Annotated in this window: 53 protein-coding genes and 1 pseudogene (2 of these 54 only partly in view); 27 read left to right on the top strand and 27 right to left on the bottom strand. The window is 61.1% G+C overall.

Features of this window, described 5'->3' with window-relative positions; genetic code table 11:
- From CVS30_RS00230 to CVS30_RS00285, 12 genes are all read right to left on the bottom strand, one after another.
- Positions 1 to 184, bottom strand: partial view of a toxic anion resistance protein gene (locus CVS30_RS00230; RefSeq protein ID WP_110483330.1) — the start only. 1,010 nt of this gene lie to the left of the window's left edge; only the first 184 of its 1,194 coding nucleotides appear in the window; the start codon lies at positions 182 to 184; its stop codon lies off the left edge, out of view.
- Between the two features lie 146 nt (positions 185 to 330).
- Positions 331 to 912 carry a TerD family protein gene (locus tag CVS30_RS00235; RefSeq protein WP_110483331.1) on the bottom strand — a complete coding sequence of 194 codons (582 nt, stop codon included), beginning with the start codon at positions 910 to 912 and terminating at the stop codon, positions 331 to 333.
- Between the two features lie 44 nt (positions 913 to 956).
- Positions 957 to 1,538, bottom strand: a complete 582-nt coding sequence (locus CVS30_RS00240; protein WP_110483332.1) for a TerD family protein — start codon at positions 1,536 to 1,538, stop codon at positions 957 to 959.
- A gap of 60 nt (positions 1,539 to 1,598) precedes the next feature.
- Complete coding sequence (locus tag CVS30_RS00245; RefSeq protein WP_110483333.1) at positions 1,599 to 2,192, bottom strand: TerD family protein; 594 nt, start codon at positions 2,190 to 2,192, stop codon at positions 1,599 to 1,601.
- A 45-nt stretch (positions 2,193 to 2,237) separates the two neighbouring features.
- Positions 2,238 to 3,356 carry a DUF475 domain-containing protein gene (locus tag CVS30_RS00250; RefSeq protein ID WP_110483334.1) on the bottom strand — a complete coding sequence of 373 codons (1,119 nt, stop codon included), beginning with the start codon at positions 3,354 to 3,356 and terminating at the stop codon, positions 2,238 to 2,240.
- Positions 3,357 to 3,595: 239 nt separating this feature from the next.
- The gene (locus CVS30_RS00255; protein WP_110483335.1) at positions 3,596 to 4,585 is read right to left on the bottom strand and encodes a WxL protein peptidoglycan domain-containing protein; all 990 of its coding nucleotides are present in this window, start codon (positions 4,583 to 4,585) and stop codon (positions 3,596 to 3,598) included.
- Positions 4,586 to 4,687: 102 nt separating this feature from the next.
- Positions 4,688 to 6,079 carry a hypothetical protein gene (locus CVS30_RS00260; protein WP_110483336.1) on the bottom strand — a complete coding sequence of 464 codons (1,392 nt, stop codon included), beginning with the start codon at positions 6,077 to 6,079 and terminating at the stop codon, positions 4,688 to 4,690.
- Positions 6,080 to 6,189: 110 nt separating this feature from the next.
- The gene (locus tag CVS30_RS00265) at positions 6,190 to 7,467 is read right to left on the bottom strand and encodes a hypothetical protein (RefSeq protein ID WP_110483337.1); all 1,278 of its coding nucleotides are present in this window, start codon (positions 7,465 to 7,467) and stop codon (positions 6,190 to 6,192) included.
- A complete protein-coding gene (locus tag CVS30_RS00270) occupies positions 7,464 to 8,660 on the bottom strand; it encodes a hypothetical protein (protein WP_110483338.1) in 1,197 nt (398 codons plus the stop codon). The genes CVS30_RS00265 and CVS30_RS00270 overlap by 4 nt, the downstream gene beginning before the upstream one ends.
- Complete coding sequence (locus CVS30_RS00275; RefSeq protein WP_110483339.1) at positions 8,657 to 9,475, bottom strand: heme ABC transporter ATP-binding protein; 819 nt, start codon at positions 9,473 to 9,475, stop codon at positions 8,657 to 8,659. The genes CVS30_RS00270 and CVS30_RS00275 overlap by 4 nt, the downstream gene beginning before the upstream one ends.
- The gene (locus CVS30_RS00280) at positions 9,472 to 10,452 is read right to left on the bottom strand and encodes a FecCD family ABC transporter permease (protein ID WP_245934356.1); all 981 of its coding nucleotides are present in this window, start codon (positions 10,450 to 10,452) and stop codon (positions 9,472 to 9,474) included. The genes CVS30_RS00275 and CVS30_RS00280 overlap by 4 nt, the downstream gene beginning before the upstream one ends.
- 152 nt (positions 10,453 to 10,604) lie before the next feature.
- Positions 10,605 to 11,705 (bottom strand): heme/hemin ABC transporter substrate-binding protein, encoded by a 1,101-nt coding sequence (locus tag CVS30_RS00285; protein ID WP_245934357.1) that lies wholly within the window; start codon positions 11,703 to 11,705, stop codon positions 10,605 to 10,607.
- A gap of 254 nt (positions 11,706 to 11,959) precedes the next feature.
- Between CVS30_RS00285 and CVS30_RS00290 the strand changes: the two genes are divergently transcribed.
- A complete protein-coding gene (locus CVS30_RS00290; protein WP_110483341.1) occupies positions 11,960 to 12,967 on the top strand; it encodes an adenosine deaminase in 1,008 nt (335 codons plus the stop codon).
- A gap of 33 nt (positions 12,968 to 13,000) precedes the next feature.
- Here CVS30_RS00290 and CVS30_RS00295 read toward each other — a convergent pair whose 3' ends face one another.
- Positions 13,001 to 13,711 carry a LysE family translocator gene (locus tag CVS30_RS00295; protein WP_110483342.1) on the bottom strand — a complete coding sequence of 237 codons (711 nt, stop codon included), beginning with the start codon at positions 13,709 to 13,711 and terminating at the stop codon, positions 13,001 to 13,003.
- A gap of 106 nt (positions 13,712 to 13,817) precedes the next feature.
- Between CVS30_RS00295 and CVS30_RS00300 the strand changes: the two genes are divergently transcribed.
- From CVS30_RS00300 to fdhA, 5 genes are all read left to right on the top strand, one after another.
- Positions 13,818 to 14,273, top strand: a complete 456-nt coding sequence (locus tag CVS30_RS00300; RefSeq protein ID WP_110483343.1) for an Lrp/AsnC family transcriptional regulator — start codon at positions 13,818 to 13,820, stop codon at positions 14,271 to 14,273.
- A gap of 92 nt (positions 14,274 to 14,365) precedes the next feature.
- Complete coding sequence (locus CVS30_RS00305; RefSeq protein ID WP_110483344.1) at positions 14,366 to 15,163, top strand: (Fe-S)-binding protein; 798 nt, start codon at positions 14,366 to 14,368, stop codon at positions 15,161 to 15,163.
- Positions 15,160 to 16,686 (top strand): LutB/LldF family L-lactate oxidation iron-sulfur protein, encoded by a 1,527-nt coding sequence (locus CVS30_RS00310; RefSeq protein WP_110483345.1) that lies wholly within the window; start codon positions 15,160 to 15,162, stop codon positions 16,684 to 16,686. The genes CVS30_RS00305 and CVS30_RS00310 overlap by 4 nt, the downstream gene beginning before the upstream one ends.
- Positions 16,683 to 17,318 carry a LutC/YkgG family protein gene (locus CVS30_RS00315; protein ID WP_110483346.1) on the top strand — a complete coding sequence of 212 codons (636 nt, stop codon included), beginning with the start codon at positions 16,683 to 16,685 and terminating at the stop codon, positions 17,316 to 17,318. Before CVS30_RS00310 ends, CVS30_RS00315 begins: the two co-directional genes overlap by 4 nt.
- Positions 17,319 to 17,533: 215 nt before the next feature.
- Complete coding sequence (gene fdhA, locus CVS30_RS00320) at positions 17,534 to 18,745, top strand: formaldehyde dehydrogenase, glutathione-independent (RefSeq protein WP_110483347.1); 1,212 nt, start codon at positions 17,534 to 17,536, stop codon at positions 18,743 to 18,745.
- Positions 18,746 to 18,806: 61 nt separating this feature from the next.
- Here fdhA and CVS30_RS00325 read toward each other — a convergent pair whose 3' ends face one another.
- From CVS30_RS00325 to CVS30_RS00340, 4 genes are all read right to left on the bottom strand, one after another.
- Positions 18,807 to 20,381 carry a stealth family protein gene (locus CVS30_RS00325; protein WP_110483348.1) on the bottom strand — a complete coding sequence of 525 codons (1,575 nt, stop codon included), beginning with the start codon at positions 20,379 to 20,381 and terminating at the stop codon, positions 18,807 to 18,809.
- A 46-nt stretch (positions 20,382 to 20,427) separates the two neighbouring features.
- Positions 20,428 to 21,810 carry an FAD-binding oxidoreductase gene (locus CVS30_RS00330; protein WP_110483349.1) on the bottom strand — a complete coding sequence of 461 codons (1,383 nt, stop codon included), beginning with the start codon at positions 21,808 to 21,810 and terminating at the stop codon, positions 20,428 to 20,430.
- Positions 21,811 to 21,937: 127 nt separating this feature from the next.
- Complete coding sequence (locus tag CVS30_RS00335; protein WP_110483350.1) at positions 21,938 to 22,360, bottom strand: hypothetical protein; 423 nt, start codon at positions 22,358 to 22,360, stop codon at positions 21,938 to 21,940.
- A 232-nt stretch (positions 22,361 to 22,592) separates the two neighbouring features.
- Entirely contained in the window at positions 22,593 to 23,285 is a 693-nt protein-coding gene (locus CVS30_RS00340) for a TetR/AcrR family transcriptional regulator (protein ID WP_245934358.1), read from the bottom strand.
- Between the two features lie 145 nt (positions 23,286 to 23,430).
- Between CVS30_RS00340 and CVS30_RS00345 the strand changes: the two genes are divergently transcribed.
- From CVS30_RS00345 to CVS30_RS00355, 3 genes are read left to right on the top strand one after another with little or no spacing between them, the layout of a single operon-like run.
- Positions 23,431 to 24,816, top strand: a complete 1,386-nt coding sequence (locus CVS30_RS00345) for a flavin monoamine oxidase family protein (protein WP_110483351.1) — start codon at positions 23,431 to 23,433, stop codon at positions 24,814 to 24,816.
- A gap of 47 nt (positions 24,817 to 24,863) precedes the next feature.
- A complete protein-coding gene (locus CVS30_RS00350; protein ID WP_110483352.1) occupies positions 24,864 to 25,745 on the top strand; it encodes a universal stress protein in 882 nt (293 codons plus the stop codon).
- Positions 25,742 to 27,271 carry an APC family permease gene (locus CVS30_RS00355; protein ID WP_110483353.1) on the top strand — a complete coding sequence of 510 codons (1,530 nt, stop codon included), beginning with the start codon at positions 25,742 to 25,744 and terminating at the stop codon, positions 27,269 to 27,271. The genes CVS30_RS00350 and CVS30_RS00355 overlap by 4 nt, the downstream gene beginning before the upstream one ends.
- Positions 27,272 to 27,378: 107 nt before the next feature.
- Here CVS30_RS00355 and CVS30_RS00360 read toward each other — a convergent pair whose 3' ends face one another.
- Positions 27,379 to 27,768: a DUF5997 family protein gene (locus tag CVS30_RS00360; RefSeq protein ID WP_110483354.1), complete on the bottom strand. Its 390-nt coding sequence runs from the start codon at positions 27,766 to 27,768 to the stop codon at positions 27,379 to 27,381.
- A gap of 63 nt (positions 27,769 to 27,831) precedes the next feature.
- On the opposite strand from CVS30_RS00360, the gene CVS30_RS00365 reads away from it, so the two are divergent.
- The 5 genes from CVS30_RS00365 to CVS30_RS17730 all read left to right on the top strand — a co-directional run bounded on the left by CVS30_RS00365 (position 27,832) and on the right by CVS30_RS17730 (position 32,397).
- Entirely contained in the window at positions 27,832 to 28,635 is an 804-nt protein-coding gene (locus CVS30_RS00365) for a substrate-binding domain-containing protein (RefSeq protein WP_110483355.1), read from the top strand.
- A gap of 142 nt (positions 28,636 to 28,777) precedes the next feature.
- Positions 28,778 to 29,797 (top strand): proline racemase family protein, encoded by a 1,020-nt coding sequence (locus CVS30_RS00370; RefSeq protein ID WP_110483356.1) that lies wholly within the window; start codon positions 28,778 to 28,780, stop codon positions 29,795 to 29,797.
- A gap of 30 nt (positions 29,798 to 29,827) precedes the next feature.
- Positions 29,828 to 31,078 (top strand): sensor histidine kinase, encoded by a 1,251-nt coding sequence (locus CVS30_RS00375; protein WP_110483357.1) that lies wholly within the window; start codon positions 29,828 to 29,830, stop codon positions 31,076 to 31,078.
- Between the two features lie 287 nt (positions 31,079 to 31,365).
- Positions 31,366 to 32,052, top strand: coding sequence for a response regulator (locus tag CVS30_RS00385; protein ID WP_110483359.1), 687 nt, complete (start codon positions 31,366 to 31,368; stop codon positions 32,050 to 32,052).
- A 132-nt stretch (positions 32,053 to 32,184) separates the two neighbouring features.
- Complete coding sequence (locus CVS30_RS17730; protein WP_146233278.1) at positions 32,185 to 32,397, top strand: hypothetical protein; 213 nt, start codon at positions 32,185 to 32,187, stop codon at positions 32,395 to 32,397.
- A gap of 146 nt (positions 32,398 to 32,543) precedes the next feature.
- Here the strand turns inward: CVS30_RS17730 and CVS30_RS00390 are convergent, their stop codons facing one another.
- Both CVS30_RS00390 and CVS30_RS00395 read right to left on the bottom strand, forming a co-directional pair.
- A complete protein-coding gene (locus CVS30_RS00390) occupies positions 32,544 to 33,647 on the bottom strand; it encodes a GTP pyrophosphokinase (RefSeq protein WP_110483360.1) in 1,104 nt (367 codons plus the stop codon).
- A 123-nt stretch (positions 33,648 to 33,770) separates the two neighbouring features.
- A complete protein-coding gene (locus CVS30_RS00395; RefSeq protein ID WP_110483361.1) occupies positions 33,771 to 36,701 on the bottom strand; it encodes a glycoside hydrolase family 20 protein in 2,931 nt (976 codons plus the stop codon).
- A 270-nt stretch (positions 36,702 to 36,971) separates the two neighbouring features.
- On the opposite strand from CVS30_RS00395, the pseudogene CVS30_RS00400 reads away from it, so the two are divergent.
- From CVS30_RS00400 to CVS30_RS00420, 5 genes and pseudogenes are all read left to right on the top strand, one after another.
- A pseudogene (locus CVS30_RS00400) lies at positions 36,972 to 37,907 on the top strand (carbohydrate kinase family protein).
- A 45-nt stretch (positions 37,908 to 37,952) separates the two neighbouring features.
- Positions 37,953 to 38,762 (top strand): HAD family hydrolase, encoded by an 810-nt coding sequence (locus CVS30_RS00405; protein WP_110483362.1) that lies wholly within the window; start codon positions 37,953 to 37,955, stop codon positions 38,760 to 38,762.
- A gap of 11 nt (positions 38,763 to 38,773) precedes the next feature.
- Positions 38,774 to 39,559, top strand: coding sequence for a glycerophosphodiester phosphodiesterase family protein (locus CVS30_RS00410; protein ID WP_245934359.1), 786 nt, complete (start codon positions 38,774 to 38,776; stop codon positions 39,557 to 39,559).
- A gap of 40 nt (positions 39,560 to 39,599) precedes the next feature.
- Entirely contained in the window at positions 39,600 to 40,715 is a 1,116-nt protein-coding gene (locus CVS30_RS00415; RefSeq protein WP_110483363.1) for a glycerate kinase, read from the top strand.
- A 155-nt stretch (positions 40,716 to 40,870) separates the two neighbouring features.
- Entirely contained in the window at positions 40,871 to 42,334 is a 1,464-nt protein-coding gene (locus CVS30_RS00420; protein WP_245934360.1) for an aminopeptidase P family protein, read from the top strand.
- Between the two features lie 143 nt (positions 42,335 to 42,477).
- Here CVS30_RS00420 and CVS30_RS00425 read toward each other — a convergent pair whose 3' ends face one another.
- On the bottom strand, positions 42,478 to 43,794 hold the full coding sequence (locus CVS30_RS00425; protein ID WP_110483364.1) for a uracil-xanthine permease family protein: 1,317 nt from the start codon (positions 43,792 to 43,794) through the stop codon (positions 42,478 to 42,480).
- Positions 43,795 to 43,860: 66 nt separating this feature from the next.
- The gene (locus tag CVS30_RS00430; RefSeq protein WP_110483365.1) at positions 43,861 to 44,172 is read right to left on the bottom strand and encodes an ArsR/SmtB family transcription factor; all 312 of its coding nucleotides are present in this window, start codon (positions 44,170 to 44,172) and stop codon (positions 43,861 to 43,863) included.
- Positions 44,173 to 44,225: 53 nt separating this feature from the next.
- On the opposite strand from CVS30_RS00430, the gene CVS30_RS00435 reads away from it, so the two are divergent.
- The gene (locus CVS30_RS00435; protein WP_110483366.1) at positions 44,226 to 45,155 is read left to right on the top strand and encodes a cation diffusion facilitator family transporter; all 930 of its coding nucleotides are present in this window, start codon (positions 44,226 to 44,228) and stop codon (positions 45,153 to 45,155) included.
- 178 nt (positions 45,156 to 45,333) lie between these two features.
- Here CVS30_RS00435 and pgm read toward each other — a convergent pair whose 3' ends face one another.
- Positions 45,334 to 46,977 (bottom strand): phosphoglucomutase (alpha-D-glucose-1,6-bisphosphate-dependent), encoded by a 1,644-nt coding sequence (gene pgm, locus CVS30_RS00440; protein WP_110483367.1) that lies wholly within the window; start codon positions 46,975 to 46,977, stop codon positions 45,334 to 45,336.
- Between the two features lie 230 nt (positions 46,978 to 47,207).
- On the opposite strand from pgm, the gene CVS30_RS00445 reads away from it, so the two are divergent.
- Positions 47,208 to 47,651: a DUF4190 domain-containing protein gene (locus CVS30_RS00445; RefSeq protein WP_146233280.1), complete on the top strand. Its 444-nt coding sequence runs from the start codon at positions 47,208 to 47,210 to the stop codon at positions 47,649 to 47,651.
- 93 nt (positions 47,652 to 47,744) lie between these two features.
- On the opposite strand, the gene CVS30_RS00450 is transcribed toward CVS30_RS00445, so the two are convergent.
- Entirely contained in the window at positions 47,745 to 49,142 is a 1,398-nt protein-coding gene (locus tag CVS30_RS00450) for a peptide MFS transporter (RefSeq protein ID WP_110483704.1), read from the bottom strand.
- 280 nt (positions 49,143 to 49,422) lie between these two features.
- Here CVS30_RS00450 and CVS30_RS00455 point away from each other — a divergent pair, with 280 nt between their 5' ends.
- A complete protein-coding gene (locus tag CVS30_RS00455) occupies positions 49,423 to 49,749 on the top strand; it encodes a rhodanese-like domain-containing protein (protein WP_110483369.1) in 327 nt (108 codons plus the stop codon).
- 41 nt (positions 49,750 to 49,790) lie between these two features.
- Positions 49,791 to 50,720, top strand: a complete 930-nt coding sequence (gene pheA, locus CVS30_RS00460; RefSeq protein ID WP_245934361.1) for a prephenate dehydratase — start codon at positions 49,791 to 49,793, stop codon at positions 50,718 to 50,720.
- 4 nt (positions 50,721 to 50,724) lie between these two features.
- Here pheA and CVS30_RS00465 read toward each other — a convergent pair whose 3' ends face one another.
- Entirely contained in the window at positions 50,725 to 51,201 is a 477-nt protein-coding gene (locus tag CVS30_RS00465) for a hypothetical protein (protein WP_110483371.1), read from the bottom strand.
- A 166-nt stretch (positions 51,202 to 51,367) separates the two neighbouring features.
- On the opposite strand from CVS30_RS00465, the gene CVS30_RS00470 reads away from it, so the two are divergent.
- Positions 51,368 to 51,556 (top strand): hypothetical protein, encoded by a 189-nt coding sequence (locus tag CVS30_RS00470; protein WP_110483372.1) that lies wholly within the window; start codon positions 51,368 to 51,370, stop codon positions 51,554 to 51,556.
- A 12-nt stretch (positions 51,557 to 51,568) separates the two neighbouring features.
- Here CVS30_RS00470 and CVS30_RS00475 read toward each other — a convergent pair whose 3' ends face one another.
- Positions 51,569 to 52,636, bottom strand: a complete 1,068-nt coding sequence (locus tag CVS30_RS00475) for a diacylglycerol/lipid kinase family protein (RefSeq protein ID WP_110483373.1) — start codon at positions 52,634 to 52,636, stop codon at positions 51,569 to 51,571.
- Between the two features lie 51 nt (positions 52,637 to 52,687).
- Between CVS30_RS00475 and serS the strand changes: the two genes are divergently transcribed.
- Entirely contained in the window at positions 52,688 to 53,965 is a 1,278-nt protein-coding gene (gene serS / locus CVS30_RS00480) for a serine--tRNA ligase (RefSeq protein WP_110483374.1), read from the top strand.
- Between the two features lie 304 nt (positions 53,966 to 54,269).
- Positions 54,270 to 55,115, top strand: coding sequence for an HAD family hydrolase (locus CVS30_RS00485; RefSeq protein WP_110483375.1), 846 nt, complete (start codon positions 54,270 to 54,272; stop codon positions 55,113 to 55,115).
- A 159-nt stretch (positions 55,116 to 55,274) separates the two neighbouring features.
- Here the strand turns inward: CVS30_RS00485 and CVS30_RS00490 are convergent, their stop codons facing one another.
- Complete coding sequence (locus tag CVS30_RS00490) at positions 55,275 to 55,763, bottom strand: inorganic diphosphatase (RefSeq protein ID WP_110483376.1); 489 nt, start codon at positions 55,761 to 55,763, stop codon at positions 55,275 to 55,277.
- A gap of 183 nt (positions 55,764 to 55,946) precedes the next feature.
- Here CVS30_RS00490 and dacB point away from each other — a divergent pair, with 183 nt between their 5' ends.
- A protein-coding gene (dacB, locus tag CVS30_RS00495) for a D-alanyl-D-alanine carboxypeptidase/D-alanyl-D-alanine endopeptidase (RefSeq protein WP_110483377.1) crosses the window boundary here: on the top strand, positions 55,947 to 57,271 show its 5' portion. It continues 112 nt past the right edge of the window; only the first 1,325 of its 1,437 coding nucleotides appear in the window; its start codon is at positions 55,947 to 55,949; its stop codon lies off the right edge, out of view.

Consider the following 57,271-nt stretch of genomic DNA (forward strand, 5'->3'; position numbering starts at 1 on the left):
GAGCATCGAAGGTGGCGATCTCGGCAATGAAGTCCTTGGCCTGGCGGCTGATCTCCGCCTGACGCTCAGCAGGAACGGGCACCATGCCCGGGGCTTCCTCGGCCGCAACGATTTCCGGTGCGTCCGGTGCCTTCAAGACAAGTGCGGTTTCGGCTTCGGTGGGAGGGGTCAGCGGTGAAGTCATTGTTGGATCCAATTTCCATGTGCGAGCGGTCGAGGAGAGTGGCAGGGAGCCATGGCTGTGGGCACACTAAATGGTGTTGGGCCCACGCGCCCGAGGGGCCTCAAATTCAGCCGCACCAGCGGCTGAATTTGAGGCGGGCGTGGGGACTAGCCCAGCGGGACACCGAAATCGGTGGCGATGCCGGCCAAGCCGGTGGCGTAGCCCTGGCCGACGGCCTTGAACTTCCACTCGGCGCCGTTGCGGTAAATTTCCGCGAACAGCATGGAGGTTTCCGGTGCGGCGTCTTCGCTCAGGTCAAAGCGCACGATTTCAGCGTCGTTGCTCTGGTTGACAACACGGCAGTAGGCGCCGCGTACCTGACCAAAGTTCTGACCGCGGGTGTCGGCCTGGTCAATCGAGACCACGATGACAACGCGCTCAACATCCGCGGCAACCTTCGTCAGGTCGATCAGGATCTGCTCGTCATCCCCAGCACCATCGCCGGAGCGGTTGTCACCGAGGTGGGTGACGGAACCGTCCTTGGCAGCAGGCTGGTTGTAGAAGATGAAGTCGTCACCGGAGCGGACCTTGCCATTGGCGGCCACGAGAAGTGCCGAGGCATCCAGGTCGAAGGCCTCACCTGTGGTGGTGCGAGGATCCCAGCCCAAACCAACAACTGCCTGCTGCAGTCCCGGATCGGTCTTAGTCAGTGAGAGGTTATTGCCTTTAGCGAGCGAAAGTCCAGCCATGAAATCAAGTCCTTACGTTGTGGATTACTAAGGGTGAAATGCTATTAGTCCAGAATAATTCCGTAGTCGGTGGCAATGCCGTGCAAGCCGCTGGCGTAGCCCTGGCCAACAGCGCGGAACTTCCACTCCGCACCGTGACGGTAGACCTCGGCAAAGATCATGGTAGTTTCCGATGCCGCGTCCTCGGAAAGGTCGTAGCGCACGATCTCGGTGTCGTTGTCCTGGTTGATCACGCGGCAGTAGGCGTCGCGAACCTGACCAAAGTTCTGGCCACGGGCATCGGCCTGGTCAATCGAGACCACAATAACAACCTTGTCGATGTCCGCAGACACGGTGCCGAGATTGATCAGGATCTGCTCATCGTCTCCGTCGCCCTCACCTGTGCGGTTGTCGCCCTGATGCACGACCGATCCGTCCTTGGATTCGAGCTGGTTGTAGAAGATGAAGTCATCGTTGTTGCGGACCTTGCCGCTCTTGCTCACAAGGATGGCCGAGGCGTCAAGATCGAATGCGGCACCGCTCGTGGTGCGCGGATCCCAACCCAGGCCGACCATGGCCAACGTCAGACCCGGGTCTGCCTTGGTCAAGGAAAGATTGCTGCCCTTAGACAGGGTCAAAGATGCCATGAATATAACTCCTAATAATTGCGAATCGACGCTGACAGGCAACGTCAAATAAGGGACCCTTTACAGGGTGGTTGCGGCGTCCGGAATCAGATCCATGGCGGTGCGGCCATTGGCACGATTACCGATAGCGGTGAACTGCCAGCCAGCGCCTTCGCGGGACACCTTGGCCATGACCATGGCGGTGTGGGTGCCGGAATCGGTCAACTGGAAGCGAGCCACCTCAGGTGAACCGGACGTGGAGTCATCAACGACGCGGCAGAAGGCGTTCTCGACCGTGTCAAAGGTCTGCTTGCTGTAGCTTGTGATGACGAAAACAATCTGCGCAACGGCCGGGGAGACGGCTGTCAGGTCAACGAGGATGACCTCGTCGTCGCCATCGCCCTCGCCTGTCAGGTTGTCGCCCGTGTGGCGGGTGGAGCCGTCCTTGCTCTGCAGCTGGTTGAAGAACACGGTGTCGAGTGCCTTGCCGCTGGCATCAAAGAAGATGGCCGAGGCATCCAGATCAACCTCGGCAGCCTTCTTCAAGCCACCAAACAGGCCACGCTTGACGGGGGCCGCAGAATCCCAGCCGAGGCCCAAACGCACCCGGGTGAGGGCGGCGCCGTCGTTCTTCTTCAGTGAAAGGCTCTGGCCTTTTTGCAAACTAAGTCCCATAACGTTCTTACTCCTTGTACGTAGTTGAGGAAAAGTGTGGCGTGATTAGCTGGTGAGCTGATCAACCTTGGGCGACTCTGCCGTGGCGAGACGCTTGTTGCGGACAATCGAGGACCAGAACGCGGCACCAATGAAGAGCACGCCGATGATGCCGGTGATGACCTCATTGACCTCGATGCTGATGGTCAAAAGCAGAATGATGGACAGGGCACCAATGGCCCAGTGTGCGCCATGATCAAGATATTCGTAGTCATCCAGGGTGCCTTCGCGCACCAGGAATACCGTCAAGGAACGAACGAAGATCGCGCCGATCAGGCCAAGACCCAGGGCGATGATGATGGGGTCGGAGGTGATGGCAAAGGCGCCGATAACGCCGTCGAAGGAGAAGGAGGCGTCAATGACTTCCAGATAGAGGAAGAGCATGAAGGCGGCCTTACCAACAGCCTTGCCGACGCCCTTATTGGACTTCTTGGCGATCACGGCGGCCTCAGCCTCGATGTCGTCGGCGTCGGAATCACCATCGCCATCGACGTCGAACAAGTCACCTAGACCGTTGACGAGCAAGTAGGTGACCATACCGAGAATTCCGGCGATGAGGACATCGACTTCCTTGCCCGGGCGGACCATGGTGGCCGAGATGACGAGGATGATCATGGCGATGGCCATTGCGGCGCCGTGGAGGCGACCCACAAAGGCGAGCGGCTTTTCCAGCCACTTGAGCCAGTGCAGTTCCCGTTCCTCAAACATGAAGTCAAGGAAGAGCATCAGCAAGAAGACGCCACCAAAAGCGGCAATTTGTGGATGTGCGTCATGGAGGAGGTAGGCGTAGGTGCCCTCGGTGTGAATGTCACCCTTTTCCAGCGCCAGCTGAATGGCTTGCACCGGGTTTAGATTGGCGGTCACGCCCACAATCAACAGCGGGAAGGCAATGCGCATACCCACAACGGCAATCAAAATACCGACTGTGAGGAAAATCTTCTGCCAGAATTCGCTCATCTTTTCCAAGATGCGCGCGTTGACCACCGCGTTATCAAAACTCAGGCTGACCTCAAGGACACCGAGAATTGCGCAGAGAATCAGCGCCTCGATGCCGCCATAAAAGAAGGCGACAACAAGCGCCACGGCGGTGATCCCGAAGGACCATCCAAAAGTTTTCATGAACACGCGCTGACAAGCTCCTCAAGATGCCCCTGGATAAAAACCAGCAGGGTTCTATGGTCGGTGTGGGAATTCCCGCACGCGGCCCGACGGCTCACGCGCGGATCGTTCAATGCAATTATCTCCATTCACTCTATATATTCCTAATGGTTAGCGTTACCAAAAGGTTCCCGTGTTTACTTTCAAATACGGCGAGCGTAGTGGTCTTGGTACCGGAAATGTGAGTTTTGGGCCCGGACGTTGCGTTATGAAGCCTTGGTGAGTTCCGGGCTGGGAACGCGTCCGCGTCGCAGGCCAACCACGACCGCGATAAGCACCACGAGGACTAGAAGGGCCAGCTGTCCCCAGGGCATGGCCCAGGCGTCCAGGGCCGTGGTGGTGGTTGCCCCTGATGTTGCATCGATGCCTTCAGGAGAGATTTCAACCGTGGTGGTCAGCCACCCCAAGGCCCAAATCCCTTCAATCGAGACGGAGGTTGTTGCACTGCCACCGGGGATGAGCTCGGCCATTGGAGTCTTGATGCTGCGCTTACCCCAGCCAAATGGTCCAGCTGTGGTCACTTCATAGCTGCCGCGCGTGCGGACATTACCGTCATTGTTAATGATGAAGGTGGCCTCGGCTGATATCGGTGCGAAAGGATTCCACGCGATGCCGTGTGTCACGGAGAGTTTGCCCGGCATGAGGCTCATTTTTCCCTCACCAGCGACTTTGAGGTTCATCCTGGTAGCCAGCCGCCGATCCACCTGGACGGTGCCTCCCTGAGCACTGTCGACATATGAGGAAACGAGGCCGCCCACATAGTCTCCTGGTTCGGCGTCAGCAGGCACGGTAAGTGTGAAGGGTATTTCTGTCTTGTCGCCTGGGAACAATTCCAACTCTGGCGTCTCGACTGTCACCCAAAGTCCAAGATGGTTGGAGGCCTCCGCCGCCGGTAAGAGGTCCAACGCTCCGGTGCTTGAGGTGGTTCCATCGGCCGCATAGACGGCGAGTTTGATGGCTTTGGCTCCAAGGTTGGTGATCACAAAGCTCCCTTGCTGTGTGGCGCCAGCAGTCAATTCGTAGCTGAAATTGCTACGGGCCGAGTCGCCTCCGGGCTTGACGCTCCACGACAGCTCGTCACCTTCAGTGGCGTGAGCGGTGCCAGACAGAAGCAAGAGGCTTGAGGTTGCCATGAGAATCGCGGTGAGTAGGGCGAGCCACGTGGTGGGGTGTGCCGTGCGAGGGAGGATTTGCATGATTTCCTTGGGTGGGACGGAGGTGCAGGGAAACGTGAAAATGGGGTGCTGGGTTTTGCGGCGAAAAGCCCGCAAAAACCCAGCACCCCAGATGGCGCCTAGTTACTCACTGATAGCGGTGATGGTCAGTGTTGAGGTGTAGCTGCCGGCCGAGGTTCCGGCAGGGGCCAAGAACGTCAATCCCGCATCCAAAGTTGCACTGCCGGCTGCTTCGGTTGAGGCAAGGGTGCGAGATTCGGCAAGGCCGGGGTTTCCTGCGGTGACCGCGCCACCTTTGGTGACGGTGCCGACCGGGTTAGATGCTGCAGGAGTCCAGCCGAGGGCCGAACCGCTGAAGGACTTGCCGCTGTTCGTGAAGTTGCTGGCCTTACCGTTGATGGTCCATCCGGCTGAACCCTCGCGATTGTCTTTTACGGTGATGCTCGGCAGTGCACCCGTTGCACCAAAGGTGCCGCCGGCATTCTGCGTGGCTGTGCCCAGAGTGGCTGAGGTAGCGGCAATGCTCCAGGAGAATTCACCCGGCTCGGGGGTTACCGGAGCTTCCGGGACAGTGACGTCAACGTTAACGCCGGTGTTGTCTCCGGCAGGTACCTCGGGCTCAGTCGCCGCGACGGTCCAGGCTACGGAGACGGGGGAAGCAACTTTCCTAGGATCGGCGCCACCACCGGAGGAGTACCAGTACGGCTGTGTGCCGGTGGCGGCCTGGAAGGAAAGGAAGTCGGTCGGGAATGCGCCCGCGGCGGCGCCGCCGTTGACCTGGTTGACGCCAGCAGGGGCAAGGACGCCAAGGTAATCGGGATTCACGGTGAACCCATCATCATCAACGGTTACACCGGTGAGGTTGGCCAAGGTGATCTCTGTGGCGGGGATAGACGTCCATACAGTGGTGTCGCCCTGATCGGCGCCGTAGCCGCTGGCCGTGGCCTTCAACGTGGCCGTTCCATCGGCCTTGACCTTGAGAACCGGGTTGCTAGCGCTCCAGTAGGTCAGGCCGCCGTAGAACACGGACGTGAAGGAGCCGGTCCAAGAGATCGTGGCAGTTCCGGTGACGGGATCAACTGTTCCAGTACCCTCTGCGAAAACGATTTTGTTCCCGCTCAGGGCGGCTGTGCCCACGGGGGAGACGGGGGTTCCTGCGCCCGTTTGGCACTTATTAGCCCAGGTGGCGGCGATTGTTGTGGCGTCCGGGCCATTCTTGACGACGGAAACATTGCCCTCGGTGGACTTGTAGAAGCCGTCAGCTTCGGTCCAGGCACGGCTTGAGCCGGTATTCCCGGCGGTGCCAGCGGAGAGGAAGTTGCAGCTGCCGTTGTAGGCTCCCGCGCCCGACTCGGCATTCAGACCCCAGCTCAGTTCCGCGCCGGAAACGGTGCTATCGGCGGCCTGTGCCGGGGCGACGGCGAAGGCACTGAAGGCAAGGGCTAGACCGGCAACGGCGGCAGTCGTTGCAAGGGGCTTGCGTACGAGGGACTTAACCCAACGGCGTGCAGTCATAAATTTCTCCGAATTCTTGAAGGTAAAAGGTCATAGTGAAACCAATAGAAGTTAGCCTAGCCTACCCTAATCATTTAAGTGAAAATTAGGTTAAATAAAACTTGCGTATTTTAGTTTCGTGTGGATTTTTCTAGGAACGGCAATTGCAACCAGCGGCGTTTGAAGCCAACCCAAGTGAACGCCGAGAGCCCCAATAGTGCCGCCGATGACCACAGCAAAGCATCTCGATGATTCTTTGCGATGTCGACAACTTGCGGGATAAAGGAGCCACCCAACCAGTTCATGGTCTGGGCCACCGGAGTTGCGGCTGTGCGGACGATACCGGCCACTGGAGCGGTGCCAGTTACCGTTCCTGATGCTTGCTGCGGCGCAGCTGTTGCAGGAACCGCCGGCAGGCTTCCCCCTGATGTTGCTGTTGGCGGTGAGGTTGGCGTGACGATTGCAGGAATTGGTATTGTCACAGGGATATCTGCGGAGTAACTGATGTAAAGCGTGGAAGCCACTTTGGCGGCATCTCGCAGGCCACCAGAGGAATACCAGTAGGCGCCCTGACCAGTTGACGTCTGGAAATCGAGGAAGTCCTGGGGGAAAGCTCCCCAATTGGCATTACCGCCATCTCGATTTTGGATGGGTTCGACGCCTGCTGCAAGGACTTTTCGGTAAGCAGGATCGGTGACGATGCCTTTATCCCCAAGGGCCACATTTGGCAGGGTTGCCAACGTGACCATGCGTTTCGGCAGGGAAGACCAGGATGTGGTGTCTGAACGATCTGCGGCATAGCCACTGACTTCGGCCCGCAACGTTCCCTTGCCGTTTTCAACGGACAGGATTGGATCGATCACCGACCAGTAGGTCATGCCTCCGTACATGGCCACCGTGAAGGAACCTCGCCACTGAATGCTGGCGCTTCCCTCGCCGGCGTTGATGGTTCCGGTGCCACCATCGATGACGGCTTGGGCGCCGGTTCCTGTCTCCTTTGCGGTTGTTCCAACAGCTTTCCCGTTGGCCGCCAAACACTTTCCGTTCCAAGAGTCGATGACCCATTTGCCTGCGGAATCAGGTTTTTCGATCCGAGTATTGGCTTGTGATGCCGCGTAGAGCCCATCCTCTAAAGTCCAGATACGGGATGAGCCGGTATCTCCGGCAGTTCCAGCAGACAAGAAATGGCATCCGCCAAAGTAGGCCCCGGACGTCACTTCTTGGTTGAGTCCCCACCGAAGCTGCGCATCAGTTACCGAGATCGCTGTTGCGCCAGGAATAACCACATCGACGGAGATGCCCGGGTTATCGCTCGTCTCCGTTGCGGCCTGTGCCGGGAAGGAAAGTGCCATTGGGGCGGTGATCAGGACGGCGATTAGACTCAGAGATGCCCACAAATGCCGCGTCATACAAGTTCCTCCACGGGTTGCTCAAGTGGAGAAAGTTGATCACTCGTTCGTGTTCTCCGAGCTGATTTTCGTCGTTCTAGTGCCGTCACGAGGGAACTGATGGCGACGATGAGGAGTAGGGCGGCTGCAACAATGACAGCGACCAGGGCCCACCAGATGCCGGGAGCTTCTTGCTCGGCTGCAACGGTTAGGCCGGCTTGATTGGCCATGACGCTAAACTCGGCGGTGGCTGTGGCCTTTGAGCCCGCGCCCAAGAGGGTGAGCCTATGCGTTCCAGCTGCCATATCCGCTGGAATTTGAACGGCGCCAGCGACTTCGCCGAAGCTTCCGGCAACAAGAGGTCCCGCGGCGGTCACGCCGCCCGCAAGGGTGGCTGCCAGCTGCTCTCCAGGGGCGAAACCTTGCCCCGTGAAACTGAGAACATTCCCGGCAAGTACCGTTTTCTGAGTAATGCCCAGCGATGCTTTACCGTCGGTAGTAGCCTTCGGGACCGTGCCCGACGTCGTACTGGAAGCCCCAGCGCCCGCAACAGGCCCCGCTGGATTTTCAGCGAGGCTATCTCCTGATGCCACGGGTAGTTGCGCGATCTGCCCGGCCGCCGAAGCGAAACTTATGGGTGCGAAGCTTTCGTTATTTGAGTTGATAACACCGTGGGCACCAAAGGTGAAGATGCCGCATTGCACCTCGCGGCAGTCAAAGGTTTCACTGCCACCACTGGCTGATTCGGCGCTAAAGATCGGTCCGGGAATGACCATGGAAAGGCTGAAGGAACCATCGGCTGTGAGTGTGCCACCGTTGGCCGATTCGGCGGTGCTGGAGCCAGGGAACGCGACGAAGCGTTGGTACCCGCTGTTGTCTTTTGACTGGGAGTCGGCGACGTAGAAGAAATCAGAACCAGATTTTCCACCTTGGCTCGGCGCCCAGGAGCTTGTATTGGGGGCATAACCGAAAACTACGTAAATGCCGCCAAATGCTTTGGGTATGGATTGCAAGCCAGACCCTGAAACGGTAATGGTTGTGGCGGCATCGGCGGCGGCCGCTCCGTTACCCAGAGAGGAGGCAATTGAAATATTGCCGGCCGCAGCGGCCGGGCTGGCTGGTATGCCGAGCAGTAGCGGTGTTGCGGCAAGAGCGAGAGTAATCGCGGCCGCCCGAATTCCTCGTCGGCCGTGCATCTTTTGTGGCGCCGTCATACGAGTTCCTCCTCGAGTGCTTGATAAGTGTGAAGGTGAGGGCGAAGCGGCATCACGACTAAACCACCCGAATCTGGTAGGTCAATGACGGCAACCGGGTGTCGGTACACCTCGCTGAGAATCTGGGGTTGCAAGACTTCTCTCGGGGTGCCGCTGGCATGAATACTTCCTGCATTGAGCAACACAATGCGATCGGCATAGGCTGCGGCCAAAGAGAGATCATGAAGGACGACGACGACCGCGGCGCCTGCTCCTGTCCTCTCCCGTGCCCGGCTGAGGACTAACTCCTGATATCGGATGTCCATGGCTGCCGTAGGTTCATCAAGGAAGATCAGTGGCGTCTCTTGAGCTAGTACTCGGGCGAAAGCAACGCGTGATTTTTCCCCTCCGGACAGCGTGGGAAAACTACGATCCGCCAGGGCTGTGGTTTCGGCGCTGACTTTAGCAAGTTCGACGACGGAGTCATCGTGGTCCACAAATTCCGTTCCGGTCCACGGTGAACGGCCCATCCGAACAACATCGTCAGCGCTGAAGGAGAAGGACACCTTGGAATCTTGCATCTGAACTGATCTCAGGCGTGCAAGATCTTTTACCTTCCACTGCTCTAGGGTGAGCCCATTGATGGAAATGGTGCCAGAATCGAGTTTCACATCCCCGCTGAGCGCGGCGAGGAACGTCGATTTACCCGCACCGTTGGGACCAACAAGGGCGACGACTTCGCCAGCGAAAAGATCAAAGTCAATATCGTCGAGAACGTTCTGCCCAGACAAGCTCAAACGAGCACCGCGACTTTGCAAGAGTGGTTTTGCTGTCATGACCAGCCGCCGTCATGCTTTCGCGTGCGGCGAATGAGCCAGAAGAAGAAGGGGCCTCCAACTAACGCTGTCAGCATGCCGATGGGTAGATCTGCATTGGGAACCAATGTCCGTGCCGAAGTGTCTGCAGCGAGAAGTAGGAGCGCACCGCCGAGAGCGCTCGCTGGCAAGAGCGCCTTGTGGCCCGGACCCATGGCCATTCGCAAGATGTGCGGAACGACCAATCCGACAAAGCCGATGATGCCAGCGAATGCAACCGCTACACCGGTCAAGATAGCCACGATGATGATGACTTGAATGCGCAGACGTTCAACGTCGACGCCTAGGTGCCGTGCCGGGCGTTCACCTAGCGCGAGTAAATCCAGCTTGTGCGTGAGGAAGAAGGCCAGTGCGATTCCGATGATTGTGACGGGTCCGGCGACGAAAACGTTGTCCCACCGGGTGCCGTTGAGCGATCCAAGTTGCCAGAAGATAATTTCTTCACGGGAAGAGTTATCGCCGAGAAATGTCATGAGGGCAATGACCGCACCGCCCACGGCATTGATGGCCACGCCCGTCAACACCAGCGTGACTACTTCGGTGCGCCCACCCGATCGGGCGGTGGCATAAACCAGGGCTGTGGCCACGAGCCCGCCAAGGAAAGCGGCGAATGCCACGGTCCACGTACCGAAGAAGTTCAACCCAAACACGATCACGACGCAGGCGAAGGCTGCAGCTCCCGAGGAAACACCCACAACGCCTGGCTCCGCCAAGGGATTACCGAATACTCCCTGCATCAACACGCCGGAGCAGGCGAGAGCTGCCCCCACAACAATGGCCATGACGACTCGCGGAAAACGGACCGCCCATAACGCCGACTCGGCGTAAGGATGCTCCGGCAGCGCGCCCCACGGTAATCCAAACCGGTGCAGGACACTGGCCAAAACCTCAGAGGGGCTCAACTGCATTTGGCCAATGCCCGCAGAAGCTAGTGCCATAACAATGACAGCAAGACCAAGGGCGGCAATAAGCAGTCCTGAGGTGGTCCGACGTCGTGCGGGGCCTGTAGACCTGGTCGAGGGAGCCTCAGGAACCGCATTTTCGGACCGCGCCGTAGTGTTAAGAGATAGCGGGAGCAGCTTTGCTGGCGTCATTTGGCTGCCGCTGCGGGGGCGTATATGGCCACGGAAAGTGCCTCGAGAACGGCGGCAGAGTTGGGGCCAAAACTGAGCACGTCGGAGTCCGACATATCAACGATGCGACGTTTTGTTCCGGCCGCGGTGAGGGCCAAGGCTGGAACAGAATCCAGGATTCCATCGATGCCTCCGGCGGATTCCAGCCCACTGCTCATCATGATGATGAGATCTGGTTTAGCTTCGATCAGGGCCTCGTCGGTCATGGGCCGCATGCCTCTCCAGCCGATCTCCGTGGCAATGTCGACCCCGCCAAGTGACGTGATGAGTGAATCTGCTCCGGATCCCTCGCCGAACAGATAATAGACACCGGCCTGGCCGCGGGCGTAGAGGAAGAGCATGCGTAAGCGATCATTGCCGGAGGGGGCAATGTCTTTGATCTGGGCACTAATAGTTGAAACTTCGCTGGCGGTGCGCTCGGCAAGTTTTGTTCCTTGCTCGGTGACGCCCAGCGCCGTAGCGATTTGAGTGATCATCTCGCCGGCGTTTTCCAGACTGCGGTGAGAATCAACAACGAAAACGGGGATCCCGGCGTCTCGCATCTGTAAAACGACGTCCCACGGGCCCAGCGAGGAATCGGTGATGATGACGGTCGGTGCGAGCTGCAGGATTGCTTCGGCGTTGAGTTGGTGGCCGTCATGAGTCACGAGGGGGAGGTCCTTGATTTCAGCAAAATCAGAGGAGGTATCCCGGCCGACAACGTTCTTACCGAGTCCAAGATCGAACACGATGCGTGAAGACGTGCCATAGAGGTCGATCGGCAAGATGCGAGAAACATCGGTAATCGAGACGTTGCTGCCCTGAGCATCGGTCACCTGGACGGGAAGTGCCGGTTCGGGCTCTTGCGCCACGGGATTCAAGACCGCGGTGGTGAGCCGAGCGGTGGAAGGACCTTCGTAGTCCTTGGGGTTGTCAACGAGCTGCGCCGCGCTCAATGCGACACCAGCTGAATCGGTGTGCGATGGCGTCATCGCAGAGCAGCCGCTGAGAAACAAGGCGCATGTCATCAGCAAGGTCAGGGATGCCGTGGCCAGACGGCGGAAGGGAGGGGTGGGCACTGCGTGGTCCTTTTGCGGTTCAAAGTTGGGGCATCGCGAGGTGGCGCAGTTCTGACCTCATAGAGGCGAAACGTTGCGCAATGGTAATGCTAACCTAACTTTCTAAAATAAGGTTACGCAAATGTGTCTAAATTACTTTTGCGGATTTTGGATCTCCACAGTTAGCTCCTACCGCGGAGCGAAATTGTGGATCCGAAACTGCTCGCGAAGTTCTACAAAGCCTGACCATCAGGGGAACGGTCTAGAATTGCTGGATGAAAAACTCCCTCATGCACTTGCCAAAAGCTGAGCTGCACCTCCATATCGAAGGCACGCTCGAACCAGAGCTGATCCTAGAATTGGCCGCCCGGAACGGGATAACCCTGCCGTTCCCCAGCCTGGAGGCTTTACGGGAGCAATATGAATTCAGTGATCTACAGTCTTTCCTAAACCTTTACTACGCCAATATGGCCGTCTTGATCACCGAGGCGGACTTTGCCGATATGACCCGCGCGTATCTGCGGCGGGCCAAGGAATGCGGGGTGCGTCATGCAGAGATCATGTTTGATCCGCAGGCGCACCTCGCCCGGGGCATCGCACTGGAGACAGTGGTTGACGGCATCCACTCTGCTTTGTCGTCCAGCGAGGCCGAATTTGGCATCAGTACCGGATTGATAGCCGCCTTCCTGCGGGACGAAACAGAGGATTCGGCACTTGCCGTCCTCGAAGAACTACTGGCTATTGACGCGCCCATAATCGGCATTGGTTTGGATTCCGCTGAGGTGGGCAATCCGCCGTCGAAGTTCATCCGCTTGTTCCAGCGGGCCAGGGACGCCGGATTGCGGTTGGTTGCGCACGCGGGTGAAGAAGGCCCCGCGAGTTATGTTGTAGACGCCCTAGATCTGCTCGGCGTAGAACGGATCGACCATGGCATCAGGTCTGTCGAGGACCCGGCTCTCGTGGCGCGACTAGTCGCGGAACAAATTCCACTGACGGTGTGCCCGCTATCGAATGTGCGCTTGCGTGCCGTGGACACTCTTGCGGAGCACCCGCTGCCGCACATGTTGGCGGCAGGCATGAACGTCTCCGTGAACTCGGATGATCCGGCCTACTTTGGCGGCTACGCTGGCACGAACTTTGAGCAGCTGGAAGACGTGTTTGGTTGGGGAGCCGCGGCTGCCCTGACCCTGGCCGGCAACTCCGTGCGTTCATCGTTCGCGAGCCAGGAGCGCAAGAATGAATTGCTGGCCGACATCGAGCAGTGGGGCGCCGCACAGGATTAACGCGGCGCCCGCGTGAGGTCTGGTTGTTCTCGTCTAGACGAGAGCAACCAGCGCTCCGGCGGCCTCGGTGACGGGGCCGATCTGCTCTACCAAAAGCACGGCGCCCAGTGCGCACATGATGATCCCGCTGGACAGTGTCACCACACGTGCGGCGCTGGGGCGGGAGCGCAGCAACTTCCGCGAGCCCGCAGCCACGAGGGTGTAGATGACAGCCGTGGAAACCACGAACGACATTCCCAAGATGGCCGATTGCAGCGGAACAGAGAATGCCGCATCGGCTCTGATGAACTGCGGGGTGAGTGCGACAAAAAGCAACAGACCCTTGGGGTTAATGCTGCTGGTTCCAAAGCCCTGCAGGAAAGACCCCCATGCGGATCCGGAGTCCTCCGACGCGGCAGGCGCTGCGCCACCCGTTGCCTCGACGGGCAGCTCACCATGGGCGCCGACCGTGACGAATCCGGCTCCACGCCACGACTTCGTGGTCATGAAGCCCAGCCACAATAGATAGAGGGCTCCGGTCACCGTCAACCACAGCAATAGACTCGGAATGGCTGCCATGAGGGCGGCGATCCCTGCCGCCAGCAAAATCGTGTGAAGGACATAGCCGCTGCACAATCCAGCCACGGCGGGAACGAAGCTGCGTTTCCCCAAGCCCGCGGCGATGGCGAAGGCCCAGTCGGGCCCGGGAGTGCATGTCAAGGTAATGGCGACGATGAGGAAGCCGGTGAGTGCCTGCGGTTCCATGATGCTCCTGCCGGATTGGGGTGGCTACGGCAAGCTTAGGGAAACAAATACAAGAAGTGCTTACCTTTTTCGCTTCTCAGATCCGTAAATGAGATAAAATAATTGCGTGATTGATGCTATCGATAAAGAAATTTTGCGCACACTTCAAAATGACGGACGAATGAGCGCCACAGCCCTGGCCGCAGAGGTGGGGCTGACCGTGGCGCCGTGCCATCGTCGGCTCAAAGATCTTGAGGCATCGGGGGTGATCAGCGGCTATCGTGCCGTGGTTGACCCTAGTTCCGTGGGGCTGGGATTTGAGGCCTTGGTTTTTGTTTCTCTCGCCCAGGTGGACCGCACCACGATTGATAAATTCGAGGCCGAGGTCTCCGAAAATCGACGCATCACCTCGGCTCAGCGGCTCTTTGGGGACCCCGACTACATTCTGAAGGTCGTGACGAAGGACCTCGACGAGTACCAAAAGTTCTATGACACCGAACTCACAAGCCTTCCCGGGGTGTTGCGTTTGCGGTCGACCCTGGTCATGAAAAATCTCAAACCAAGCGCCGGTTTGCCGCTCTAGAGGGGCTCCTTAACGTCATAAAGGGAGCGAATTGACGCAAGTTAGGGTGTGGTCAGTCCACAGGGTCGGTGATTTGCCCTACAGTGGTGAGCATGAAAATTGCGCTCTTCGCCACCTGCATCGTTGACGCCATGTATCCGCGCACCGCACAGGCCACCGTGGCCATTTTGGAGCGGCTCGGACACAAGGTGGTGTTCCCCTCCGGCCAAGCCTGCTGCGGCCAGATGCATGTGAATTCGGGATACTTCAAGGAAGCTCATTCCGTAGTCGCCAACCACGTGGCCGCCTTTGATACGGATGACTACGACGTCGCCGTGGCGCCCTCGGGGTCCTGTGTCGCGAGCGTGAAACACCAGCACGAGCTCGTGGCCCGCCGCTGTGGTGACGCGGCGCTGGAAGCCCGGGCCGCCGTCGTGGGTGCAAAAACCTATGAACTCTCACAGTTGCTGACGGACGTCCTGGGCGTGACTAGTGCTGCCGAACAGCTGGGCTCATACTTCCCCCACAAGGTCACCTATCACCCCAGCTGCCACGGCATGCGTTTGTTGCGGTTGGAAGATAAACAATTGAATTTGCTCAAGAGTGTTGGCGCGATCGAGATGGTCGAATTGCCCGAAGCAGACCAGTGCTGCGGTTTCGGTGGCACGTTCTCCATGAAGAACGCGGATGTCTCCAGCGCTATGAATGCCGACAAGGCGGCCAATATTTGCGGCACGGGCGCAGAGCTGTGTTCGGGAGGTGATGCGAGCTGCCTCATGCATATTGGTGGCGGACTCTCGCGACAGGGCAGCGACGTGGGAACCTTGCATTTCGCTGAAATCCTGGCCAGCACCTTGGAAAATCCCGTTTCGGTCAGCGGCGCGGTCACCTTGGCAGGGAGCAAGCGATGAGCAACACTTTTCTTGGCATGCCGGCGCTACCCGTCTACGGGCACGGCAATCTCAATGCCACCGAACCTTTCCCCAAGGCCGCGCACCGCGAACTAGGAAATGACCAGCTGCGGGCCAACCTGGGTCATGCAACCCACACCATCCGCGACAAGCGCCTGCGTGTTGTCTCTGAACTCCCTGATTGGGAAGAGATGCGCAATGCGGGAAGCGCCATCAAGAACGCCACGATGGCCAATCTGCCCGTCCTGCTCGAACAGTTCGAGGCGAATTTCACCGCCCGTGGCGGCATTATTCACTGGGCGCGCGATGCACAGGAAGCCAATGAAATTGTCACCGCTCTCATTCGGGAAACCGGCGAGAGCGAAGTAGTCAAGGTTAAATCCATGGCCACGCAGGAAATTGGCTTGAATGAATACCTTGAGGAACAAGGTATTGCAGCCTTTGAGACTGACCTTGCCGAGCTCATTGTGCAGCTCGACCACGACAAACCCAGCCACATCCTGGTGCCGGCGATCCACAAGAACCGCAGTCAGGTACGGGAGATCTTCCTGCGAGAAATGCCCGTCGTGGATCCCAACCTCACCGATGATCCGGCCCGCCTGGCCGAGGCTGCCCGGACGCACTTGCGCAAGAAGTTCCTCTCCGCCAAGGTTGCTGTTTCGGGCGCCAACTTTGGCCTGGCCGACACCGGAACCCTCACGGTGGTGGAATCCGAGGGCAACGGCCGCATGTGCCTGACCCTCCCGGAAACCCTCATCACCGTCATGGGAATCGAGAAGCTCCTGCCCAGCTGGACCGATCTCGAGGTGTTCATGCAATTGTTGCCGCGTTCCTCAACCGGTGAGCGGATGAATCCCTACACCTCGTTGTGGACCGGCGTCACGCCCGGCGACGGCCCGCAAAATGTCCACTTGGTCATGCTGGACAACGGCCGTACCGCGGCCTTGGCCGATGAAATGGGCCGTACCGCCCTGAACTGCATCCGCTGCTCAGCCTGTATGAATGTGTGCCCGGTCTATGAGCGCACGGGCGGCCACGCCTATGGCTCCACCTACCCCGGTCCGATCGGAGCCATTCTCTCACCGCTCATGACAGGTATTAAGAGCGAGGAAAACAATTCCCTGCCCTACGCCTCGTCCCTGTGCGGCGCCTGCTTTGACGCCTGCCCTGTCAAGATCAACATCCCCGAAATTCTGGTGCACCTGCGTGGTGTCGACGTTGATTCAAAACGTTCGGCCCGCAAGATCCCCACCCAGATGGACGTCATCATGAAGGCCGCCGAGTGGGCTTTTTCCAGCGGATCGCACCTGAATATCCTAGAAAAGGGGCTGCCTCTGGGAAAACTGGTCGCGGGCCGAGACAAGGTCATCAAAAAGCTCCCCGGCATGGGGGCTGGCTGGACCCAAAGCAGGGATATCCCTGCGCCTCCCACGCAATCGTTCCGCCAGTGGTGGGACAAAGAACATCAGCCTGAGTCCGGCGTCGACCATCAGAGCACAACACCCGAGGGGGCGCAGGCATGAGCGCCCGCGAAGACATCATGAACCGGATCAAAGCGGCCCTACACGATGCTCCGCAGGCGCCAGTCATCCCGCGCGACTACCGCCGGAGTTCGGCCATGACCGCAGCTCAGCGGCTCGAGCAGCTCGTGGATCGCCTGATCGATTACAAGGCCAATGTGTTTGTTGTGGACGCGGCCGACGCGCCCGTGAAGCTGGCCGAATTGCTGGCGGGCACGGGGTCAATCGTCGTTCCGCATGGGCTGCCGGAGGAGTGGCTTTCCGCCCTGAAGCACGACGGCGGGACGTTGGTTGTGCATGTCGACTCACCTCAGCGGCGCCTCACCACCGCGGACTTGGATTCCGTCGAGGCTGTTGTGACGGCTGCTGCGACGGCGGTGTCCGAGACGGGAACCATCATGCTCGACGGCAGCGACGATCAAGGCCGGCGGATCATTTCCCTGGTGCCGGATCGGCATATCTGCCTGCTGCGCGCCGAGGACATCGTGGAGGTGTTGCCCGAGGCCATCGCGCGTCTGGAAGCCACCCGTCCACAGACCTGGATCAGCGGGCCGAGCGCCACGAGTGACATTGAACTGGAGCGCGTTGAGGGCGTCCATGGCCCGCGCACCCTGGATGTCATCATCCTGAGGTAACCGTTTTCCTTCGGTGCCCGGACGTCATTTTGTTGCAGCACTTACATATTCCTGGTTCCACCCCTAGACTGGCTGGAACCCCGTCAATCACCGAGAATTTCCAACTCCAAGCATGCCGCTTGGCGTATACTTTCGCGGGCTGACCGGGTCGATTTCTCGTTGCACTAGAAGGCTCCATCAGGATCCTTCTGAACTAACTAGGAAGGAATATCTCCATGTCAGGAAACAAAGCCGTTGCCTACAAAGGACCCGGAGTCGTCGAGGTTATTGACGTCGACTACCCCACATTTGAACTCAAGGACGGGCCGGGCGTCAACCCAGCCAATGTGGGGCGCAAAGTGCCCCACGGCGTCATCCTACGCACAGTTGCCACGAACATCTGCGGCTCCGATCAGCACATGGTGCGAGGACGCACCACAGCACCAACGGACCTCGTATTGGGCCACGAAATCACCGGTGAAGTCGTGGAGGTCGGATCCGACGTTGAGTTCATCAAGGTCGGCGACATCTGCTCCGTGCCCTTCAATATCTCCTGCGGCCGGTGCCGAAACTGCAAGGAACGTAAGACCGGCATCTGCCTCAACGTGAACCCCGATCGGCCAGGCAGCGCCTATGGCTATGTGGATATGGGTGGCTGGGTAGGCGGCCAGGCGGAATATGTTCTGGTTCCCTACGCAGACTGGAACCTGCTGAAGTTCCCGGACCGGGATCAGGCTCTGGAGAAAATGCTGGATCTGACCATGCTCTCGGACATCTTCCCGACGGGCTTCCACGGTGCCGTGACCGCCGGCGTCACGGTCGGTTCCACGGTGTACATCGCAGGCGCTGGCCCGGTCGGACTGGCGGCGGCGACGAGCGCTCATTTGCTGGGTGCCGCCGTCGTAATTGTCGGGGACATGAACGCTGACAGGCTGGCACAGGCCCGCACCTTCGGCTGCGAAACGATTGATCTCTCACAGGGTGATCCGGGGAGCCAGATCGAGCAGTTGTTGGGCATCCCCGAGGTTGACTGTGCCGTTGACGCCGTCGGATTTGAGGCCAAGGGTCACGGGCACGGGGCAGGCGAGGCGCCCGCGACGGTGCTGAACTCGCTCATGGACATCACGGCGGCCGGTGGCGCCATGGGCATTCCTGGCCTCTATGTCACGGGCGATCCCGGCGGTATCGACGCGGCGGCCCAAAAGGGTGCCCTGAGCCTCAGCCTGGGAACCGGTTGGGCCAAGTCCCTGTCCTTCACCACGGGGCAGTGCCCGGTCATGAAGTACAACCGCGGCTTGATGATGGCGATCCTGCATGACAAGGTTTCCATTGCCAAAAACGTCAACGCCAAGGCGATCTCGCTTCTGGATGCGCCGCGCGGCTATGCCGAATTCGATGCCGGGGCGGCCACGAAATACGTGCTGAACCCCAACGGCTATCTGAACTAGCCTCGCCTGTGATGCAGTAGCTGCCCAATTCACGTCGAATGGGCAGCTACTGCATCGCGAGCTAGCGCTCCCAGGGGGCCTTGAAGGGAAAATACTTCTCGAGAAAATCCGTGACGCGGTTACGGCGCAGCGCGGGATCGGCGTCGCCGTAGCTACCATCGTTCAGGCACAGGAAATCGGCGGTGCGCTGGGCCAAGATGCGCTCGAGCTGGGCCAATCCAGCGGTGTTGGCGGTGTCGACATAAACACCTTTTCCGTCCTTGTGCATCACGGCGCGGCCGGTCAGCAGCGCGTAGTAATGGTAGAGCGAATTCGTCACGGAGATGTTGTCTGCGGCCCGGAAGGTGCTGGCGGCCGTTGAGGCAAACTCTGGCGCAAACTCTTGCTCAAGTTCGGCCAGCACTGAGCGGCGCAAGGGTGCGGCGCTGTGCTCCAGATGATGGGTGGTAAACGCGCCGAAACGATCCCACAGCAGCCGACGGTTGACCCGGGCGGAGTTTTCAAAGCCACTGCGTGTGGTTTCACTTTCACCCAATCCAATGCGGTTGGGAGAGAGCATGAACCGCGAGATCCCACCGGGGGTAAAGAACAAATCCGGGGAGACCGGACGGCCGAAGAACATATCGTCATTCGAGTACAGGAAGTGTTCACTGAGCCCGTCGATATGGTGCAATTGCGATTCCACCGCCATGGAATTATGCGTAGGGAGCGCAGTGGTATCTGCGAAGTGTTCCTGGCTACGAACCAGGGTCACCTGCGGGTGCTCCGCCAGCCACTGCGGTGCGGGGGAGTCCGTGGCAATAAAGATCCGCCTGATCCACGGCGCAAAGAGGTGCACGGAACGCAACGCGTATTTAAGCTCATCGACGTGCCGGAACCGTGACTCGTGCTCGTCGCCCTCGCCAAGGACAGCGTCAGCCTCCAAGGCCCGTCGCGATGCTTGATACTCGGCTCCGCTGCCATCCACCCACGAAAAGACCAGATCGATGTCAAAGCGAATATCAAATACATGGTCAATGAACATGTTCTCGATCGTGGGCCAGTGCTGACCATAAAGTTCCACGGAACTGTGGCTCGCGTCGGCCCGGTCAATGCTGCGGCGTGTGAGTGAATTTTCCAGCGGCAAATCGATCTGCGTCGCGGAAAACGTCCACAATTCGATTTGAACACCCCACGCTGCGCCAAAGAAGAGGCCGCCGTGCGGCTCAAGGCGAGGGCGGAACAGCCTCATGATGCGGGTCGTGGCCGAGGATGCCAGAAGGCCCTCAGCGAGTAAGACAGTTGATTTCTTCGTATCGACGCTGCGGGCATAAAAGGGTTCGTTGCCGAACTCTGCCGTCAAAGCGCGTTGCAATCTCTCGCGGAGGGAGTCATCGATGGCTAAGACGGGGCGCAAGTCGTTGCCGCGCACCAGAAGGTATTCGATGCCGTGCGTGTCGAGTGCCCTGCGTATAGCCAGCAGATCGGCGACCATAGCATCGTGTGGCGTCAACGGGGCGGCTTCCTCGCCGCTCGTGGGGGAATCCTGGGTCATGATGAGGGCTAGCCGGCCGCGATACATCAGGACATCGTCCCGCCGCAGAATTTCTGCGATGCGAGGTGTCTGGGCGGAGTCTTCGCTGGTCTTGCGTGACATGGAGGCTCCTAGAGGGCGATGTATGGCAGGTTGGTCCGCCCCGAGCTTACCGCGCCGGAACTTGACCCACTCGGAAGACGTTCCCGGGATCAAAGTGCTGTGCGAGGAACCCAAGACGGGCGAAGATGTCTGCCGTATAACTTGCTGCAAAGCCCTTCTGGCCGCTGCCGGCAGAGAAGTTTGGCAGCGTTCCGCCATATGCCCACGGCGACATGCGTTCAATGATGAGTTCGGAATGGCCCTTGATCCGGGCAATATCAGGAGGCGCTCCCACACCTACGGTGTACAGCCCAAATGGGGCAGCTCGGTGGCACAGGGCACTCGGTTCCGCGGGCTCTTGCGCCAAGGCGCCACCAAATTGGCGAATCTCCACGAGAAGTTGGGCGGAATTCGCGTCCGGACCGGCCGTCTCGAGGAGAGTGTGCGCCGTCGTATTGGTGAAATCCGTCAAGAGGGCTGATCCCTCAACCGCGGGCAGGGGATCTTCCGGATCGGAATGGACCATGCCGATCATGGATGAGGGCATGAGTGCGACCGTATCCATAAGGGGAGCGGCAGCCGAGCGGATCGGCGTGAGCCAAGTGGCGCCGTCGTCCTCGTTTCCGGTGTAAACGTAACGGACGGCGATGGTGAACTTTCCCGCGAGAGGTTCCGGGACCCCTGGCATGGGCGGTAGTTGCATGAGTGCGATGGAGGTGGTGGCGGCCGGTGGCAGGGAGGGACACCATTGAGCCCAGGCGTGCATGATTCTCGGGACGTCGGCGGTGTCGAAGAATAGCGTCCCGGCGTAGATTGTGGGCAATGCGAGCAGCTCGAATTCCAGGGCCGTGATGATGCCGAGCGAGCCTTTCCCGCCGCGCAAGCCCCAGAACAGCTCGGGCTCGGTGGCGGCTGTGACGTGGTGGAGCTCGCCATCGCCCGTGACGACGTCGAGGGAACGCACCCGGTCGGACGCGGCCCCGAAGGTTCTTGCCATGGGGCCGATGCCACCGCCGCTGGTATACCCGGCGACGCTGACGCCCGGCGCGGAGCCGCTCAATCCGGTCAGACCCAATGCTGCGCAGCGACGCAATACCGTAGCCCAGATGGTTCCGGCGCCGGTGCGGGCCGTGCCGCCGCGCTCGGATTGGCTGATCAGGCACTCGTCGAGCGCACCCGTATGGATCAGGAGTGCGCCGTCGAGGTTGCTGGCGATGCCGTGCCCCGTAGCCTGAACCGCGACCGCCAAGTCGTGAGCGGCAGCGAATTTAACCGCTGCCGCAACGTCCTTTGCGGTTGCGACGGCAACCACAGCGGCCGGACTCGTGGGAACCGCCAAGTTCCACGGGGTGGCGAGCCGAGTGTACGTCGCGTCGCCGGGTTCGTGAAGAGTTCCGGACAGGATTCGGCGAAGCGAGGAAAAATCTAAGCCAGTGCTGGCAGTGTCCATGGCGACCTCTCGCGATGATGGCCGTGCACAGTGCTTAGACCCCCAGACGGCCTGCGTTAAAGCCTGCCATTCTCGAGGCTATCTGGCTATGGGTAGCGCCTCTCAAAGTTCGTGAGCGGCCCCTCGATTAGCTGCTCCGCACGGCACCTTTGCGGTGGAAGAGGAGGGCAACGGCGATTCCCGCCAGCCAGAAGTCCTTTGCAAGGGGAGTTCCCGCAGCCGTTGGGCGAATCCCATCGGCCTCGGTCATGCCCGGTGACTTGAGGTAGGTGGCGAGCAGGCCGCCGGAGAAGGCGCCCAAGGCCAGGCCTGCCAGACGGCTGGGAATGAAGGGTGCGAGCACGAGCGCGCCGATGCCGATCTCGGAATAGCTCAGGTACTTACCAAACTGCTCCGGCGCCAGCTTGCTGACCTGGGGGATCGCGCGTTGGGCCATTTCCTGCAGTCCGGCTGCATGTTCGGCGGGAAGATTGAGCTTGCTAATCCCAGAGTTGAGCACGAACGCCCCGGAAACGAGGCGAAGTGCTGCGTTGCTGATGCTGAATCCCATGGTGAGCTCCTGTGCTTCGAGACGGTGGTGAACTTTCAGCCTATGGTCACGAGCTGTGTGTGGCTAGAGTGTGGCCATTCATGTCGCGGGGCGTTCTCGCTATAACTGGGCACTTTCGCTATAGGTAGGCAATCTCGCGATAGGCCGACGTATAGCGAGAACACCCAGCTGTGGCGAGAATTCCCAGCTATAGCGGTGCTGAGCGCGTCACGAAGAAACAGGCCGGAAGTGGTTACTTCCGCGGCCCCGCGGTTGCCGCTAGCCCGGCGATCATGGCCTGCAGGCCCAGCGTAAACGCGGCATCGGCGTCATTGCGGGGAATCGCTGCGGCGGCGTCTGGGTTACCGCGATGCGCTACGGCGGCGCTGAAGTCGGGCGCCTCCGAGGCGAGGGATCCGACGTCGAAAATGTCCTCCGGGGCATTCACGTCGTAGGCGGAACCGTAAATGAATGACTCCAGCGCCACGACAGCGTCGATGATCGATTCACGGGCCCATCCAGCGGCGAGAAATCCTTGCGTCACGGCTTCGTACATCGTGACCGTGGCCGGGGCGTTGGTCACCGGCAAGAGCGCAATGACGGGGATCAAGGGCAGGTGGGCGGCGAAAACATCCCGGTAGGAACGTGCCCATTTCGCTACCGCGGCGTCCCACGGTTCCGTCGCAAAGGCGCAGACTTCCACGCGCCCCATGAGGTGATCCTCCACGAGCAGCAGCACGTCCTGCTTGGAACTGACGTGGTTGTACAGCGCCGACGGTGCCACATTGAGTGACTTGGCCAAGGCTGCCATGGTCAAGCCCTTGTAGCCGTGGTGGCTGACCAGCTTGAGCGCCGCCTTGGTGATCCGTGCGGAACTGAGCAGTGCCTGCGGTGGGCGACCTGCCCGACGTCGTGTTGGGACGTGGTGAACTGCAAACTCGGTCAAGGCCGGATTCCCCCTCCTGGCGCAAGGGCACAAGAATTTTCGCTCACCCCTTTACGGCAGGAGGTGATGTCAGTTACAGTCTAATCTAAATGAACGACATTCATTTAGTGAGGCGAGTCACCGAACGCTTCGCGGAGAGGGAAGTATGTCATCCGTAGGAAACCCCGTCACGATCGAGCGCGACGTCGTCATCATTGGCGCCGGCCCATCCGGGCTCACGGCCGCCCACGAATTGCAGAAGGCCGGCCTGAGCGTGGCCGTTCTCGAGGCGCGCGACCGCGTCGGTGGCCGCACCTGGTCCAACACGATCGACGGCGCGTGGCTGGAAATCGGTGGCCAGTGGGTCTCCCCGGACCAGACGGCTCTCATTGGATTGCTGGACGAGCTGGGACTGGACACCTACTCGCGCTACCGCGACGGCGACAGTGTCTACATCGCGCCCGACGGCACCCGCACCCGCTACACCGGCGAAATGTTCCCCGTCAGCGCCGCCACCGAGGCCGAGATGAACCGGCTCATCGCTCGCCTCGACGCACTCGCCGCCGCCATGGACCCGGCCACGCCCTGGGAGCACCCGCAGGCCCGCGAACTCGACATCATCTCCTTCCACCACTGGTTGCGCGCCGAGTCGAGCAATGAGGAGGCCTGCAATAACATCGGCCTGTTCATCGCCGGCGGCATGCTAACCAAGCCCGCCCATGCCTTCTCCGCGCTGCAGGCGATATTCATGGCATCCTCCGCCGGATCCTTCAGCAACCTCGTGGACGACAACTTCATCCTCGACAAGCGCGTCATCGGCGGCATGCAGGGCGTTTCCCTCGCGATCGCCAAGAAGTTGGGCGAGGACGTCATCCTCAACTCCCCGGTCCGCACCGTCCGCTGGGAAATGCACGACGGCGACTACCTCGCCACGGTGACTTCCGACGGCGCCACCGTCACCGCCAAGCGTGTGGTCATGGCCGTCCCGCCGAACCTCTACAGCCGGGTCTCCTTTGATCCGCCGCTGCCGCGCCGCCAGCACCAGATGCACCAGCACCAGTCCCTGGGTCTGGTCATCAAGGTCCACGCCGTCTACGAGACCCCGTTCTGGCGCGAGGACGGACTCTCGGGCACCGGATTCAGCGCCTCGTCGCTGGTTCAAGAGGTGTACGACAACACCAACCACGAGGACCCGCGCGGCACTCTGGTGGGTTTTGTCTCCGATGAAAAGGCCGACTACGCCTTCACGCTTTCCCCGGAACAGCGCAAAAAAGAAATCACCGCCTCACTGGCCGAGTTCCTCGGTGACAGCGCGGCCGAACCGGTGGTGTATTACGAATCTGACTGGGGCTCGGAGGAGTGGACGCGCGGCGCCTACGCAGCCAGTTACGACCTGGGCGGACTGCACAGGTACGGACCGGATCAGCTGACACCCATCGGGCCCATTCACTGGTCCTGCTCCGATCTGGCCGCCGAGGGCTACCAGCATGTTGACGGCGCGGTCCGGATGGGCCAATTCACCGCCGCCAATCTCATCGCGGAACTTCGCTAAGCAGCCTGACCCAACACCCTGACAACTTCGTCCTGAGGAGGACCCCGATGCGGTATGTAGTTGGATATGCGGCCAACGCCCGTGGTGGCGATGCCATCAACCTGGCTGTGGCTTTGGCTCGTCGCCAGGGGGCCACCCTTGACCTGGTCATGGTGATGCCGGAGGACTCTCCGTATAACGGCGTGTATCCTCCGGTTTCCGGAATTGGCGACATCCTCGCCGAGCAAATTTCCACCTGGATCGATGAGGGCCTGGCCCTGATCCCGGAGGATGTCCCCGCGCAGGCGCACCTTCGCCGGGGAGAGTCCGAGGCGGAGGCGTTGATCGCCGCGGCCGAGGAGTTGGGGGCTGGGCTGCTGGTGATTGGGGCCAGCAGCACAGGACTATTCAAGCGGTTCTCGATCGGGTCGGTGGCCAGTTCCCTGTTGCACGCCTCCACGGTTCCCGTGGTTTTGGCGCCGGCCGGATACAGCCGCACCGAGCCGATCACCAGGCTCACCTGCGCCCTGGGCACCCGCCCCGGCGCCGAGGATGTGCTGCAGACGGGGCTGGCCATGGCGAAACAGCGGTGCCTGCCGCTGCGCCTGGTCTCCCTCGTGGCTCTCGGCCCAGGGGAGTCCACCGCCACGGTCGATCAGGCGCACGCCCATTTGCGCAGCGTTGCAGAAGCCAGCCACAACCTCGACCCGGACGATCTCGACAGACCCGAGATCGACGTCGTGGTTGGCCAGGGACGCACCATCGAGGACGCCGTCGACGGGCTGAATTGGAAGAAGGGCGAAATTCTCTTGATCGGATCTAGCCGCCTGGCCCACAACAAATCCATCTTCCTCGGGAGTACGGCCAACCGTATCCTGCGCGCCTTGCCCGTGCCCATGATCGTGGTGCCGCGGAACTTTGAATTCTCGATCCCAGAGGCAAGCTCATGAGCACTCCTAAAAGCGCAGTTGTCGCGGCCGATCGCGGCTTGAGTGAGAAGGGCCTGAAAGCCGGCTCGGTCGGCTTGATCGGCGCCGTGGTGATTGGTATTTCCTGCATTGCCCCGGCCTACACCTTGACCGCAGCCCTGGGGCCGACCGTCTCCGAGGTGGGTGTGCACCTGCCGGCCATCTTCATCGTCGGCTTCATCCCCATGTTGCTGGTCGCCTTGGGGTATCGGGAACTGAATAATGCCATGCCCGACGCCGGAACCTCCTTCACGTGGGCATCGCGCGCCTTTGGTCCGTGGCTGGGGTGGATGGGTGGGTGGGGGCTGATCGCCGCCACCATCATCGTGCTCTCGAATCTGGCGGCCGTGGCCGTTGACTTCTTTTATTTGATGTTGGCGCAGCTTTTCTCCAACCCGTCTCTGGCCGACCTGACCACGGTGCTGCCCCTGAACATCGCCACAACCCTGGTGTTCATCGCGGGCGCCTGTTGGATCTCCTATCGCGGCATGGAAACCACAAAGACGTTCCAGTATGTCCTCGTGGCCTTCCAGTTGTTGGTGCTGGGCTGGTTTGCCATCGCGGCCTTCGCCCACGTTGCCAATGGCACGGCCTTTGACGCCACTGCAATTCAGGCCGATTGGTTCAACCCCTTCGCCGTGGAGTCGTTTTCACAATTTGCGGCCGGTGTTTCGCTCTCGATCTTCATCTTCTGGGGTTGGGATGTCACCTTGACCATGAATGAGGAAACGAAAAACCCGGAGAAGACCCCGGGGCGTGCGGCGACCGTCACCGTCATTGTCATCATGGTGATTTATATGACAGTGTCCTTGGCCACGCTTGCCTTCGCGGGCATCGGAACAGAGGGTTTGGGTGCCGGAAACCCGGAAAACCAGGGCAGCATCTTCGCCGTCTTGGCCGGCCCGGTCATGGGTCCGTTCGCGATACTCATGTCCCTGGCCATCCTGAGCTCCTCGGCCGCGTCCCTGCAGTCGACCTTTGTTTCACCGGCCAGAACCTTGTTGTCGATGGGACACTACAAGGCCTTGCCGAAGAGTTTTGGCAAGATCAGCCCCACGTACAAGTCGCCCAGCTACGCGACGATCGCGGCGGCTATTGCGGCGGCAGCGTTCTACGTCATCACGCGCACCTTGTCGGAGAACGCCCTGTGGGACACCATCACGGCCCTGGGCATGATGATTTGTTTCTACTACGGCATCACGGCGCTGGCCTGTGTTTGGTACTTCCGGGCGGAAGCCTTCCGCGGAGCCCGCAGCTTCTTCTTCAAGTTCCTCGCGCCGCTGCTGGGCGGAGTGATCTTGCTGGTGATGTTCTTCAAGACCGCTTACGACTCCATGGATCCGAGTTACGGATCCGGCTCCAACATTGGCGGCGTGGGCCTGGTCTTTATCCTGGGTGCCGGCGTGATTTTGCTTGGAGCAGCCCTGATGTTGCTGATGAATTGGCGCCATCCGGAGTTCTTCAAGGGCCAGGTGCTCAGCCGAGCCAGCCAGATCTACAACCCGTAATTCTGCGCCCCGCCAGGCAAAAGGACGGTGTTCGCGCAAAGAGCCGGTGGTAGACCCCCGGCTCTTTGCGCGAACACCGTCCTTTGTCGATGTGACCGGCGCTCGGCCTAGCTCTGCGGGCGGCGAGCTGCTTCGCGTTCCTTGGCCAACTTGGCCTCGGCGCGTGCCTTGGCGTGAACGGCGCGTTCCTCGACGAGCCACGCAGGGGGTGCCTGCAGCAGCGCGGTGATCTCCGCCGACGTGAGTGGATCGGTGACGTTGGAGCGGTTCAGGCCACCGATGGAAATGTTTAGTTTCTGGGCGATCACGGCGCGCGGGTGCGGTCCATTACGGCGCAGATCCTCGAGCCAGGCCGGAGGGGTTTCCTGCAAAACCTTGAACTCCTCCCGGCTGATCGCGTTCTCTTGGAATTCCACGGGAGCGGCGGGCAGGTGAATGCCCAGCTTCTTGGCCGCGGTGGCGGATTTCATTGCTTGGGGGGAAGGTTTAATGCTCATACCTCTAAGGGTACCGGTGGCCGCGCGGTAGTTTAGGGCAAAAGCGTGCGTTAGGGTAAACAGGTGTCTGAATCCCGCGAACTTACAGTGACCTTTGTCCCGGGTGTGACTCCCGGAAAGTGGATCCACCGCTGGGAGGAGCGCATGCCTGGCGTGCCCCTCGTAGCGAATCCGGTCTCGGAGGAGCACCAGCTCGATGCCGTGCGCGCCGGTGAGGTGGACATGGCGTTTGTGCGCCTGCCCGTAGACAAGACTGGCCTCCATGTCATTCCGCTCTACGAAGAGCTCTCCGTGGTGGTGGCGCCCAAGGATCACCCCATCGCCGCGTTTGAGGAACTCGATGTCGCCGATCTGGCCGACGAGTACCTGCTCGCCGACCCCGATGAATTCCCGGAATGGCGCGATATTTCCAGCGAAGTTGCCGCCGGAACCCGCAAGCCACTGCCTCCCATGGCCTCCCTTGAGGAAGCTCTTGATCTGGTCGAAGCCGGGCTTGGCATCCTGATTTTGCCAATGTCGGTGGCCCGTCACTTCAGCCGGAAGACCCTGCGTTCGCGGCTCCTGCACGGTGTCGCCGGAACCAGCGTGGCCCTGGCCTGGATCGACTCCTTCTACCCGCTGCCCGAAGACGAGGAAGCCGTCATTCAGGAATTCGTGGGCGTGGTCCGCGGTCGCAGCGCCAACAGCTCCCGCCAGCCGTCGGTGCAGGCGAAGCAGGACGCCACTCCTAAGAAGGGTGCCAAGGTGGCAAAAAGTTCGACGCCGGCCCGCGGCGGAGCTACCAAAGGCAAGTCGGCAGGACCTAACCTCCGCGGCGGTGGCCGACCCGGTGGCAAGGCTCGCGCCCAAAAGCGCGGACGCCGCTAGGCTGCCACACCGCTAAATACCTCCCGGCGAGGTAGCCCGCCCTCATGAGTCATTGACACCCCATGAGGGCCGTGCCATATTGACGGCAGGGGCACGGCACCCGCATTAGCCAAGGATGGCCGGCCCAAAAGGAGGCGCGGTCATGAAATCGGCACTGTGGGAAATTGAGGCTTTTGACTATCACGCGGCGGGGGAGCCGTTCCGGATAGTTCCCGAGCTACCCTTCGTCATCGATGGCACAACCGTCTTGGAACGGCGCGAAAACGCCAGAACCGGCGACGCCAACAAGATCCGCAAACTCTTAGTCAACGAGCCGCGCGGGCATGCCGATATGTACGGCGGCTTCATCGTTCCGCCCAACGACACCGGCGCACATTTCGGGGCACTCTTCTGGCACCGCGAAGGATTCTCTACGGTGTGCGGGCACGGCACCATGGCCCTGGGGACGTGGGCTGTCCGCAGCGGTCTGGTCCGGGCCCCGGACGACGGCGACACTGACGTCGTGATTGATATTCCTTCGGGTCGCGTCACGGCTCGGGTCACCATGTCAGAGGGCATGGTGGCCGAGGTCGCCTTCCACAACGTCCCCTCCTACGTGGTGGCCCGCGACGTCGAGGTCAAAACGGCTGACTTTGGCCGACTGCGCGTCGACCTTGCCTGGAGTGGCGCACTGTACGCCTCGCTCCCTGCCGCACAAGCGGGACTGGAGGTCACGCCGTCGAACTTGGCGAAGATAGTCGCAGCCGGGCACCAGGTGGTCGCCGGCTTGGAAGAGCATCCGGCCGTGAACCATCTGGCGGATTCGCGACTGTCGGGCATTTTCGGCACCATTTTTCACGAGCCGGTCAAGGACTCCGGCCCGGGGCTGGCGCAACGCAATGTGAGCGTTTTTGCCGACGGGCAGGTGGACCGCTCTCCCAGCGGCTCGGGGACCGCCGCCCGTGTGGCACTCCTGAGCGATTCCGGGGAGCTCGCGGAGGGCGAGGTGCTGGAACACTACTCCATGATAGATTCGCGCTTTGCGGCCCGTGTGGTGGATCAAATCCACGGCCCTGGCGGCGGGCTGGTCGTGGAGGTCAGTGGTCGCGCCTTCCCTGTGGGGGAGGGTAAATTTACTTTGGACGCCAACGATGAGCTGGGGCTGGGGTTCGTGCTCCGCTAAGGTGCGCTGATTTCTATCGCCAGTGCTGAGATGAAAGGCAGTACCGACGTGGAATACGGCGCCAAGACGCGCGGAGGCAGCGCCCGCTGGACCTTTTCCATCAGGGCCATCCTCCGAACCGGCAGCTCACCGATGCCGCTGTGGGCATCCTTTGTCATGGCGCTATTTGTGACCGTCTCGGCCTTTGACGATGTGCGGCTCTTCCTCGCGACCGGCCCTCACGGGGAACACCCTTGGTGGGTGCTCGCGGGCACGGGCGCGTATTGGGCGGTGTGGATGGCGTTGGCCTTCCTCCCGAAACTCATGCCCTACATGTTTGTGGTGTTCCTCGTGACGATGTATCCCCAGACGACGCCGGGCGGGGCCATGCTCCTAGCCTTTGGTGCGCTCGCGGTTGCGGCCTATCGCGTGTCCGTGCGGGAACTCGTGGTCATCGTGGGAACTTTCCTCGTGTGGCAAATGGCGTGGACCTCCGCCATTTCAACGTTAGGCACGGCAGGACTGTGGGGGCTGTTCCCCGCAACGTTGATGCTTGTGGCGCCGGGCCTGGCCGTGAAATTTCAGCGCGAACGCTCATTGCAAACCGCGCGCGGGCAGATGGCAGCCGAGGAGGCAGCCGCCAAAGTCGCGCAGAAACAACGCACGGAATTGGCGCGCGAGCTCCATGACGTTGTGACGCATGGGCTGACCATGATTGCGGTTCAGGCGAATCTTGGAACCCTGGCAAAGGTTGATGAAGAAAAGCACCGGGCTTTGACCGAAATTGGTCAGATGGCCCGAAACTCACTCGATGATCTGCGGCGGCTTTTGCAGACGATGCGAGCCGATGAACCGGCCGTTCTTGATGCTTTAGAGGAAAAGGTTGCGCCGAGTTCGGCCACGATCGATCTAGCACAAAGCGTCTCCGACGCGCAGAAGAGACTCAGCGGTCTTGGATTTCCCACGGTGGTCTCCACTTCAGGTGATCTGGACCGGACGCCCAATGGCCTGCGGTCGACGGTTGTGAGGATCCTGCAGGAGAGCGCCACCAACGTTGCTAAGCATTCCGGGTCCGGGACGGAATGTGAGATCGTCGTGGACGTTCATAAAGACCGCCTAGAATTGCGCATTCGGAACAAGGTGACCGCGGGAAAGCCCCGTCTGCCCGTTTCCGGGACGGGTCTTGTGGGCCTGCGGGAGCGTACCTCCCGACTTGGCGGGACACTTGAAACCGGGCAATCACGGGGTGCCTGGACTGTTCGTGCCGTGCTTCCCTTTACCGGACGCCAGACTCTCCACTAAGCCCCGGGTGGGCCGGAAGGGATTAGTCATGTGGCCAGTACGCGCGAGTATTGGCTATCCTTTCGGCTAGATTCCTGCAGAAATGTTGCTGCTGGAGGGCTCTGCTCGGTAGCGTCAAGAATGAGCAGGGAAAGGCATTGCACAAGTTGTGCCAAGTACCTTGCCGTGTCAGTCCTCAAGGAGAAAACGATGAAGATCTCAAGCAAGCAATTCAAGCTTCCCGGCATTTGGCCCACTGGCACCATTCCTTTTCCCCGCAGCTAAGGCTGGGTACGTAGACTGTCAACATGAGCGTGAGTGCCGAAGTAACTGTGCCCCTTACCGCGTCCGACACCATCGACGTGATCATTGTTGACGATGAAAAATTCGTGCGTGGGGCGTTGCGGACATATTTGTCCCAGGCTGCAGACTTGGTGGTGGTAGGTGAAGGCGAGAACGGCGCTGACGCTGTCCGCCTCGCGCACGAGTATCACCCGGATGTCATGCTCATCGACATTCAAATGCCCGTTATGGATGGCATTGCCGCCATCCGCAAGATCGTGGCGCAGACCCCAGAGGTGCGGATCCTTGTTGTCACGGGACATATTTCCGATACGTACCTCAAGGCGGCCTTGATCGCTGGTGCCAGTGGCTACGTGGTCAAAGACGCAGAACCTGGCCGCATTGTCGCGGCCGTACGAGAAGTTCATGCAGGGGATTGCCCCATTGACCCGGCTGTAACGCACCTGCTGGTTGCCGACATCCGCAAGAGTCTGCCGGCCGGCCGCTCACGCACGGATCTCGACCTGTCGATCCGCGAAAATGATGTGCTGAGACTCTTGTGTGAGGGCCGTAGCAATAATGAAATTGCTGCCGCCCTGTTCTTGTCCGAGTCCACGGTTAAGTACCATTTGGCCCGTTTGAGCAAGAAATTCGATGCACGAGACAGGCTACAACTGGTCATTACGGCACTTCGTACGGGAGTTGTGAGCTGAAGGCTCGTTAAAAGACTAGCCAAAAGGACAGGGGGTATACGGCGCTTTAGCCGTATACCTATTGAAGACTGGCAATTAGGCTAAGGTCATCCATCCTTGGCGGATCCACCGCCCCTTTGAAAGGCTCCTGTCATGAAGTCACCTTTCGTATCCGCGGGCGTTGCCGCCGTCCTCGCCGCAGGTCTTATTTTGTCTCCAGGATTGTCCCCCGCCTCAGCCAGCACGAGTGAATCACTCGCCTCAACGGCGCCGAGCATTTCATCAGCGGTGAACAGTGGATCTGTAGCCACCACCTATGGCATGTGGTACCTGCCATGCAGCTTTGCCGGGCTTCGTTGGTGCTGATAATTCGCTAGCGTCTACATTCTTTGGGGGCCTTCTTCCTCGCTGGATTTTCCAGTGAGGAAGAGGGCTACTTTTCTGTCAGCGGCTTACGAGCGGACCAAGATGGCACCGTCCGCCCATTGACAAATTATCTCGCCAAATGGGCTCTAGAAGCCCTGTGCCTTACGGTAGCGCTGCATCTGCTGATAGCGGCGAACCAGGCTGTCCCGCCGAGGAGTTTGTTCTGCCGCGGCGTCCTCCGCCGTCAGATCGATGTGGCTCTCGCCAAACTGCCACAACAGCAGGTCATCAAGCAGCCGGTCAGGTCCGGGGGAGTATCGGTGATCGAGCGCCTTGCGGACGTTGGAAATGATTTCCGGCTGCAGCAACGCCGCCAGATCCATGGTCTTCCCAAGCCCGTGCGCGGCGACCAACTCGGCCGCCCAGCCCCAGTCGTCGTCGGCCTTGCGGTCCACGTGTGGCAGGAGCGTCTGCCAGACCGCCTTGATGCGGTTGGGCGTCAGGGAGACCTTGCCCTCGCCCTCGGAGTCCCAATAACTCGTGACGGTTTCGTATCTGTCGTGCAGCTCGGAAAACGCCGATTCCACGGTCTCCAACATGGCAGCTGTGGCCGTGAACTGGCGGTCAAAGTACGGGCTCCATGCGCGTGGATCCTGAGACTTGAAACGAATATCGTGCTCGATCTCGCTCCAGGCATGGGCGAAGATGGTGCGAATCTGGCATTCGAAAAAGTAGCTGCCGTTGGGCTTGGTGTCCGGGTCGAGTAGCTCCTGGTAGCTGCGCACAATGTCGTTTTGGATGGTGCGCAGGATCAGGTGGCGGCTGGAATAGCCGTACGTGCCGGATTCGATCGAGCCGATGTCCTTCTCGGTATCGCCACGGCAGTCAAAGATGTTGCGTTTGCGCTTGATCAGGTTCGCCGCCTCGGCGTTTTCTCCGGGCAGGGTGGTGATGACGCGGACGCCGACCATATCGGTGAGATTGCGCAGCGGCTCGGGGAACACCAGACTTGGGGCCGCATCCGGTTCGGAGAGCATGCGGGAGGCCTTTTCCCGGAAGGAGTCCACGGACTTGGTTCGGCTCGTGACGAAGAGTGGCGCGTCTTCAGCCTCGAACAAGATCTCCCGGACGAGCGCTTCCATCTCCGCGGTGACCTTTTCCAGCGCTGGCCGCGTGCGTTCATAATCAGCCACGGAGGCGCTGACGGCCGGACGCAGTGATTCATCGAGACGATCCCAGTTGCTACCCATAAGTTGAGCCTAAACGTCCGGATGCTAAGGACACGAATAGCACGCCGGAACGAGCACAAAAGTTCATAGAAAAAGTGTGGCGGCCAGATCGTCAGACCCAACCGCCACACCGCTACTGCAGAACTACTTGACCGGCGGCCCCGTCACTTTCAGGGCGCTCCAGCCATGCAGCGTTCCGGCCGCATCGAAGACCACGACCTTGTTATTGCCGGGGCGGGTGCTTTCCGGGGTGTTCACCGACAAGGTCCCGTCGGCCAGGGCCTGGTGCCAGCCCAGCCCGTCGTCGTTGAGGTAGACGTAGAACCACTCGCCGGCGGCAAGGTTCCCCAGCACAACCTCGGAGGTGCCGCGCGGGAACTTCTTTGCCTCCAGCCCCAGATCAACCTCACTGTCCTTCTTCAGCGCCTTGGGATCGGCTGCTTCCGGAGTGACTGACGGCTCGGGGTTGGTGACAACCACGGGCGTGTCCAGATCCAGCATGACAAAGCCCGAGAAGGTTTCCGCGCCGGAGCTGGCGCGGTAGTCGACCGTGGTCAGCTGCTGGCCGGCCACGGCGAACGCTCCGGTGTAGGGGGTCCATTCCTCGCCGCCAACGCGGTAATCGATCTGGGTCCCAGCCGCGGCGGCACCCGTCGCTTCTAGCGTGAGCGTTGGTTCGACGTCGTACTTCCCGTCAACATTGGGGGTGCCGGAGATGCTGCCGGTGACGCCCAGGGCGGTGGCGGCCGTGTTGCGGACCTCGACCTCGTAGGCGGAGAGGTAGATGCCCATGTTCGCGGTCTGGACCTCGACCTTGATGTGGCGGGCGCTGACGGGGTCAAAGGAGACCGCATCCGTGCGCTTGCCTTCCGGCATACCGGTCTTGGTGGCGACGACCGTCCAGGTGCTGCCGTCCAGCGAGGTGGAGATCGAGTAGTCCTTGGCGGAGGCGCCTTCCCATGCGATCGTGACCTCGTTGACGGTCTGCGCCTTGCCGAGGTCGCCGGCGATCCAGCGGATGCCGTTGTAGTTGGCAGACCAGCGAGTGGCCAGATTGCCGTCGAAGGCCTGATTGGCGGGCAGGCTGGGTGCTTCCACGCCGGAGGCGGTGGCGGTCGCGCCCACGGCGACGTTGGTGATGCCGGCGACGCCCACACTCCAGGCGCCCACGGTGTCAGCACCAGCGGCCGGAGTTAGCCCCGCGAGACGGACGAAGCGGGCCTCGGTCGTGGGGAAAACAACGGAGTCATTGCCGCCGCCCGCGACCTCATGGTTCGTGACGCGATCCCAGAAGCTGCCGTCCTTGGAGGTCTCGATGGCATAGCTGGCGGGTGCATTGGCGGCCCACTCTGCGGTGACGCCACCGATCTTTTCCACGCCGCCCAGATCGATCGTCAAGGATGCGGGGTTGGCGTCGGAAGACTCCCAGCGCGTGTTTTGTTCGCCGTCGGTGAGGTTCGACGCCGGGTACCCGGCTTTTGCGGAGGAAGCCACAACGGGCTTTCCTGTGGCCAGGTCAGCTGCTCCAGCGGCCGGGGTGGTGTCCTTGACGGTGCCCAGGGAGGGGCCCATGCCAATCTTGTCCAGCACGGTGTTGAATGCTGCGTAGGATGCCGTGGGTGTTGCGGCCCGCCAAGTCTTTTGTGCCACCACGGGGAAGGAGCGCTCGATCAAGCCGTGGACGTCCTGCTGGGTGTACTCCTTGTTCACGAGGTCATTCCAGACGGCAAACATGGCGCCCTGGATCTTGCTTGGATCAACGGTTTGGTTGCCTGCCGTGTTGGGCAGCCAGTTGGTGTAGAGCCACTGGTTGTTCAAGCCGTTGCCGTGGTAGTAATCCGCGAAGGGGACCACATACAAGGTGCCATCGTTGGTGTTGATGAACTTCATGCCGTCGTTGGCGGCGGAGGTCAGTCCGTACCAGTCGTTGTTCCAGGAGTTGATGACTACGTCCTTGTCGTAGCCGGCGGTGCTGCCTCCCATGTAGCTAAAGCTGCCCCAGGCTCCGGGCTGCTTGCCCAGCGTGCGCAGGTGCGCGGCCATGGCGTTGTAGTAGTTACGGAAGTCGGTGGTGAGGCTCGTCGGGTACTCATCGGCCCCGAAGTTCACCTCGGCACCCTGGAACCAAGGGGTAAATTCGCTGAAGATGTCCTTCATGGCCTGCGTGGTTTCCGGCTTGCCCAGATCTAGATGATCCGACTTGCCGCCGTCACGGCCGATCTCCGGCTTCCACTTGATGATGGCCGCCGCATGCGCGGGTGCGTCGATTTCCGGGACGATCTGTACGCCGCGGGTGGCTGCCGTGGCTTCAAAACCATCCCAGTCGGCGCGGTCGTAGGCGCCATCGGCGGACGCTAGTCCGGCGAATTCTGGGTTGTCGGATTTGAGACGGAAGCCCATGTAGCCGTTGCGCCAGTCATGGTCGGTGGGCCGGAAGATTTCATTGTCATTGAGATGGATCTGGAAGCGGTTGAGCTTGTAGTAGCTCATCATCTTGATGTAATCGTTGATGAAGTCGGCTGTGAAGAAGCGGCGTCCGACATCGAGGATGAAGCCTCGAGACTCGTAGTTGGGCCAGTCGATGGCCGAGCCGGCGGGCAGCTTATTGCGGCCGTCGGACTGGGTCATGATCTGCAAAATGCTGCGCGTGCCGTAGTAGGCGCCAGTTTCCGTCGGCGCTGTCACCTGGACTCCGTTGGTGGAGATATTGAGCTTGTAGCCCTCCTTGCTATAGCGTTCGCCGCCGGCGGCATAGCTGTCCGCTAGATCAAGAACGAGGGAGATATCTCCGGGTTGACTGCTTCCGCTGACGACGGGCAGGTCCAGCCCCGTCATTTCGGCGAGGTCGTCAGAGAACTCCTCACCCATGGTGAGTAGCGCAGATGAGGCGACGATGCGGCTCTCGGCGGTGATCTCAACGAGGCCACTATCACCGGACCAGTTGGCTAGTGAGGGGACAACGGTGGGGGCTTCGTTAGTGCCGGGGGCCGCGGATGCGGGTGCGGCAGCCACGAGCCCCGCGAGGGGAAGGCTCAGGACAGTAAGCGCTGCGCTGAGTCGCCAGGTGCTCTTCATATAGGTGGAACCTCTCGGATGATGGAGAATTCAACGGCTGTTCGCAAGGGACTACATGAGCGCGGCCGTGCCGGGTAGCGCAATCATCTTCAGAGAGGGATAACCGCTGACTACAGAAAATATCTTGCAAGAACGTGATCAAAAGTCATTTGAATCAATCACAATCAGTAGTGTAGGAGATTCAAGTCACAGTTGGCTATCAGTTTCGTTCATATGACGCCGAGGGATGTGTGAGCACCGAGGGTGCGCCGAGACACGTAGGCTGGTGTCATGCTGACAGTTATTGGTGAGGCTCTCGTTGATGAAGTCCTCCGCCCGGGACAACCCGTCGTGCCGCACGTGGGAGGAAGCCCCTTGAATGTGGCGGTGGGCCTAGCCCGGTTGGGGCACCCCGTGCAGTTCCTGGGACGCTTCGGCCAAGACCCCTACGGCGATATGGTGGCCGCACACCTCAGCGCCAATGGCGTCATGGTGCCTCTTGTGCCGGACTCCCAGGCGACATCCATTGCCCGGGCCACGCTTGATGCCGATGGTGCGGCCAGTTATGACTTTGCGCTGGATTGGTCGTTGCCTGCCTCGCTTGCCACGGGATCCTAGGCCGTGATGCTGGCGGCGACGACCCTGCTGCACACGGGCTCGATCGCCACGATGCTTGCCCCGGGTGCCGAGCAGGTCCTGGCCGCAGTGCTGCACGCTCATCCGCACGCCACCATCAGTTACGACCCCAATTGCCGCCCCAGCATCATCGGCGATGTGGCCTATGCCCGGGAGCAGGCAGAGAAATTTGTGAGGCTGGCCGACGTCGTCAAAGCCTCCGATGAGGATCTGCAATGGTTGTACCCCGGCGTTGATCCCAAGGAATCGGCCCGCAGGTGGTTAGCGATAGGCGGGACGGAAGGTCCCGCCGTCGTGGTTGTCACCCAGGGCGGGGAAGGTCCGTGGGCCGTGTGTGCCGCCGGCGAGGTGGCTTGCGCGGCGCCGTCTGTGGAGGTGGCCGATACCGTGGGGGCCGGGGATTCCTTTATGGCGGCCCTGCTGTCTGCCCTCGTGGACCGGGAGCTCGATGGGGCGCAGCGTCGTGCGGAACTGCGGGCGCTGAGTGCCGAGCAGCTTGCCGAGGTGCTCGCATATGCCGCGCGAGCCGCCGCGATCACGGTGTCTCGGGCCGGTGCGAATCCGCCCAGCCGCGCCGAACTTCAGAAGTAATCACCCGCGGGTCTGGCGCACCGTGGAAGTTGGGTAGCCTTGGGTATGCGTTTAATTGCCAGCGACATTGACGGAACCATCTTGGGCCACGACGGACTGATCAGTCCGCGTACCGTGGACGCCTTTGCGGCCGCCGCCGAGGCTGGGATTGAGATTGTCTTCGTGACCGGTCGCCCGCCGCGCTGGCTCGATCCGATTCGCCAGCAGCTGGGCCACACCGGCACCGTCATCTGCTCCAACGGGGCCGTGACGTACGATCTTGGCGCCGAGAAAATCCTCGAATCCCATGTTGTGCCGTGGGAGACCGTGGAACAGGTGCGGGCCATCGTCTCCGAGCTGGCTCCGCAGTCGTACTTTGCGCTGGAATCTCTGAGTGGCTTGCATATTGAGGATGGCTTTTACGGTTCGCGCGCGCCCCGCAGTGATTCCGAGGTGGCGCCCGCCGTGCTGCTTCCCGAGATGGCCGACGCCGGCATTGTGAAGCTGCTGGCTGTGCGTCATACCGGCAGCGCCGATGACTACCTTGACCTCGTTGCCCCGCACCTCGCGTCCTTGATCGCGGTGACGCACTCGGCGCCGGATCTGGCCTTGCTGGAGATGGGTGCGCTCGGCGTTAACAAGGCAGTGACGCTCGCCCAGTATGCCGCGGCTCGCGGGATCGACGCGGCCGACGTCGTGGCCTTCGGGGATATGCCCAATGACATTGAAATGCTGGCCTGGGCCGGCTCCGGATACGCCCTCGCGAGTGGTCATCCGCAGGCGCTCGCCGCCGCTGCCCTGTGTGCCCCGCGTTTTGAGGACGACGGCGTAGCCCAAGTGATCGAGGCCCGTCTGGCCGCGCTGCGCGTGGGCTAGGGGACGGCGTCGTGGTTTTGAAAAACAGTGCGGTGAAGCCGTATTTGCGGTCCGAGACGCCGCTGGCGATAGCGCATCGAGGCTACTCGACAGATGGCCTGGAAAACTCCTTGAAGGCCTTCCGCAGCGCACTGGAACTGGGCTTTCTCTATCTGGAAACCGATATTAACTCCACGGCGGACGGGGTGGCCGTGGTGTTTCATGACCCTACCTTGGACCGCACCACGAATCAGAACGGGGCGATCTCCGAGCTGCCCTGGTCGCGGGTTCGTATGGCTCGCATCGGGGGGCGCGAGCCGATCGTCACGCTGCAGGAATTCTTCGCGGCCCTGCCCACGGCGAGATTTAATATTGACGTCAAGGATGCCGGGGCGGTGCCCGAATTGGTGGACGCGATTGAACGTCTCGGCTTGCATGATCGGGTGTGTATCGCCTCCTTCTCCGACAAACGCCGTCGGCAGGTTCAGGCCGGGCTGTCCCGACCGGTCGCGAGCTCCCCGGGGCAGTCCCTTTTGGTGATGTATTTTCTCCTGGAAGGCTGGCTACCCAAGCCCCTGCTGCGCTTGTTGATGCGCCGGGTCGATGTCTTGCAGATCCCACTGACCCACAAGGGGCTGGCGCTCGTCACCGCCGCCAAGGTGCGCAGGGCGCAGCGGCTGGGGCTAAAAGTTCATGTCTGGACCATCAATGATGCGGCGCAGATGCAGGAGCTTCTGGAGCTGGGCGTGGACGGCATCATGACCGATCGAGCCGATCTGTTGGCCGATATTATGCGCCAGCGAGGCCACTGGGCGTAACTATTCAGCCGTGTCGGTGAGCGATGGCAGGATAGAGGGCATGCGTATTCTTATTGCCCCTGACAAGTTCAAGGGGACCCTGACCGGCCCGGAAGCCGCCGCGGCCATGGCCGAAGGCGTGCTGCGGGTGTACCCCGATGCCGTGGTGACCGCCCTGCCCATCGCCGACGGTGGCGAGGGAACAGTCGAGGCTGCCGTCGCCGCGGGCTATTCTGAACGGCTGAGCACCGTCATCGGCCCCATCCTCAAGCCCACAGCGGCCATTTGGGGCTTCAATGAAAACGGCAAGGTGGCCGTCATTGAAACCGCACAGGCCAGCGGCTATCTGCTGAGCGAGCCTACGGTGGAGAACGCGCTGCGGGCCCATTCCTACGGCTCCGGCCAGTTGATCGCAGCCGCCCTCGACGCCGGCGCCAGCGAGATCATCATTGGTTTGGGTGGCTCGGCCATGACCGACGGCGGAACGGGAGCCTTGCGTGCCCTGGGCCTAAAGCTGCTTGATGTAAACGGCAACCTGGTGCCCTTGGGTGGTGGGTCCTTGGTGGATGTTGTCGCCGTGGACGCCTCCGATCTCGATCCGCGCCTTGCCGCCGTTAAAGTGCGCATGGCTGTGGACGTTGACAACCCGCTGTATGGCTACAACGGTGCGGCCCACATCTTCGGGCCACAAAAGGGCGCCGATGCTGACGCCGTCGAACTTCTCGACGCGGGGCTGCGCAATCTCGCCTCGGTGGTGCGGGAGGCGACCGGGATCGACATCGACATTCCAGGAGCCGGTGCGGCCGGAGGCTTCCCGGCGACCTTTGTGGCGTATGCCAACGCGTCCGTGGAGCGTGGCTTTGACCTGGTCGCGAGCCTGATTGATCTGGAAACAGCCTTGGACGGCAGCGATCTTGTCATCACCGGTGAGGGCTCCCTCGATGCGCAGTCGTTGTCCGGGAAAGGCCCGCTCGGTGTTGCCGACGCGGCGCACGAGCGGGGGATTCCCGTCGTCGTTATTGCCGGGCGCATCACGGTGACGCCGGAGCAGCTCGCCCAGCACGGCGTGGTCGCCGCGGTCAGTGCCACGGATGTGGCCGGATCGCCGGAGGCCGCGCTGGCCGACGCCGCGCGCTACACCACGATCGCCACCTCCGAGGCGCTCAACGGGATCTAGCTGGATTTTCCGCTCTTCCCTCGGGGTCCGGCCCGGATTGAGGTTTGTGCTGCGCTGAGCGGTGAGGCGTCCCAGATGGGATGATGGAGGCGCAGGGTCGCTCAGGCCCGCATTCTTGGCTCTACACATGCCCGGCCGGCGGAGGATTTTCAACCATGACAGCAAATGATGCCCTAACCACCCGGTCCATGCCGACGCCTGAGGTTGCCGATGAACGGATGCCACGGCTGGCCAACGTTCCCGCCTTTACCGACTACATGGCCACGGGGTGGGGCACGCCTGATAGGACCCCGCCCGTCGTGGCCGGGGCCGCTGCTGCCGCGGGGCACCATCGGACGCGCCTCTCCGAGCACTTCCCGGGCCAGGCGCTGGTGGTCGGCGCCGGAACCGCACCCGTCCGAGCCAATGACACCTACTACGACTTCCGTCCCGACTCCGACTTTTACTGGCTGAGTGGGGCCGCCATTGATGGAGCCGTGCTGGTCATGGTCCCCTCTGGCTCCTCGCACGATGCCACACTGTACATTCCTGCTCCGTTCTACCCCGGCGACCCGCAGTTCTTTACGAACGCAGCCCACGGCGAGATGTGGGTGGGTTCCGCCCCCGACTTCTCCGACTGGGCTGAGGCGCTGGCGCTGCCCGTCAAGCCCCTCACCGAGCTCGACGCCGGAATCGCCGCCGCCATGCACGCAGCCTCCGGTACGCTCACCGCAGGAAAGGTGCCAACGGACGTCTGCGCCCGCCACGGGATCGGCTCCGAATCCGGGTTGGGCCAGCGGATGGCGGTCCTGCGCATGGTCAAGGACGACTGGGAGATCGCCCAGCTCCGTGAGGCGGTGGACCACACGATTGACGGCTTTGCCGCCGTCGTGCGTGAAGTCCCGAACGCCATCCGCGGCGGTGGGGAACGCTGGCTGCAGGGCACCTTTGACCGGCACGCCCGCACCACGGGCAACGGGGTCGGCTACGCCACGATTGTGGGCAGCGGCAAGCACGCACCCACCTTGCACTGGGTCCGCTGCGACGGGCCGGTACTCGAGGATGCCGTGCTGTTATTGGACATGGGTGTGGAGGTCAACAGCTTCTACACGGCCGATGTCACACGCACCTTCCCGGGATCTGGCACGTTCAGCCCCGTCCAGCGGCAGGTCCACGACCTCGTCGAGAAGTCGCACCGGGCCGGCCTCGCCGCCGTGGGACCCGGCAAACCGTGGAGCGACTTCCACGTGGCCTGCATGGAAGTTATCGCCAACGGCCTCAATGACTGGGGTCTACTGCCGGTCTCCGTGGACGAGGCACTCTCGCCCAAGGGGCAGCATCACCGCCGCTACCTAGTCTGCGGCGTGGGCCACCACCTGGGCCTGGACGTCCACGACTGCGCCCATTCCAGCTACGAGCACTACCAGGGCGCCACGATGGAGTCCGGCATGGTCCTCGCCGTGGAGCCGGGCCTTTATTTCCATGAAAACGACCTCACGCTTCCGCCGGAATTCCGCGGCATGGGGGTCCGTCTCGAGGACAATGTGCTGATCACGCCCACCGGCTCCGAGGTCATTTCCGAGGCCCTGCCGATTGATGCCGCGGGCATTGAGGCGTGGATGTCGAGGGCGCAAAAATAGTCCCTCGCAACCTCCTATAGGGGACGGCGACCAGCCATGGGGCAACGAGGAATGTTCTGTTCTGCGCAAAGTTCGCCGCGAACTTGCCGCACAACAGTGTTGTGCGGCAAGTTCAACGCCAACTCAACGCAGAACAGTTCGTTCTACTTTCCTAGCGTGACCTCGGCAGGCTGATCATCGGGCAGAAGGGGGTCGGTGGCCGTGCCGCGCCACTTCGCCAGCGCGTTCATGCCGTGGTAAATCACCAAGGCGGCGGCGGTGCCCAACGCGATGCCCTCAAAGGTGAGGCTTCCGGCCACCCAGGTGAAGTTCGCGATGCCAATGATGAGCGCGACGGCAGCCGTGGTCAGGTTGATGTTGTTGGAGAAGTCCACCTTGTTCTGGACCCAGATGCGCACACCCAGGATGCCGATCATGCCGTAGAGCAAGGTTGCCGCACCACCGAGAACACCCACGGGCACGGTTGCGATGACCTCGCCGAACTTGGGGGAGAAGCTCAGCAGGAGTGCGGCGATACCGGCGACCCAGTATGCGGCCGTCGAGTACACCTTTGTGGCTGCCATGACGCCAATGTTTTCCGCGTACGTTGTTGTACCGGAGCCTCCTCCGAATCCGGCGAAGGTCGTGGCGACGCCGTCGGCAATGATGGCGCGGCCGGCGTAAGCGTCCAGGTTTTCGCCCGTCATGAGGGCCACCGACTTCACATGGCCAATGTTCTCGGCCACCAGCACGAGCACCACGGGAATGAACAAGCCCAGTACGGCGAAGTGGAAGGTGGGGGTCTGGAAGTGCGGCAGACCGATCCAGGTGGCCTCATTGACCTTGGAGAAATCTACTTCGTTGCGCAGCACGGCCACGAGGTAGCCCACCAAAACGCCCACCAGAATGGCCAGACGGCCCAGAATGCCGCGGAACAAGACGCTGACCAGGATGATGACGGCCAGCGTGATGATGGCCGTGACGGGTGCGAGTTTGACGTTGTTCCACGCGGCCGGGGCCAGGTTCAAGCCAATCAAGGCCACGATGGTTCCCGTAACGGGAGCAGGCATGAGCCGGTTGATCCAGGACGAACCAAACTTCTGCACGAGCAAGCCGAGAATCGCCAGCGTCACACCGGCAATCACCACGCCGCCGAGCGCGCCGGCCACGCCGAACTGCTGCTGCGAGGCCATAATCGGGGCGATGAAGGCAAAGCTGGAACCGAGGTAGCTCGGCACCTTGCCGCGAGTCATCACCAAGAAGAGCAGGGTGCCGATGCCGGAAAAGAACAGCGTCGTCGCGGGCGGCATGTTGGTGATCAGGGGGACCAGGAACGTTGCGCCGAACATGGCCACCACATGCTGCAGGCCGATCCCAATCGTGCGCGGCCAGCTCAGCCGTTCGCTGGGGGACACAACCTGCCCCGGCGCGATGGTCCGGCCGTCTCCGTGAACGCTCCACTTAGTGCCCAACAAACTCATGCGCTTCTCCGATTCTGGGGCCGTTCCTGAATGAGGCCCGCCCATAAGAATATAGGAGTGTGGGGCTTAGGGGTGAGGTATGTGTCCCTCATTGGTCAAAAGCACGACGCCGAGAAGATCGTTAAGCGCGTGGGCCAGGTCCGGATGAGCTAGTTCATACCGGGACCGGCGCCCCTCTGCGATGGCCACGGCGAGGCCACATCCGCGCAGGCAGGAGAGGTGGTTGGAAATGCTTTGCCGGGAAACACCCAATTGTTCCGCGAGATCGGCGGGATACTGCGGCGCCTTGGCCAGGCCCATGAGGATTTCGGCCCGGGTGGGGTCGGAGAGGGCATATCCAAAGCGCGCCAGCACGGCTGCGTTGCTAATGGGCTTCATTCTCAATATCATACATTAGTTGCTGAATTCATCCGTCGATGTACTATTGAGGTATGTCAGGCCACAATCATTCCCATTCCCACGCCGGCGCCCCGGGCGAAAGCCACCAGGGCCGCATTGCCGTGGCGCTGGGCATCACCGTGGCTGTTTTTATCTTTCAAATTATTGGTTCACTGCTCACGGGCTCGCTGGCCCTGCTCTTTGATTCGGCCCATGTTCTGACAGATGCTGGCGGGCTTGCGATGGCTCTGCTGGCCGCCCGGCTCATGACCCGTCCCGCAACGAGCAAGCGCACCTGGGGTTTCGCCCGCGCGGAAGTCCTCGCGGCAACAGCGCAAGCCGCCGTGCTTCTCGCCGTCGGACTTGTGGTGTTGGTGGAGGGAATCCAGCGCCTCTTTAACCCCGCGGAGATTGCTTCCAACGAGATGATCGTGTTTGGTGCGATCGGCCTGCTGGGCAATATTGTGTCGATGTTTGTGTTGATGGGCGGGCGCAATAATAACTTCAATATGCGCGCCGCATTCCTCGAGGTACTCAACGATGCGCTGGGCTCCGTGGCGGTCATCATCGCCGCGATCATCATTTCCACGACCGGTTGGATGCAGGCCGACGCGGTTGTGGCCATGCTCATCGGCGTCCTGATCCTGCCGCGCACCGTGAAACTTCTGCTGCAAACCATCAGCGTGCTGCTGGAATCCACGCCGTCAGGTCTGGATTTGGATAAGGTGCGCGTGCACATTCTCGAACTGGAGCACGTCATCAGCGTGCACGATCTGCACGCGAGCCAGATCGCCACGGGGCTGCCCATTTTGTCGGCGCATGTGGTGGTTGACGACGGATGCTTCCACGACGGCCACGTGCCGCAGTTGCTCGACGCGCTCCAGCATTGCGTGGCCGGGCACTTCGAGGTCAGCGTGGAGCACTCCACCTTCCAGCTCGAAACGGCCGCCCATGCCGACCACGAACACGGCGCACACCACTAGCGCGTACGCCAGGTTTCCCCGCGTCGTGGCCAGCCCACGAAAAATGCCATAGTTGGGCGTTTTCGCCACAGCTGGGCATTCTCGCTATAGCTCGGCCTATAGCGAGACTGCCTACCTATAGCGAGAGTGCCCAACGATGGCATTGTCGAAGCCTCAGAGGCCCCAGTGGCGTCCGGTGTTAGGAGATCACGCCGTCCACGAGGGCCTTGGCCTCGGCCTGAACCTGGGCGAGGTGCTCGGCGCCCTTGAAGGACTCGGCGTAAATCTTGTACACGTCCTCGGTGCCGGAGGGGCGAGCCGCGAACCAGGCGTTCTCGGTGGTGACCTTCAGGCCGCCGATGGCTGCGCCGTTGCCGGGAGCCTCGGTCAGCTTGGCCGTGATCCTCTCGCCAGCCAGGGTGGTGGCCGTGACGTCGGCCGCGGAGAGCTTGCCCAGCGCGGCCTTCTGCTCCCGGGTTGCCGCCGCGTCGATGCGCGCGTACGACGGCGCCCCAAAGCGATCTGTCAGCTCACCATAGTGCGCCGAGGGCGACTTACCCGTGACGGCGGTGATTTCCGAGGCCAGCAGGGCCAGCAGGATGCCGTCCTTGTCCGTGGTCCAGACCGAGCCGTCCTTCTTCACGAAGGAGGCGCCGGCGGATTCCTCGCCACCGAAGACGCCTTCTCCGGAGAGCAGGCCGGGGACGAACCACTTGAAGCCCACGGGGACCTCGACGAGCTGGCGGCCCAGATCTGCGGCCACGCGGTCAATGATGGAGGAGGACACGAGCGTCTTGCCCACACCGGCGGTGGCCGGCCACTGCGAACGGTGCGTATACAGGTACTGGATGGCCACGGCGAGGTAGTGGTTAGGGTTCATCAGGCCACCATCGGGGGTGACGATTCCGTGGCGGTCGGCGTCTGCGTCGTTTCCGGTCGCGATGTCGTAGGGCGCACCGGCCTTGAGCTTGTTGATGAGCGAGGCCATGGCCGACGGCGAGGAGCAGTCCATACGGATCTTCTCATCCCAGTCGAGGGTCATGAAGGCCCACTGCGGATCCACGGTGGGGTTGACCACAGTCAGGTTGAGGTTGTGACGTTCGCCAATCTCGCCCCAGTAGTCCACCGAGGCGCCACCCATGGGGTCGGCGCCGATGCGCACACCAGCAGCGCGGATCGCGTCCAGGTCCAAGACGGACGGCAGGTCGTCAACGTAGCTAGAGAGGAAATCGAACTTGCCCGTGGTGCTGGCCTCCATGGCGACGCTCAGGAGGACGCGCTTGACGCCCCGCAAACCGTTTTCCAGCAGTTCGTTGGCACGGTTGGCGATCCAGCCGGTGGCGTCGGAATCGGCCGGGCCGCCGTGAGGGGGGTTGTACTTGAAGCCGCCGTCACCGGGAGGGTTGTGTGAGGGGGTCACGACAATGCCGTCGGCCAGGCCCTCGGTGCGGCCCTTGTTGTGGCTTAAGATGGCGTGCGAAACGGCCGGGGTGGGTGTGTAGCCGTGGCGGGCATCGATCAAAACCTCGACGCCGTTGCCGGCCAAAACCTCTAGGGCCGTGTTTTGTGCCGGCTCGCTGAGGGCGTGGGTGTCCTTGCCCATGTACAACGGTCCGGTGATGCCCTGGCCTGCTCGGTATTCAACGATGGCCTGCGTGATGGCCGCGATGTGGCCCTCATTGAAGGACGCCTTAAGGGAAGACCCTCGGTGTCCCGAGGTACCAAACGCCACTCGCTGCGCTGGATCACTCAGATCGGGCACAAGATCGAAGTATGCGTCCAGCAAATTTCGAAGGTCAACAAGGTCCTGGGGAAGGGCAACAGTGCCCGCGCGACTAGCCATAGTCCCAGCATGCCAGAGGAGCAGGCAGATTAGCACGCAGTGCCCATTCTATGAACCGTGATGTTCCTTGCCCGATAGCGCCTGTGCCGGGAGGCGGCCGTCCTCAGGGAGGATGCCCCGAGATGATAGTCGAGCTATCTTGATGACGCTGCACTACCATGGGAGTCACCTTATAGATCATCGATTTGCCCCTCAAGACGAGCGGGACAAGTAGTCAGCAGGAGCTAGCCGTGTCCAACCAACCAGAGATTCCCCGCCCGTATGAGGGGCAGGCGCCTAAATATGCGCCGCCGGGCTATTACGCGCCAGCATCCCCGCCGCCGAGCGATGACATGCAGCCGCCAGCCCCGAGCCAGCCGGTCTACTCTCCCGCCCCGCTGTACTCGCAGGGCGTTCCGGAATACAGCATCCCGGTGACCGGGCCGCGTGGCTTGAGCCTGAGCAGCATGATTATTGGCCTAGTCTCCCTTGTGGCAGGCGCAGGATTCATCATCGCACCGCAGATCGTGGGTATCGTGCTCGGACACCTAGGGCTTCGCAAGGAAAACCCGCAGGGGCGCGCCTTTGCTATCACCGGCTTGATCACCAACTATTTAGCGCTCGTGATTTGGGTGGCCCTATACGCGTTCCTCATTCTGGTCATCGCGGTCGCTGAGGGTGAATCGGGTTACTAACTCCTAGGGGTGTTCGTCCCTTAAAGTCCGGCGGCACCTCCTCTTCGATGAAGTGAAGAGGAGGTGCCGCCGTCGTACTTTAAAGGCATATGACTACATGATGCCGGCCATCAACTTCTTGACGGGCTTGCGGCACAGGAACAGCGCGACACCAAAGCCGACGGAGACCAGACCCACGACGAGGAAGTAGGGGGTCTCGTTGTTGGCGTCGTACCACTGGGCGAGCACGCCGGACATGGCTGTTCCGAGGGAGACGGACAGGAAGAACAGGGCTACCATCTGCGTCTGGAAGGCGGCCGGGGCCAGCTTCGTGGCCAGCGACAAGCCGACCGGGGAGAGCATGAGCTCGGCGATCGTGAAGAGCAAGAGGATGAAGACGATGGCCATCATAGGTACCGCAGCCATGCCGGCAAACGGGATGAACAGCAGGTAGGCCAGACCCATGACGATGAGAGCGGCCGAGAATTTTGCGGGGGTGCCGGGCTGGCGGGAACCCCACTTGGTCCACAGCGCGGCAAAGACGCCGGCCAGAACGATGATGAAGACCGGATTGATCGAGACGACCCAGCTGGCCGGAACTTCCCAGCCAAGAATGCTGCGATCGAGGCGCTTGTCCGCGTACAGGGCGATGACGGTGAACTGCTGCTGGAACAAGGACCAGAACACGGCGCTGGCCAGGAATAGCGGGATGAAGGAGTACACGCGGCTGCGATCCACTCCGGTGACCGACTTATTGCTTAGGATCACGGCGAAGTAGGCGATGGCAGCCAGAATCACGAAGGCAACAATGATCCACTTGAGGTTCACAGCCGTAATGAGCTTGAAGGCAACAGCCAAAACGATGACGATGACGGCGGCCACGGCCAATATGCCAACCTTGGCATATTGGTTCTTGGGCAGCGGGTTGGCCACGCGGTGCGCCGTTTCCGGCAGGTTCTTGCGCGTCAGTCCGTACTGCAACAGACCAAGGGCCATACCGACGGCGGCGGCCGCGAAACCAACGTGGAAGCCCCAGGTAACCTGCAACCAGCCGGTGACCAGCGGCCCAATGAGACCACCGATGTTGATGCCCATGTAGAAGATCGAGAATCCGGCGTCGCGGCGCTCGTCTTCCTTGGAGTACAGGGTCCCCACGAGGGAGGTGGCGTTCGCCTTCAAACCACCGGAACCCACGCCGATCAAGATCAAGCCCGTGGCAAGACCGATCGTGCCGGGGAGCAGGGCCAGGGACAGGTGTCCGGCCATGATGAGGATCGCGCTGTAGAACAAGACGCGTTCGGAACCCATCAGGCGGTCGGCAATCCAGGCGCCAAGGATGGTGGAGAGGTACACGCCACCGCCGTAGGCTCCCACGATTCCCAGAGCCGTGCCTTCGTCAATACCAAGGCCACCCTGGGTGACCGTGTAGTACATGTAGTAGGCGAGGATGCCCTGCATGCCGTAGAAGGAGAATCGTTCCCACAGCTCGACGCTGAAGAGATTCAGCAGCATTTTCGGCTGTCCGAAGAAGGAAGTATCGCGGGGGTTTTGTGCTGTCTGGGCCGTTTCGGCGGGACTCTTTTGTGAACTCACAGAGTCAATTTTTGCATTATAGTCACGAATCGTCACATTCTGACGGAATGGTGGACCCTCAAACTACACTCCCGGCGCTCGCGTTAGGCCCGTCGGGTGGGCCCACGCGCTAGTGGGAGCCGCCGCGAGGAATGAGCGGTGGGAGAGCGTGGGGACTAGGCTTAGCCACAGTATTTATCTATTGCTGCTAGGAGTGAAAATGTCAGACATCATGAATGTCAACGTTGCTGAATTGGGCGCGGACGCCGTGATTTTGGATGTCCGTGAAGACTACGAATGGGAAGCCGGGCACGTTGACGGTGCCATTCATATTCCTCTCGAGCAGCTCCCTGCACGTCTGGAAGAACTTGATCCCGACACTGATTTGAACGTTATCTGCCGCACGGGTGGCCGTTCCTTCCGCGCCACCACCTGGTTGAACCAAAACGGTTACAGTGCGTTTAACGTCATTGGTGGCATGGGTGCATGGTTCGAAGCGGACAAGCCCATGGTTTCCTCCTCCGGGGAAACTCCACACGTTCTCTAAATCCTCATTATCGCTGCAACGAACAGGTTCCCATGATTTCCGTGCCCAACACATCCGCACTTCCCCTCACGTTCCTTGGCCCGGAGGGGACCTTTACGGAGGCTGCCCTGTTGCAGGTTCCGGGTGCGGTGGACATGGAACGAATCCCCTCGACCAACGCCGCCTCGGCCCTGGCTAAAGTCCGGAAGGGCGAGGCGTTTGCCGCCATGTTGCCCATCGAGAACTCCATCGAGGGCGGCGTCCCGGCAACCTTGGACGCCATCTCCAACGGTCTGGAACTAAGGATTTTGCACGAGGTCGTGGTGCCGGTCAGCTTCGTTCTCGTGGCACCCGCGGGCGTCACCCTGGCCGACATCACGGCCGTCGGAACTCATCCCCATGCTTGGGCGCAAACTCGCGATTGGTTTGGCGAACACCTGCCGAATGCCGCTCACGTCCCGGCCAATTCGACGGCGGCTGCCGCACACTCGCTCGTCGCCGGCACCGATGCCTTCCAGGCTGCCGTCTGTGCACCACTTGTTGCCGAGCAAACGGGACTGAACATCCTCGCCGCAGCGATCGAAGACAACATTGGTGCGGTGACTCGCTTTATTCTTGTCGGTCAGCCGGGTACCTTGCCGGAGCCGACCGGAGCGGATAAGACCACTCTGGCCATTCCGCTGCCGGAAGATCACCCCGGTGCGTTGATGGCGATTCTGGAACAGTTCGCCAGCCGTGGCGTGAACCTGAGTCGCATCGAGTCGCGCCCCACAGGCCAGTTCCTTGGCCACTACATTTTTAGCGTGGATGTTGACGGCCATGTGCGGGACGCGCGCGTGGCTGATGCGCTGCGAGGATTGCATCGGGTGAGCCCGGGCATGCGCTTCCTTGGATCGTACCCACGGGCAGACCGGCAAGAGCCGCTCATTCGTTCCTACAATTCAGATGCAGCCTTTGGCGAAGCAGCTGACTGGGTGGACTCGCTCTTGTAGGAAGTTACGCCGGTTTTGCCAATTTGCGCATGCCCCGGCCGATCACGATAAAGATGGCGATCGCGAAGGCCACAGGGATAAGCTGGCCAAAGAAGCCGTCGCCAATAATCAGCTGCGTGACTACCTTGAGCAGCAAGAGGGCTCCCGTGCTGGCAACGCCTAGCAGGGGGCTCAGGGTTTCGGGCATCCAGCGCCGCAGGAGCATCAAGAGACCTGAACCGGCGATGGTGACGGCGAGAGCCAGCCCCAGCATGGACAGCAAGAGCATGTACCACGGGGCAAACAAAATATTTGTCAGCACCTGGGCGAAGGCTCCCAGGGATTCAAGGATGCCCAAGATGGTTAAGAGCGCGCCGCCGAGCCGTTTAAATTTCAGGGATGCGGCCGGAATTTGATGTTGGACCGGCTTTGTACCGGCTGGTTGACTAGACGACGGAACTGCCGGTTGAATTTTCGGCTTGTCCGACGAGGGGTGACTCACGGGGTAACTCCTGGTCCACAAGTTAAAGCATTTAGTAGCTCCTTCAAGAATACGCTGTGGCGGGACCCTTTCGCGGCCGCGGCCGCGAACCTATGATTGGCCTATCTTTAGGAATTCATTACCCGGCTGTCGCAGTTGACCCGAACAGGAAAGAGGTGAGTGCATCATGACTCCCCAAGAAGAATCGGTGCATGTTGAAAAGGACAGCAACGACGACGGCATCATCGTCAATCCGGGTACGCGTGAAGGACGCGACACCTCAGTAGGTGACGAGGGCGACGACGCCAATGAACTGCGCTTTGACGAGGAAACCCGCCTCATTCGCGAGCAATCGCAACGCCCTGAAACCGACTAGCTATCGAAGGATTTAGGCTGGGTTGTTTGGTGCGGCAACACGGACCAAGACGGCCTTCGGCTCAACGCTGACCTTGACGCAGGTTGCGGGGCCTGACGGGTCGCCGTCGATCTGGGTTTCTACCGGCATGACGGTACGGATGGTCAGCTTCTGAGAGCGGTAAAAATCGATGACCGGGACGTTGCTTTTGTGACGGAAAACGACCTTGCCGGCCATCGCCATCCAGCCCAAAGCGCTGCGGGGGCTCACCACGACAATGTCCAAGACGCCGTCGTCAATCAAAGCGTCAGGGACAAAATCAATGCCACCGGGCAACAAGCCGCAGTTGGCGAACATGACAGAACGAATCTTGCGCTGCTGCGCCGGTTCATTGTCCAGCTCGATGCTGACCTTCTTGCGCGGACCGGCCATATGCCGCAGCCCGGCCTCGCTATAAGCCAACCAGCCCACGTGCTCTTTGAGCTTTGAATTGGTGTCGCTCATGACCTCGGCATCCATGCCAAGACCGGCGATGACCATGAAGGAGTGCTTGGAGACGGAACCGGTGACGGCGTCCTCGAGCTCCATGAGTCCGGAGTCGATATGACGCTGGTGACCAAAGAGGGCAATCTGAACGCTGCCGGCAATGTCCGTGACATCCAGATCAAGGTTGCGGGCCAAAAGATTTCCGGTGCCGAGCGGGACAATGCCTAGGGGCACCTCGGTGCGGCGCAGGGTCTGAGCCACAGCGCGGACTGTGCCGTCCCCACCGCCCACAATGACGACGTCGGCCTTGGCATCCAGCGCGGCCTGGGCCATGGCGTAACCCGGGTCCTCGGCGGTGCTTTCCAGGAAGATCGGGTCCGGCCACCCAGCCTTGGAGACGGAGCGGGTGATCAGGGTCTTGGCATCGTGAACGCCACTTTTGGTGGGGTTGTAGATGAATACGACCTGCTGTTTTGCCAGATGAATCTTATGGGGAGAGTCGGCAACGACGCTGCGGGTGTGTTTCTGCGCGAGCTTGCGTACCCCCAGCCAACTCATGGCAGTTACAAGCACAAGAATGACCACAATGATGGCGACAAGAAGTTCAGTTGACATGATTGACTAACCATATCCCGTGAAGTTGCATTGATTCGATAGGCTTAGTGCGTGATCGATGTACGAGACCTCTGCGAAAATCCTGAAATCTACCGTGCCAGCCAAAGTGCTCGCGGTGCCGAACCGTCTGTGGTGGACGCAATTATCGCCGCGGATAGCTCCCGGAAGTCGGCGATCACCTCTTTTGAGGCTTTGCGGGCCGAGCAAAATGCCTTTGGTAAGAAGGTTGCCAAGGCTAAGGGAGAAGAAAAGCAGGCGCTCCTGGCCGAGGTCAAGGAGCTGGCTGCATCCGTAAAGACGGCGTCCGCCGCTGCCGATGCCGCCGCCGCCGAGCTCGACGCGCTGGTCCGGGCCATCCCGAACCGCGTCGCCGATGGCGTTCCCGAAGGTGGGGAGGATGACTTCGTCGTCGTCAAGACTGTTGGCACACCCCGCGAATTCCCCGATTTCAAGCCCAAGGATCACCTGGAAATTGGTGAGCTGATCGGCGCGATCGACATGGAACGCGGCGCCAAGGTGTCCGGTTCACGCTTCTACTTCCTCAAGGGTGTTGGCGCGCGTCTGGAGATGGCGCTGCTACAGATGGCCATGGATCAGGCGATCGAGGCCGGTTTCACGCCCATGATCACCCCCACGCTGGTTCTGCCCGAAACCATGGCCGGCACCGGCTTTGACGTGGCACACGACGCCGAAATTTACCGCCTGGCCGAGGATGATCTCTACCTCGTGGGCACCTCCGAGGTGGCCCTCGCCGGTTACCACGGCAATGAAATCATCAACGTTGACGAGCCTGTTCGATACGCTGGCTGGTCTTCCTGCTACCGCCGAGAGGCCGGTTCGCACGGCAAGGACACCCGTGGCATCATCCGCGTGCACCAGTTCAACAAGGTGGAAATGTTTGTTTACACCACGGTTGAAAAGGCTGCCGAGGAGCACCAGCGCCTGCTCGCGTGGGAAGAGGAAATGCTCGCCAAGGTTGAGCTGCCCTACCGCGTGATCGACACGGCCGCCGGCGATCTGGGCATGTCCGCATCCCGCAAGTTCGACTGCGAGGCGTGGGTCCCCACCCAGGACGCTTACCGCGAGCTGACTTCCACCTCGAACTGCACCACGTTCCAGGCCCGTCGCCTCAACATCCGCGAGCGTCTTGTGACGGACGACGGCGGCAAGGGTGGCACTCGCGCTGTTGCCACGCTCAACGGCACGCTGGCAACGACCCGCTGGATCGTTGCCATCCTCGAGCACCACCAGAACGCCGACGGTTCCGTCAATGTCCCCGTGGCACTGCGCAAGTACCTCGGCGGCATGGAAGTCTTCCCGGTTTTGTAAGGACTTCTGCTCTTCTCCGGAGGTACATGAACGCCGGGTTACTACCCACACTGTGCACACAGCTGTGAGTAGTAACCCGGCGTTCATGTTTAAGTCATGAGCCCCATGGGGAAAAGCGCCGTTGAGCTGTTGAGTGGTCACATCACGCCCTTATCCCAGCGGCGAAGCGGCGTTATCTGGCGGGTCAACGCTGTGGTGATGCTCCGCTGCGCCGTCCTGCCCAGCCTCCTCCAGTCTCGAGAAGTTCACCGCGTTAACAGTCCCAGTATGTGGCGTTTTAAGGTCCATCTGATTCACTAGATCTATGACAATGACAGTAAACACTGCAATCCCCGGCATCGATGACCGGGCCAATGAAACTACCAAGTACCTCGTCGCCCTTGACGTTGACGGCACTCTCGTTGACCACGACGGCGTGATGACCGACGGTGTCCGTGAGGCCGCGCGCGCCGTGGTTGACGCGGGCCACCACGTCATCATCGCGACCGGCCGCTCGCTCGGCGCGCTCCTGCCCATCGTGGAGATGATTGGCCTGCGCAGCGGCTACGGCGTCTGCTCCAACGGCGGCGTGACGATCCGCCTCGACCCGGAATTGGCCGACGGCTATGAGGTCATCGAGCGGGTCACCTTTGATCCGGCGCCCGCCCTCAACGCTTTGCGCGACAAGGTTCCCGGCGCCCGATTCGCGCTGGAGGATGCCAACGGCAAGTTCCTCTCTACCTCCCGCTTCCAGGACGACAGCTTTGGAATTGAAGCCGAGGGCGTCGACTTCCACCACCTCCTGCAGACCGAAGCCGTGCGCGTCGTGGTCAATAGCGCCGAGGCCAGCACCGAACAATTTGCCGATGCCATCTCCGCCGCCGGACTCAGTGGCGTCACCTACGCGATCGGCTGGAGTGCCTGGCTCGATATTGCCGCCGCCGGTGTCACGAAGGCCTCCGCACTCGAGGTCCTGCGCGCCTCCCTCGACGTGGACAACGCCCTGACCGTGGCCGTGGGGGACGGCACCAATGACATCGAGATGCTCCGCTGGGCCGGTCGCGGCGTGGCGATGGGCCAGGCACTGGACGAGGTCAAGGATGCCGCCAACGAGGTGACTGCTTCCGTGTTCGACGACGGAGCTGCCGCCACCTTGCGCAGTTTGCTCTAGTCCCAGCCACTCCCGCCGGCCCACCGTTGAGTCGCCACGTCGCGCCCTTATCGAAGCGCGTTATGGGCGTTAGCTGACGACTCAACGTAGGCTGCAGGGACAAAAACGGCGGCGCTCCCCACATAGGGGGAGCGCCGCCGTCGTTATGAGCGAAAAGGACTAGTGTCCCTCGGCCTCGAAGCGCTTGATGGAAGCTTCGAGCTCAGCCTCGGCAGCTGCGCGGTCGGCCCAGCCCTCAGCCTTGACCCACTTGCCGGGCTCCAGGTCCTTGTAACGCGTGAAGAAGTGCTCGATCTCCTTGACCAGGAATTCGTCAACATCGGAGAGTTCCTGGATGTGGTCGAAGCGCTTGTCGTCAACAACACACAGAACCTTGGCATCTCCACCGCCATCATCGGTCATGTTGAACACGGCGATGGGGCGAGCGTCCACCACAACGCCCGGGTGCAGGTCAAAGTCCTGCAGCATGACGAGGGCGTCCAGGGGATCGCCGTCTTCGCCGAGGGTGTTGTCGAAGAAGCCGTAGTGGGTGGGGTACTGCATCGAGGTGAACAGCACGCGGTCCAGGCGGACACGGCCGGTCTCGTGGTCAACTTCGTACTTGACGCGTGATCCGCGGGGGATCTCGATGGTGACGTCGTGCTTCATCGTTATGCTCCTCATGAGGTGGTGCGCGCAGCCTGACGCGGCCTTGCGCGAAAATTCCGTCTAGTATGAGGATATAGGCGCTTTCGTCGCGCTAAAAACCCGCCTGGATTTTTCCCGGCTCATTCTTGCCCTTTTTTCGGCCCATTTACGCGCCGGGACACTTCACGAAGGAACGCCAGCTCTATGGGACGCACGTCGAAAGTTGTGACGAGCGGATTACTCATCTGCGCCTTGGCTGCCGTGAGCGTTCCGGTGGGCCTGCAGCTGGCCCCGGCCTTCCTCCCGCACGATCCCGCCGCCGTCGCCGTTGTCCCTGCCGCCCAGGAATTGCCCACGGAGCTCGGTGAAGTTGCCGCGGTGACGCCCCTGGTATCCACGGCGCCCCTGCCCGATACCGCGGCGCTGGCCGGCGAGTTGAAAAAAGCTTTAACGTACGACGGCGCAGGTACTTTTGGCATGTACGTCGCCGATGCTTTGACCGGCCAAGAGATTTTTTCCCAGGCGGCTGAGACCGCCAAGACCCCAGCCTCAAACTTGAAGTTGTTGACCGCCGGTGCGGCACTCAAGACTCTTGGTGCGGAGACGCGCTTCACGACGACCGTGGTGTCCGGTGCCACGCCCACAGAGCTGGTGCTGCGTGCCGGCGGAGATGCCATGCTGGCCGCCGGTGACAGCGATGCGACGTCGACCATGGGTCATGCGGGTTTGGCGACCCTGGCACAGGAAACCGCGAAGGCTTTGTCGGCCGCTGGCGTGTCCGGGCCGGTGACGCTGTCAATCGACGACACCTTGTTCACGGGATCCGCACTCAACCCCAAGTGGAGCCGGGAGGATGTTGACGCGGGCGAAATTGCTCCCATTTTCCCCATGGCGTTGAACGCTGGCCGTGTTGCTCCCGGAGTTCTCACGGGAGCTCGCCCGCAGGATTCCGCGGTGGCTGTCGCGGAGGCGTTTGCCGCGGCCTTGGAATCAGCCGGGGTATCGACGAACGGTGCCATCACCCGCGGGAGCGTTCCTGTTGCGGAGGCTTCCACTGCGCCCGGGCAGGCTCAGCCCGGAACGGTCCTGGCGTCGGTTAGCTCGGCAACTGTGGCTGAGCAGACCCAGTTCATGCTGGAAGAATCTGATAATTATGTGGCCGAGGTGCTCGCACGCATGACGGCCGTGAAGTTGGGCCTTGACGCCAGTAACGCCGGTGCTGTGGCGGCCGTGCGTCAGGTTGTTGCCGAATTGGGCTTGCCCATGGACGACATCGTGACGACAGATAACAGCGGCCTGGCCACGGGCAATCTCATGAGCCCCAAGAATTTCGTGGACTTGCTGACCTTGATGCTGGAGGACTCATCCTCCGATATCGGCCAGGCGTTGCAGGGGCTTCCCATCGCGGGGCTGACCGGATCCCTGAGCGGCCGATTTACCAGCGCGAGCCAGCTTCCCGGAGCCGGACTGGTCCGGGCTAAGACCGGATCCCTGAACCAGGTGACGTCCCTGTCCGGGTATGTCATTAA

Source organism: Arthrobacter psychrolactophilus (genome assembly GCF_003219795.1).
In the GTDB taxonomy this organism is placed as follows: domain Bacteria; phylum Actinomycetota; class Actinomycetes; order Actinomycetales; family Micrococcaceae; genus Specibacter; species Specibacter psychrolactophilus.

Coding starts and splice junctions, on each gene's coding strand:
- CVS30_RS00235 (WP_110483331.1), bottom strand. CDS start 912: ATGGCTGGACTTTCGCTCGCTAAAGGCAATAACCTCTCACTGACTAAG.
- CVS30_RS00240 (WP_110483332.1), bottom strand. CDS start 1,538: ATGGCATCTTTGACCCTGTCTAAGGGCAGCAATCTTTCCTTGACCAAG.
- CVS30_RS00245 (WP_110483333.1), bottom strand. CDS start 2,192: ATGGGACTTAGTTTGCAAAAAGGCCAGAGCCTTTCACTGAAGAAGAAC.
- CVS30_RS00255 (WP_110483335.1), bottom strand. CDS start 4,585: ATGCAAATCCTCCCTCGCACGGCACACCCCACCACGTGGCTCGCCCTA.
- CVS30_RS00260 (WP_110483336.1), bottom strand. CDS start 6,079: ATGACTGCACGCCGTTGGGTTAAGTCCCTCGTACGCAAGCCCCTTGCA.
- CVS30_RS00265 (WP_110483337.1), bottom strand. CDS start 7,467: ATGACGCGGCATTTGTGGGCATCTCTGAGTCTAATCGCCGTCCTGATC.
- CVS30_RS00270 (WP_110483338.1), bottom strand. CDS start 8,660: ATGACGGCGCCACAAAAGATGCACGGCCGACGAGGAATTCGGGCGGCC.
- CVS30_RS00275 (WP_110483339.1), bottom strand. CDS start 9,475: ATGACAGCAAAACCACTCTTGCAAAGTCGCGGTGCTCGTTTGAGCTTG.
- CVS30_RS00280 (WP_245934356.1), bottom strand. CDS start 10,452: ATGGCACTAGCTTCTGCGGGCATTGGCCAAATGCAGTTGAGCCCCTCT.
- CVS30_RS00290 (WP_110483341.1), top strand. CDS start 11,960: ATGAAAAACTCCCTCATGCACTTGCCAAAAGCTGAGCTGCACCTCCAT.
- CVS30_RS00295 (WP_110483342.1), bottom strand. CDS start 13,711: ATGGAACCGCAGGCACTCACCGGCTTCCTCATCGTCGCCATTACCTTG.
- CVS30_RS00305 (WP_110483344.1), top strand. CDS start 14,366: ATGAAAATTGCGCTCTTCGCCACCTGCATCGTTGACGCCATGTATCCG.
- CVS30_RS00310 (WP_110483345.1), top strand. CDS start 15,160: ATGAGCAACACTTTTCTTGGCATGCCGGCGCTACCCGTCTACGGGCAC.
- CVS30_RS00315 (WP_110483346.1), top strand. CDS start 16,683: ATGAGCGCCCGCGAAGACATCATGAACCGGATCAAAGCGGCCCTACAC.
- fdhA (WP_110483347.1), top strand. CDS start 17,534: ATGTCAGGAAACAAAGCCGTTGCCTACAAAGGACCCGGAGTCGTCGAG.
- CVS30_RS00325 (WP_110483348.1), bottom strand. CDS start 20,381: ATGTCACGCAAGACCAGCGAAGACTCCGCCCAGACACCTCGCATCGCA.
- CVS30_RS00330 (WP_110483349.1), bottom strand. CDS start 21,810: ATGGACACTGCCAGCACTGGCTTAGATTTTTCCTCGCTTCGCCGAATC.
- CVS30_RS00335 (WP_110483350.1), bottom strand. CDS start 22,360: ATGGGATTCAGCATCAGCAACGCAGCACTTCGCCTCGTTTCCGGGGCG.
- CVS30_RS00345 (WP_110483351.1), top strand. CDS start 23,431: ATGTCATCCGTAGGAAACCCCGTCACGATCGAGCGCGACGTCGTCATC.
- CVS30_RS00350 (WP_110483352.1), top strand. CDS start 24,864: ATGCGGTATGTAGTTGGATATGCGGCCAACGCCCGTGGTGGCGATGCC.
- CVS30_RS00355 (WP_110483353.1), top strand. CDS start 25,742: ATGAGCACTCCTAAAAGCGCAGTTGTCGCGGCCGATCGCGGCTTGAGT.
- CVS30_RS00360 (WP_110483354.1), bottom strand. CDS start 27,768: ATGAGCATTAAACCTTCCCCCCAAGCAATGAAATCCGCCACCGCGGCC.
- CVS30_RS00370 (WP_110483356.1), top strand. CDS start 28,778: ATGAAATCGGCACTGTGGGAAATTGAGGCTTTTGACTATCACGCGGCG.
- CVS30_RS00375 (WP_110483357.1), top strand. CDS start 29,828: ATGAAAGGCAGTACCGACGTGGAATACGGCGCCAAGACGCGCGGAGGC.
- CVS30_RS00385 (WP_110483359.1), top strand. CDS start 31,366: ATGAGCGTGAGTGCCGAAGTAACTGTGCCCCTTACCGCGTCCGACACC.
- CVS30_RS17730 (WP_146233278.1), top strand. CDS start 32,185: ATGAAGTCACCTTTCGTATCCGCGGGCGTTGCCGCCGTCCTCGCCGCA.
- CVS30_RS00390 (WP_110483360.1), bottom strand. CDS start 33,647: ATGGGTAGCAACTGGGATCGTCTCGATGAATCACTGCGTCCGGCCGTC.
- CVS30_RS00395 (WP_110483361.1), bottom strand. CDS start 36,701: ATGAAGAGCACCTGGCGACTCAGCGCAGCGCTTACTGTCCTGAGCCTT.
- CVS30_RS00405 (WP_110483362.1), top strand. CDS start 37,953: ATGCGTTTAATTGCCAGCGACATTGACGGAACCATCTTGGGCCACGAC.
- CVS30_RS00415 (WP_110483363.1), top strand. CDS start 39,600: ATGCGTATTCTTATTGCCCCTGACAAGTTCAAGGGGACCCTGACCGGC.
- CVS30_RS00420 (WP_245934360.1), top strand. CDS start 40,871: ATGACAGCAAATGATGCCCTAACCACCCGGTCCATGCCGACGCCTGAG.
- CVS30_RS00425 (WP_110483364.1), bottom strand. CDS start 43,794: ATGAGTTTGTTGGGCACTAAGTGGAGCGTTCACGGAGACGGCCGGACC.
- CVS30_RS00430 (WP_110483365.1), bottom strand. CDS start 44,172: ATGAAGCCCATTAGCAACGCAGCCGTGCTGGCGCGCTTTGGATATGCC.
- CVS30_RS00435 (WP_110483366.1), top strand. CDS start 44,226: ATGTCAGGCCACAATCATTCCCATTCCCACGCCGGCGCCCCGGGCGAA.
- pgm (WP_110483367.1), bottom strand. CDS start 46,977: ATGGCTAGTCGCGCGGGCACTGTTGCCCTTCCCCAGGACCTTGTTGAC.
- CVS30_RS00450 (WP_110483704.1), bottom strand. CDS start 49,142: ATGCTGCTGAATCTCTTCAGCGTCGAGCTGTGGGAACGATTCTCCTTC.
- CVS30_RS00455 (WP_110483369.1), top strand. CDS start 49,423: ATGTCAGACATCATGAATGTCAACGTTGCTGAATTGGGCGCGGACGCC.
- CVS30_RS00470 (WP_110483372.1), top strand. CDS start 51,368: ATGACTCCCCAAGAAGAATCGGTGCATGTTGAAAAGGACAGCAACGAC.
- CVS30_RS00475 (WP_110483373.1), bottom strand. CDS start 52,636: ATGTCAACTGAACTTCTTGTCGCCATCATTGTGGTCATTCTTGTGCTT.
- CVS30_RS00485 (WP_110483375.1), top strand. CDS start 54,270: ATGACAATGACAGTAAACACTGCAATCCCCGGCATCGATGACCGGGCC.
- CVS30_RS00490 (WP_110483376.1), bottom strand. CDS start 55,763: ATGAAGCACGACGTCACCATCGAGATCCCCCGCGGATCACGCGTCAAG.